Raw genomic sequence first — 54,340 nt, forward strand, 5'->3', positions numbered from 1 at the left:
AAGGTGGGCGACATCCTCTCGGAATCCACGGGCGACTTCATATCGGTACGCCTGGGCGACTTCGTCGGAATCCGCACCCGCCGCCACATCATCCAAATGCTGCGCCGGTTCGGCGCTCGTGCGGTGGTGCTCATGACATCCCCCGAGCGCACGGGATTGGTTGGTGTGTTGAGCAGCGACGTCATGTTGGCCGATGGCAAAGGGCAGGGCCAGCGAAGGCGATATCGACCCAAGCAGATATGCGACGGCGAAAAGCCATCCCCACCATCTTCGCTTTGGTCGCGTCAAGCTACCCATCTGATACCAACTTGCTTCAGAATATAGCTTCGGTTAAGCGACCGCCAATAGCAAGCAACCTAAGAAAATAGGCAAATTGCGCCTGGACGACGCCTTCTTCCTTCGGCCGGGCCCGGTTCCTATCGATTTTTCCCAGCCTTCCTCCGCGGCCCGATGCGCGGCTGACCGGGGTCCAGCGGGAGCACTGGGTATGTGTATGGCGGAGATATTTCAACGGCTTGGGCCGGCGAGCCACGCGCTTCGTTCGGCCAGTAACGCCGGTCCGAAATGGTGGCGCCGGCCATGACCTCGACCGAGGGCACGATAGCGAGCAGGGGCACGATGAGGCAGAGAGTGACGCTCTTGTTCATGTTTACCTCGGCGCTTGCCGTTGCTCGCACGCCTCGGAAATATTGGCTTTCGCCTGTTTCGTTTCGCAGCGCAGCGCTTCCTGAACATCTCAATTTTACAAGCTGCTAGCCCGCAACTCTTGATTCAAATCAACTCTGCCGCCGCATCAACTACCTACGGGCCCCTACCGTGTTGAGTTACGGGTGCAAACTCCTGGCCCGTAAACAGATAATAGCCGTCCCGGCTGAGGGCATTAGCGACGGACTTTCTCCGCAGGCAAGCTTGACGCGCATCGCTTCCTTTCAAAATGCGAACGAACCGCCAAACCTGGGCCCAACAGCAAATTTGGAATCTCTGTGTGCGTAGGTACGACGGCGTAGAAGTCGCGCGCAAATGTGCTGGCAAAGAGCACGTATGCCGGCGATTGCTTGCGGTGGGTCAGACCTCGTTCGTCTTCGCTCCGCATACCGACCCGCACCTATCCGACTGCCTCCAAGCCGACGAACTGCATAAATGTGCGGCGGCCGCTTGGACCAAATAAAACGACTGAATACCGCTCGGGTTTGCCACCCATCCCAGGAGATCCCGATGGCATTCCGGCAACAGCGATGCCGGCCGCATCCGGCCGTTCCTCAAGCAGCCTTCTGATGGCGATCGCCGGAACGTGGCCTTCCACAACGTAGCCGCCGATTTCTGCGGTATGGCACGCTCCCAAATCGGCGGGTACGCCTAAACGGCGGCGGATACCATTCAGGTCCCTCGTTCCATGACCTTAACGGCCAATCCGGCAGCTTCGAGATGCTTGGCCCAAGCTCCGCAGCAGCCACAGCTAGGATCCTTGTGCACAAGTACCTCGGAAGATGCGGCCGGGAGCGGAACGGGCGCCATCACCAGTCCAAGAACGGCTGCACAGACGAATCGACGGGAAAGTTGAGGCGATAACATCAGAGGCGGCATCGGGTTTTCTCCTCAGTGGTGTTTATACCAGCCGATACCCTTGATGTCATTGAAGGAATCGGTGCGGTGGCAAAGGAAGCACTCCTTTACGGTGGCATGCATCTGACCGGTGAGCACTTTATCCATCATAAAATGTTCCATGTAATGGCTGGGCGGCGCCTGATGACATTGCGCGCATTCCTTCGAGGCCGGTGAAGGATGCAGGAATTGCGCAATCCGCCAGGAACCGAGTTCGTGGCAGCCCGCGCAGTCACGTCCGAACAGCCCGCGGTGCGGCTCTCGATTGCTGTGACAGTTGGCGCAGTCGAGACTTGCCTTTTCCCGTTGGTCGGACTTTGGCAATCGAAGGAATTCCTTTAGATCAACCGCCATCTGCTCGGTGATTGCGCGGGCGGAGGTGTTCGGGGCTGACGAAAATGCCCCGATGCGCAGGAGCGCCACGTGATCCATCCTGGTGGGGCGGACGCCGCCCTTATGCTCGATATGGCATCCCCTACACTCTTTGCTCGTCGCGTGAAAAGCTGTCGACTGCTTGCCCAGATCGGCGGCGGCCGTCGTATGACAGCCTATGCAGGCGGACGCCTGGACGCCCTTCGTTGGCGTATGGCACGTTTCGCATTTCTTGGACAGAAACGCATGCTTTTCCGAAAGCGGGCCAGGGACGACGGCATCTGTCCAGCCGGAAACCGCCAGGGAACCGTCGCGGTACAAACCGATCGATATCGCCGCCACGCCTGTGATGGCGAGCGTCACAAGGGCCATATAGATGAAAGAGCGCACGCTCACGTAAGCCACCGCAGTCCGTAATAGACTTCGCCGGCGATGTGCAGCGCCAGCAGCGCGTACATTGCAATTGCCGCAATCACGTGGAGGCCGATCCACTGCATGAATATCTTCTTGACGGCTTCTTGAGATCCAATCGCGTATTCTAGATCCGCAATGCCGTCGACGAGCTGCAACATCGGTACCTCTTGCAGAGCTGCTGTTCCTACCTGAGGACCGTCAGGATCGGCCATTTCGCGAGAGGACAGGTTGAGCGCCGTCCGGTCATAGGCGGACCGCAAAGTTGACAGATAAGCTTGTTGCTCTCGAATTTCGGTGGCGGTCTGCGGCAGGTAGTATCGACCCACGAATCCGGTCACCACAACGACCAGCATGCTGGCGATGAGGCCTATTCCTATCGGACTTTCGTACTTATGGCCGCTATGAAGAATAGCCAAAAATGATGCGGCAATGCCGGCATAAACGTGAAAGCTGAGGAGGACCTTCATCGATACCAGCCGCGTGACAAGCGTCCTGAAGCTTCGGCTGTATTTCGTGAGCGGATAGACGAGGAGAAGAACCATCAGCGTCGCGGCGGACGTGCCCAAGGCAAAGCCGGCCAGGCTGCCAGCAAATCTCGAATCGGAATGAAGCAAAAAGGCGGGAACGAGCAGCAAGAGGCTCGCGAGGACGATATCGACGATGAGGCGTCCTCTTTCGCTCATATTAAGCCTCGACGACCAGATTTCCGATCGACTTGGCCTGGCAGGCCAGGATCATGCCCTGCGCTTTGTCTCCCTCCGTCAACGCCTCCTGTACCTCCATCGTGACGGACCCTTCCAGGAGATGAGTCTTGCAGACTCCGCAGATGCCTGCACGGCAGGAGAAATCGATCGGCACGCCGACCGACTCGGCGACTTCGAGGACGCTCTTGTCCGGAGGCAACGGAGCAACTTTGTCCGACTTGGCGAAGCGAATTGATGCTGTGGCCGGCCCGATCGCTCGCGCGCCATCATGGTCGGTGCCACTTTCGGACTTGCGTTTTTCGATGATCGTCATTCCCGGAGGAGGGACAGCTCCGAGCGCAGGACCAAATGCTTCGGTCTTGATCTGTTCGGGCGGGATACCGAGCTCGCCAAGCAACTTCCTGAGCGCCTCCATCATCCTCGGAGGGCCGCACAGGTGAACCCGTCGCTTCGCCAAATCGGGCACGGATCGCACCAAGAAATCGCCGGTGATCTGACCCTCGGCACCCATCCATGAAGTACCTGCGGCCCGCACCATGGTCGCAGCAACATGCAAATTGTTCATCTTGCGCTGCAGGAACTCCAGTTCATCCCTGAAGATGAAGTGCTCCGTGGTTTGTGCGCCATAAACCAGAAAGATCTGCCCCGGCCATGCAATATCGGACAGGTACCGCACTGCAGCCATCAACGGCGTGATTCCCACGCCGCCGCCGATCAGCACCACGCTATCGGATTCTTTTCCCGTGAAGGTGAACGAGCCCGAAGGGGCCATCACCTCAAGGAAGTCCCCCTCCTTGATCTGGTCGTGCATGTAATCGGAAAAAACTCCGCCGTCCTCGCGCTTGATCGTGGTTTCCACGTAAGCGGTCTGGGCAGCAGACGATGCGATCGTGTAAGACCGCCGGACGGTCTTTCCATCGATTTCGGCGGAGTAGGTCAAAAACTGACCGGGCAGGAAGCTGAATGGAATAGCGTCTCCCGCAGGGTCCTGAAGGCGGAATGTTTTTACACTGGGCGTTTCCTTGTAGATCGCACAAACTCTGAGCCTACCCTTCCAGAGGCCGCCCGGCTTCGCCGCAGCGCTGCGTCTGCCAGACTCGGATGGAAGGGGCCCGCTCCCAACGTAAGTTGGCTGGCCACTCACGCTCGCTCGTGGCGGAACTATCGGAGCCTTGAGGTCCGTCGCCCCGCGCGCTGGAGACGCCGGAGCGGCAGGAGGCGATGACGGCCCGGGCGCCGGCGCGCGAGTCAGGCGATCAACAAGCGCATTGGCCCTGCGCATCCGCTGCACATAGACAATAAGCATTCCGGCAGAGAAGATCGCGAGGAGCGCCATTGTAATGACGTGGAACCAGGAGATTCCGAACAGGCCATCCGTATTCCCGTGAAGCTGTTCAGGCGTCGCGAGGTTCATCTGAGATTTGAACCAACTCTGCGCGATCTGTTGCGGAGGCCTTCCCTCATTCAGCGCCCGCAGCGCGGTAACTCCGCTCTGGACCTGGTTGAGGGAATCGCGGATTTGCTTCGCCGCCTGATCCGCCGCGCCGATGTCATCCCCCGCGATTGCATGCCGCAAATTCTTTTCGGCGGCCGAGATGCCATCAATGTCTGAATTGATCCGGCCGCGAGCCTGAGATTCCAGGTTGAGGCGCTGCTCCGGCGAAAGCGGCGGCATCTCCATCAACGATGGATAGAACTCCTTGCGTGGGCGGCCCATCATTTCGCCCATCATGTTCATCATGCCGGAGTTCGGCGCGCTTGATGAAGGCCCCGGTGAGCCGACGCCTGGAGTACTTGGTGGAGTAGCTGGGCTATTCGACTGAGGTGCGGCATCAGCTCCGGGATTCGAACCGCCGGGATGATGCGCCGAATGTTCATCTGCCGATTGGGCGAATTGCCGCCTTCCGTTTGACCATTCAACCCCGCGCCGATCGTCCGCGGCATCAATCGCGAACCCTGGCCCGATAGCCTGGGCGCTCTCCCGCTGAGATATGGCACCGTTCGGCGAGACGCTGGCGAATACCGTACTCGCAGCAAACCAGCCCCAAAAGGCCAAGGCACCGAGGGCACGTCGACATCCGAAAGACAACACGACTCTCGACATGACCTCTGCTTTCAAGGCATCGTCAGAACGTCGCGATCAAGGGCAGTAGGATGGCGTCTGCCGTCTTCTTCTGGTCGTCGCTCAGGTTCGCATATAGACGATTGAAGGCGGTGCGAGCTGCCTTGATCGCTTCCAGGCGTTCCGCCAGATGGCGCTCGTAATGCTCGATCCGCTCGGAACCCGAAATTTTCTCATCCACGACGAGGAGTTTGCGTGCATCCAGCAAATGCTGGCGGCTGGAGCGTAGCGCATCGGCTAGGAGGTTCCAATCAGCCGATTGCTTGTCAGTGATCTGCAACTCGGCCTTCAGGAAGGCGATCCGCCCTTCCAGCCGCTCAGTCACGTCCGCCGGTCCGCTTACGGTAACCCCGGCGTCGGGCGCCATACCGGCTTTGGGTGAGGGCATCTGACCGTGCATCATCCGCATCATCCGCATCATGTCATCCATGCCACCGCCCATGTTCTGGGATTGGCCGCCGGATTGCCCCATTCCACCCATCGGCCCCATTCCGCCCATCGGCCTCTGCATGGGCATCTTCATCCTGTCGTCCATGCCGCCCATGTTCTGGGATTGGTTGCCGGACTGGCCGCCCATGCCGCCCGAGCTGTTGGATGAGTCGGACTTCATTTTCATTTCGTCCATCATCGCAAGCTGCAAGGGATTTGCAGCCGCTGCTCTTGCCGTTGACGGCGCGGCTGGCGCCAGACCCAGGACGACGAGCGCGACTGCGGTTCCGACGAAATTTTTCATATTCTCCATGGACGGCTCCAATCCCTGTTGATGATCACCCATCATTCACCTACCATTTCGAAGTCAGGGCAGGTTGACGCAGATCAATTCAGAAAGACGGATAACCTATTAGATTATTACACGAATAGTTGATTGCGAGCGGACAGGCGGCCTCTCGGAAAATCGGGGTGAATGCTTGGCTAGGAGCTTGGATCCTCGTCGGACATGCCGGTGCCCCGATGGAAAATTCGAGGGCTATTTCGAACTGAAAATAGGAGCGAGTGGCAACCCGCAGGTTCAGAAACCGGCACGATCCGTATCGTCCGGCGCAGCCGCATGCTGCCGCCAAGGCAAGCGGCCTTCGATTTCGATCTGCAGCGAAAAGCTCATAAATGTTCGGATCACAATGATCACTGCGAGGACCCCGAGTCGATCAAACGAGGGAACGATTGCTTGAGCGGAAGAAGGGCGAGCTTCGCCCAGGCCAATGAGATCCTGCGCAAGATGTCGGCATATTTTGCGATGGCGGAGTTCGACCGCCGGTACCATGATCGCGTTCATCGACGATCACCGCGAGGTTTATGGAGTCGAGCCGATCTGCAAGGGTTGCCGATCGCCCCCTCAAGCGGCGCGATTCAGCCAGGCTGTCGGCGCGCGCCAGGCCGGATGCCAAGCTGAAGATCGAGGTTCGGAGAGTCTTCGGTGAGGACTTCCGGGTCTATGGCGTGCGCAAGATCTGGCGACAGCTCAAGCGCGAAGGCTTCGATGTTGCTCGTTGCACAGTGTCGCGACTGATGCGGCACATGGGCTTGCGAGGGATAATCCGCGGCGAAACCGTCAAAACCACGATCAGCAACAAGGCCGCGCCATGCCCCCTGGATCACGTCAACTGCCAGTTCAAGGCGCCAAGGCCGAACGTCCTTTGGCTCTCGGTAGTCGCAACACCAATTCGTTTTTACTCATGACAGCAATTCGTCAAGCGCTTCTGCCGGCGTTTTCCAGCCCAGTATCATTCTGGGTCGCTCATTGAGAGCCGCTGCTACAGCGGATATCTCGTCGGCGCTGTGGATGCTCAGGTCTGTGCCTTTCGGAAAGTACTGCCGCAGCTAACCCGTTGGTGTTCTCGTTGGTGCCGCGCTGCCCAGGGCTTTTCGCATCGCTGAAGGCCCTGCACCTTTAGTCGGGCAATTTCCTCGCGTTCAGCCGAGGAAACACAGCGCCTGGAGAGAGGCTTGGCCGAAGATCTGAACATCGCTGGTGGCATGCCGCCTGCCTTTCGGAATAATCTGCTTCCGACCGGTTGCTAAAATCCGGCCTCAAACGCAGCATCTTCGCTGCTCTGGCCTATGGCAATCGCCTTCCAACATCGATGCTATTCATCGCGTCCGGCCGCAGACGGCCGGCCTGCCAATGGCAATGGCGCTCGTTCTGACCGCGCCGAACGTCTATCTTTCATCGCAACTTCCACTTCAGGGTGTTGCGACGACCGTTGGAATCCGCCCAATACGTCTCGATCAAATATACCGAGCGCCTGGCGGAAGCAGCGTCGAGCTTCTGTCTGCAGCGTCGGAACCTATGACAATGCTCTCGCCGAAACCATCAACGGCCTCTACAAGGCCGAAGTGATCCACCGTCGAGGTCCATGGCGAAACTTGGAGGCCGTCGAGTTCGCCACCTTCGAACGGTCTATTGGTTCACAACCGCAGGTCGCTGGAACCCATTGACAACATACCGCCGGCCGAAGCCCCGCAACGCTACTACGCCATGCTGAACAACAGGCCATGGCAGTATAACTTAACCTAAACGGCCTCGGGCAATCCCGGGGCGGTTCAGATCGCCGACAGCCCGGAGAGGTCGATCGAGCTGTCTGGCAATCTTGAAGGACGATTACTTAGAGCCAGAGTGCGGTGCGGTGCTCGAATTAGTCGACGGGCTAGCACCGGTGGTCGAGGGTGCATCCTGCTTCGAATCCGAACCGCCTCGGTGCATCCGGCCGCCCATCCTGTCGTGGTCGCTTTCCATCCCCTTCCGGCCCATCCTGCTATGGCCCATGCCGTCCCGCATCATTCCCTGTCCCATGCCTGGCGCTGGCTGGGCAGGCTCAGTCTGCTGAGAGGGCGCATCCTTTGGGGTATCCGGGGTCTGCTGCTGGGCCGAAGCCACTGCCGACGAGTTAAGGGCAATAGCCAAGCCGAGAGCCGCCGCGAGGCTCCTTTGACCGATTGTCTTCATCATTCCTCTCCCACAAGGTTTTGCTGCCGGTCTCGATAACCGGCAGTCACCACCGTATGGCGCTCCGGGGACCGCAGTTTGACCAAGGTCAACTTGGCGAACGCATGTTGCGGGAGATTTTTCGGATCCCACTGTAATAAAACGATCTTCAATGACGTTATTATAATGCTGCCGCAGCAGGTGCTTTTGCTCGCGGTCGGCGGCCGCTGGTGCAGGGCTGCACGGGTGCACTCTGTCGAACTCAATGAGCCGACGTTTTGGAACAATCGTCGAATGGATGTTGAAGCTTCGGAGGACATAGGCCGCAGCCAGCGCTGGTCATCGCGAAGGCAACCCATAAGATAGTGGCTTTGAATTTCGGGCTAGCATGCTCATTCTTTCAGCATTCCTCCAAACTTATTTGCCCCCAGTCCTTGATCTGGCTCAACCCACATTCGCGGCGCATCGGGTTGATTGCCGGTCAATCAGACGCCCGTTTTGATTGTTCCCATTCGGTCAAATAGGAGGGAGAAACATGAATATCCTCAAACTGTTATTTGCCGCGAGTGTCTTGTCCTTTGTTGCGCTTCCCGCGATGGCGCAGTCGAGCCCCGAAGAAGGGAAGGGTGGCAGCCACCACTATTTTGGTGGAGCCAAGTCCGAGGTCCCGCATCACATAGGTCGCAAGAAGCAGAGGACTGGCTCAAAGAAATCCGGTCCGAAGGGGAGCCATCATTACAGCGGCGGCCCGCGTGAGCCCCACCACATCGGACCAAAGTAACAGCAATTGGACTGAGATCATTCTGCATGATCGCGGCGCGATCGCTTCGTCTCAGCGTGGCAATTCCTTAATGTACTTTGCGACGTCAGTTCAGCGTCGCCTCTTGGCCCGTTTCCGGTACGACGCTGCTCCATCGCAATTCGTTCGCGATGCGGACACGGCCTTCAGCTCTCCACAGGTGAAAGGGGAAGAGCCGGCTTGTGAACTTGCGTTCTTGGCATATCGGGCGTCCTGGATAGGTGACCTTGCCCCATAATCCAGTTTGAAGCGGCTGCTGGCCGACGCCATGCTGGACAACGCGGCGCTTTAAGGATCTGTTGGGAGAGATGGTGACGCCCGAGGCCAAGCGGATATGTACGGTCGCGGGAAAATCGATCTGCTTCAAGCTAGGTTGAACGGCGACAGAAGAGTCGGCGCTGCACCAGACTTGCGTCAGAGCCAATTTTGCACACGATGACTTAATTGCGGTCGGCGCCCGCGGCACGAAAGATCCGCTATTTTCAAGCCTTCCACAATCTTACGAATCGGAGGGGCTATGAAGCAATATGTTGGGCTGGATGTCTCGTAGAAAGAAACGTCAGTATGTGTGGTCGACGAGGTAGGTCAGGCCTTGTTCGAGGGAAAGGCCAAGTCCGACCCGAGGGCGCTCACGGCACTGCTTCGCAAGCGAGCTCCACACGCCGAGCGCATTGGTTTTGAGACGGGGCGATGGCGAGTTGGCTGTGGCACGAGCTTCGTAGGGTTGATCTTCCACTGGTCTGTATCGACGCTCGGCATGCGCACGCGGCTTTTTCAGTGCGCATGAACAAAAGCGATCAGAACGATTGCTCGAGGTCTGGCCGAACTGGTACGGGTTGGCTGGTATCGAGAAGTCAAGGTCAAGAGCGAGGAAAGTCAGAAGATCCGTGCGATACTCGTGGCGAGATCCCGGCTCGTGGCCATTCGTCGAGATATCGAGAACCAGGTCCGCAGTCTCATCAAAGAATACGGCTTGCTGTTCCCCCGTGCGATCAGGACTGCAATTCCGCAATCAGGTTCGCGAACGATTGGGTGAAGATCATCAGCTCCTCAGTGCGATCGCGCCACTTCTGTCGATCCATGAGCAGATCTGCAAGCAACAAGGCACATTCGACAACGAAGTCCGCCAGTTGGCGAAGTCGGATGAGGCGACGCGTCGCCAATTGACGGTTCCTGGTGTTGGCGTGGTGACTGCCTTGACGTTCCGCCATACGATCGATGATCCATCGCGCTTCCGATCGGCATCAAGCGTCGGCGCCCATCTGGGTCCTACACCGCGGCGCAGTCAATCTGGCGAAACGGACATCAACGGAAAGATATCCCGATGGGACGACCGTCTGCTCCGGACTTGCCTGTCCGAGGCGGAGACGGTGCTGCTTTATCGCACCAAGAAGTGGTCTTCCCTCAAGGCTCGGGGAATAAAGCTCGCCAAACGAATTGGCATGAGAAAGGCAAAAGTCGCCATCGCCCGCAAGATCGCCGTGATCCTCCACTGCGTCTGGGTCGATGGCACACCGTTCGATTGGGGTCGGGCGAAGGACGTTGAGGCGTCCGCCCCGGGCATCATCATGAGGCGCTGCGCGACCTCGGAAAGGACCATGACCCCAGCGATGGCATCAGGCCCAACGACGCCAAACCGCAACTGGACTGGCATCGTCATCACCCGCGCTCGCCCTGTCTACGTAATGGCGGGCTCCGACAGGTCGAGCGCTACAGCCTTCAAGAAAGGAGACACCACTTGACATCAAACCGCAATTAAAGGACCGAATGACAACAAGACCCTCGTCTCTCGCGTTGACTTGCGGTTTCAGTTGCAATCCGTCCGAGCTGATCTGGGGAGAGGCCTTGCGGACTTCGAATTGGCTTCTCGCCTTCGCTATGTTGCTCCATACATCGGGGTGAGTTGGGATCGCGAGGTAGGATAAACCGACGATCGCATTAAGAAATCAGAAGCAGCGTCCAGCGTAAATTTCGCGGCCGGAGTCTGGCTGTTCTGGTGATCGGAGCACGAACCGGCAGGAAGATACGGTTTGCGATTTCGCTTATGTTACCGCTCCTTGCCGCATCCACCAACGCTGTCGCCGGCTCCACGATCTCCGATAGGAGGTGTTGGCCGAGCGGAGTGGGCTCGGCGCCTAAACCCGGCCAATCCCGCCGGCTTTCGCCCCTCAGCCCCCATATTGGGGAGATAGACGCAAGAAGCCGCGTCGCCGGTGAGTGAACCGAGGAAAGCAGGGGCCCCGGACGCTGCACCTTGGATGATCTCAGGACCGCCTCGGACTCAGGTCGCCTGAAACATGCGACGGACCGCTCTCGCGAAGCGGGTCACCACGTAGGCGTCGAAAGTGTAGTTGATGATTTTCCGGACCAGATGGCGACGACGACCTCCAACATGGGTAGCTTTGGAATGGGGAGCGGCAGCGCCATCAGGCCCAACAGTGCGAGCGGGCCATATCGCGAGATCCAGCCAGAAGCCTGGGCCCAGGCGCGCGTACTCGCCAATCGGATATCGTTCCGCCAACAAACTCCAGCCTAGATGATGGAAGGCGAAATAGAATCCAATCGCCGCGAGCGAACTTCCCGTCGCGGCCCACGCCGCTACGCTGATCCAACGTCGCCTGTTGGTCAGCGTTCCAACGACGACGAGCCATTCGACGGGCACCGTCAGTGTGATCGTAGCCAAGAACGACAGAGCGCCCAGAAGAGGCGCAAACTCAGGCCGGTCCCCCTGGCGGACGATCGATGCCAGTGCTCGCCTGGTCATCGCGTGCACAATCATTCGAAATCCTATGATCGCGTAGGTGGCGCGCGAGCCAGCGACCCCGGTCCCGCGCGGGCCGATCATCGCGTTCGGTCCCGGGGACACCATCCCCAAGGAAGCTGTTGCGCGCAGCGCAAAGTGGAGCAAATCGAAGGTCTGATTTTTTGATGCACATCAAGGAAGCGAGCAGAAGTCGGCGTACGGCTTGTACGACAACGGGCTGCGCGTCTTTCCTTAGGGCAGGTCACGCCGACTAACCGTATCGGGAGGCCAAGGGTGACTTTACGATTGTCGTTCCTGGGTGGAGCCGGGACAGTTACAGGGTCCAAATATCTACTCGAAAATGCGGATCACCGGCTGCTGATCGACTGCGGGCTCTTTCAAGGCTTCAAAGAGTTGCGGCTTCGGAATTGGGCGCGTTTCCCGGTGGATCCCCGCCGGATCGACGCGGTTCTTCTCACGCATGCCCATCTCGATCACACCGGTTATCTACCGCTATTGATCAAGCACGGCTTCGACGGGCCGGTATTCTGTTCCTCGGCAACAGCGGATCTATGCAGGGTCCTGCTGCCGGATTCCGGCTACCTGCAGGAAAAGGATGCGGAATTTGCGGACCGCCATCAGTTCTCCCGGCACAAGCCCGCGCTGCCGCTCTACACTCTGAAAGACGCCGTGAGTTCTCTGGAGCAGTTGAGGCCCGTGGAATTCGGGCAGCCGCTGGATCTGCCCGGAGGCGGATCTGCCGTGCTTCGACGATCAGGTCATATATTGGGCGCGGCTTCGATCCAGCTTGCCTGGAACGGTAGAACACTCGTCTTCTCCGGCGACCTCGGCCGATACGGCGACGCGACCATGGTCGATCCTGTTCCGATCGCGCACGCCGACTACCTCGTCGTGGAGTCCACCTACGGAAATCGGCGGCACGACGTGGCGGATCCCGAGGATGCTCTCGCCGAAGTCATCGGTCGTACGGTCGGAAAGGGCGGGACCGTCATCATCCCGGCATTCGCCGTGGGGCGGGCACAAAGTTTCCTGTATCACTTGCATCGCCTGAAGGCTTCCCGACGGTTGCCGGACATACCGATATTCCTCGACAGCCCGATGGCCGTCGACGCGAGCAGGATCTTCTGCAGGCATGCCGCCGATCATAGACTTACGGAGCGCGAATGCCGCGATGCCTGCGCCGTCGCGCACTACGTCCAGAGCGTCGAAGAATCGAAGGCCCTGATGGCGAACTCGATGCCGAAGGTGATCATCTCGGCCAGCGGAATGGCCACCGGCGGCCGGGTCCTGCACCATCTGAAAAGCTACGCGCCAGACGGCAGGAATACTATTCTGTTCGCGGGCTTCCAGGCCGGAGGAACGAGGGGTGCGTCCATGGTGGCCGGTGCCGATAGCATCAAAATCCACGGACAATACGTGCCGGTTCGTGCGGAGGTAACGAACCTGGAGATGCTCTCGGCCCACGCAGACGCGGACGAGATCTTGAGGTGGCTGAAGGGCTTCAAAATCCCGCCACGCCGGACATTCATCACGCATGGGGAGGCCAGCGCATCCGACGCCTTGCGCAAGCGAATCGAAGAGGAAGTGGGTTGGACCTGCGCGATACCCGATCACGGCCAACAGGTGGATCTGGCATGAGCGGAGTTCGCCAGCTCGACCAGCCGCCCGACGGGCACCGGGTCCGCGTCCGTCGACTGGGCGTCGACACGCAGTTCGAACCCGTAGTCTTCATGCACAAGGAGTGCGCGGTCTGCCGGTCGGAGGGATTCGTCGCGCACAATCGGCTGCTGCTGCGAGCCGGGGAGCGGCATGTCATCGCCACCCTGTATCAGGTCACCAACGACCTGATCGCACACGACGAGGCCGCGTTGTCGGAATCGGCCTGGAGCCGGCTTGAGCTGAGCGACGGAGACACCATTGCGATCAGCCATCCGGATCCCCTGATATCGCTGAGCCACGTCCGAGGTCGGATCTACGGAAACGAACTGAGCGACGCGGCGCTGCTTTCGGTGACCTCGGATATCGTCGAGGGGAAATATTCCGACATTCACCTTTCGTCGTTCATCACGGCATGCGCGGCGCGTCCGCTCGACCATGACGAGGTTCTCGGACTGACCAAGGCGATGGTGGAGGTGGGCGATCGGCTGTCCTGGAACGCGGAGGTCGTGCTCGACAAGCATTCCGTGGGCGGACTGCCCGGAAACCGGACCACGCCGATTATCGTGTCCATCATCGCGGCCCTCGGGCTGACGATGCCCAAGACGTCGTCTCGCGCCATCACTTCGCCGGCCGGCACCGCCGATACCATGGAAACGATGGCGCCGGTGGACCTGGCCATTGCCGACATTCATCGCGTTGTCGAACGAGAGGGAGGGTGCGTCGTTTGGGGCGGCGCGATTAGGCTCAGTCCGGCCGACGACATCCTGATCCGCATCGAACGTGCCCTCGATCTGGACTCCGAAGGCCAAATGATCGCATCGGTTCTGTCCAAGAAGATCGCGGCAGGCTCGACCCATCTCATTCTCGACGTGCCGGTCGGGCCGACCGCCAAGGTCAGGAGTCGTGAAGCGGCGGACGCTCTGTCGGCGGGACTGATCGCGGTTGCAGACGCGTTCGGGATCAAAGCAAAGGTGATTCCTGGAGACGGCACCGAACCCATCGGCCGCGGGATAGGGCCGGCGCTGGAGGCCCACGATGTCCTGGCCGTTCTCCAGTGCGCCCCATCGGCGCCGCGCGACCTCCGTGACCGAGCCGTAGCCCTCGCCGGCGCGCTGATCGAACTCGGCGGACTGGCCGAGCACGGACGGGGAGCGGCCACGGCAGCCCGAACGCTCGACGATGGCCGCGCATGGGCCAAATTCCAAAGGATCTGCGAGGCCCAGGGCGGCATGCGCACGCCGCCGGGCTCGAGCCATCGCCAGCCACTTGCCTCGGTCAGAACCGGACGCGTGGTCTCGATCGACAACCGCAAGATCGCGAAGCTCGCAAAATTGGCAGGTGCGCCCGAAGCCAAGGCAGCAGGCATCGAACTGCACGTGAGGCCGGGCGATACCGTATCGATTGGACAGCCTCTTTGCACGGTGCATGCGGAGGCGAGAGGCGAACTTGCCTATGCCATGGACTATGCCGCGGCGAATCCCGACATCATCACGGTCCAGGAGCGATGAGCCAGACTCTACTTATTCCGATGCCGGGCAACGAGCGATTGGCGGGGCGGCTTGCCGACGAGCTCGATTGCGAAACCGGCGAATTGATCACGCGGCGATTTCCGGACGGGGAGACCTATCTTCGCTTCAACACCGAGCTCGACAAGCGATCGGTCGCCATCGTCTGCACGCTGGCGCATCCTGATGACAAGTTCCTGCCCCTCATCTTTGCCGCCGCGACCGCGCGCGAGCTCGGCGCCTCGAAGGTCGGACTGGTCGCTCCGTACCTCGCCTATATGCGACAGGACCGTCGCTTCAATCCCGGCGAGGCGGTGACGTCCCGGCAGGTGGCGCATCTCATCTCCGGGGCCTTCGACTGGATGGTGACCGTCGACCCGCATCTGCACCGGTACGGCGACCTGAGCGAGATCTACTCGATACCCACGCGCGTCGTTCATGCGGCTCCGCTGGTTTCGCGGTGGATCAAGGAGAACGTCGAGAAGCCGCTCATCATCGGCCCGGATAGCGAGAGCGAACAGTGGGTGGCGGCGGTGGCAGGCGAAGCCGAAGCGCCCTATTGCGTCTTGGAGAAGGTCCGCCATGGGGACCGGGACGTCCGGATCACGCTTGGGAATCTCGACGCCTGGAGGGGACGCACGGCCGTGCTGGTCGACGACATCATTTCGAGCGGGCGTACGATGATCGAGGCCGTCCGGCTGCTCGCCGCGCAGGACTGGCCGCCGCCGGTCTGCATCGCCGTCCACGGATTGTTCGCGGACCGATCCGACGAACTGCTCGTCGGCGCCGGCGCTCGGGTCGTGACCACGAATAGCGTCGGTACCGGGAGGAGCGAGATCGACATCGCGTCTCTGCTCGGGGAGGCGATGGGGGCTCTCGCAGACCTTCGGCCCGCCCGATCCGCGGGGCGCCGGCCGCGCCTCACGGATCGTGAAAACGCGTGGCCCTACGCCCGGGCGGTCCAGCCTCACATCCTCTTCATGGGGGCGCTGCCCGGCATCGGCACCATGCCGAGGATCATCTTGCGCTGTTCCGCGGTGAGGAGGTTGGCGGCTTCGCCGACCGCGCGTACGAATGCGAGCCTCGCGTCCGATTTGATCTTCTCGATTTCGTGCACTTTGCTTCGATGACGGCCACCTCCAGTTGCTCGAGCATCCAGAGCGCCTGTTCGGCTACTTCGGCCTTCCGCTGGGCGGCATATTAATCGAGCAGCGTGCGCTGCTTTATAGAGTTCAACGCGCTCGATTGCTCGAGGCGAGCCGAGGGACGGCGTCGAGGTCGACGATGCCGCATTGGTATCGGCAGCACCGGGGACGCCGGGTGAGGGAGAGCCCGTCGCCGGAGCAGTTGGCCGGGGCGGGGTGCTCGTCAACCGATCGATCAGATCGTCCGCCCGGCGCATCCCGGAAAGGTAGATCATCAGCATGGCCACCGCGAACACAGCAACCAGTGCCATCAAGACGACGTGAAACCAACATAGACTGATAGGTTCGACGGGCTCTGCCGGCGCCAGATTCGTCTCTCCCTTGAACCAATCCAGCGCGATCTGCCGCGGTGGCTTTCCCTCAGCGAGAGATCGAAAAACCGTGTTGCCGCTCTTAACCTGAGCCAGCGCCTCGCGGAGGCGGGAGGCAGCCTGTTCGGCGCCGATCGTGTCGCCCGCGGCGTTCGCATGGCGAAGCGCGCTTTCAGCGCTGGCTATCTCCTCGGTCCCGGCGCTGATCCATGCGCGCGCCTGCGCCTCGATGCGATGACGCTGCTCCGGAGAGAGGTTCGGCATCGCCATCAGCGACGCGTAGAACTCCTTGCGGAGGGGCCCATGCATCCCGCACCCATGCACCCGCCCATCATATCGCGCATGGCGCGACCCGCGCCGGAGCCGCCCGAGCCCATGCCGGGCACCGCTGGAGCGAGGCTCGGGCTGCCTCCAGCTGAATTGCTCTGCAGAGTCGGCGAGGTGGCTGGCGGCGATGTCGTAAGTGAATCGGGGGTGTCGGCCCCGCCCTTTGGATGGAGTTAGGAGTCCTCGTCAGGACCTCCGCAAGGACCGCTCTGGGTGGATCATCGTCAAGGCGTCTGCCTGTTCTGATCCAGCGCGATGGGAAGCTCGAAGCTGCCGAAGCAATATCCAAAGCGGAGCTGCCAGGTTGGTTGAGATGACTTTGGACCGGTCGGGCCCATGTGTTGGGCCCATGCGATCAGGAGGCTCGCGGTCAATACGACGCGCGCCACCTGCCCTGGCATGGACTGCCCCCGCAGCCTTTTATCAGGACCTGGCGGCCAGTGGCAGCAGGATCGCATCAGCAGTCTGTTTTTGAGTTTCGTTCAGCGTGGGATAAAGATTGGTAAATGCCGTTCGGGCCGACTTCACTGCCACTCGAGGCATTCGGCCAGGTGGGGCTCATAATGCTCGGGCCGGTCCGCCGAATTTGCCTTGTCCTCCATGACGAGGAGGTTGCAAGCATCGACCAGATGCTGCCGTCCCGGCCGCAGAGAGTCGGCCAAAGCATTCCATGCGGCGAGTTGCTATCGCTGATCTGGACCTCCGCTTTCGGGAAGGCGATCCGTCCCTCGATGCGCTCGGTGACGTACATTGAGCTGGAGGAGTTCGGCCGTCCCCGGCGTCGGGCCCATATCGCTCCGCATCATCTTCCCCATCATCGTCATCATGCCATTCTGAGACTGCCACATGGAGCTTGGCAGTTCTCCTGCATCTTTGCGGGCGGCTTCATACGGTCGTCCATCATCATGCGAATCTTACCATCCCGCTGAGGCTGGGCGCCGGGCATGCTCGCGCCGCCTGACTTCCCATCGGATCCGGCTGCATCGGCTTCATGTCGTCCCTCGCAAGAAGAAGGCCACGGGGCGCCCTCGTTCGCGAAGTTTGCATCTTGCCGGGCGCAACCGAGCCGGTCGCCCGCCGCCGCTGTGACCACTTCACAACCGACGAGGCTGCAACGCCAAAACGCTCCGCCACAGACCGGCAGCTCTCGCCGGCCAATACGGCGCCACCACACGCTCGCGAAGATCCAGGGAAAGAGCTTGGGTCATGCGATGCTGGCCTCCAATCCAGTCAGCATCTTGAATCACAATCCGCCAAAAACCGGAATCCCCTCCGATTCAATTAAGCGATGAAACGCTCTTGAGCCGGCGCTGGCGTGGAAAACCTGATACGGCGAATCGGGGGCATACTTGACCTGAGTCAAAAAACCTCACCGGAGGAGATTGCCTTCAAAGTTCACCATCTTCCGAGTCAGCCGCATCGGCGCGCTCGCGACGCCAAGGCAACCGGCCGTCGATTTCGATCTGGAGCGAGAAGCTCAAGAACGTGCGTATCACGATGATCAAGCCAAGAACCGCAAGCCGCTCGAGGGTCGGCACGATGGCCACCATGCCGATGATGTCTGCTGCGATCAAAAATTCGAGGCCGAGCAGGATCCCGCGCCCCAGGTTTGCTCGATAGGACCGGAAAGCACCGCCCCATTCACCGCGAAACATCTGCGGGATGGACCATGCGCTCGCTGCGATCACGGCGACTACGATGACCCCGACGCCGAGGACTTCCACGATCGCGGCGATCCAATGGAGTGTATGCAGCACGATGGCTCTGGCATCCGTGCTGAGAACGAGCTCGGAAGTCAGCATTTCGACTCCTTGGTCTTTTTCATGGATTCCGCCGCCATGGTGACCGGAGAGGGTGCTGCAGCCGCCGGGGGCACTTGCGTCTGCGGCGCCGTGAACGCGTACTTGTCGATCTTCTTCGACCAGGAGCGATAGTATGCAACGCCGGTCATGATGGACAGGCCGGCCGCTCCTACTAGGACCTGGACGTAAAAAGCGTTCGACGTGGCGTCCAACACGAAGTGCGCAACGAAGGAAAGAAAAACCCCGACGCAAAAAACCTCGAGCGATTGTTGGCCGCACTTGATCAGCGGACGGAAGATCGGCCAGCCGAGACCGGACCAGTCGAACGGGATGGATCTCACGGCGAGAAGAGCCAGGGCCAGAAGGTGCAGGATGCGATAGGGAGCGAGGTTGGTCTTGTCGTTGGGGCGAAAGGCCTGCGTAAGCTGGCTCACTATCGGAGAGTCGATTTCGGGAATGAGCGTCGCAAGCGTCGCCACCAGGGCGAACAACAGGAAAGCAACGCTGAGAACCAAAGGGGTCAGAGCGGTCACGATTGGGCGGACCGTCCGAGCCCCCCCGGCCGCAAGCCATGCTCCCAGCACGAACAGCAGCTGCCACGTGAATGGGTTGAAGAACCAGTCGCCGGAGGGATAGGAAGGCAGATTCCAATGTAGAAATCTGGCGGCGAAATAGAGCAGCAACGATCCGGCCAGCGCCCAATTTCTGTGGCGTAGCATGAGCCACAGGACCGGGGGAAAGGCGCCCATCAGGACGATGTACAGAGGAAGTACGTCGAGATTGAGCGGCTTGAACTTCAGAAGGAGCCCCTGCGTTAGTGTCTCCACCGGGAATTCCATCAAGTGCGCGACGTTGAATTGGTCCATCAGATGCGGAATGTCGAACCGGTGCGCCAGGTAGTGGACCGACGTGAGATAAAATATGAACAGAAGCACATGCGCGACGTAAAGCTGCCAAACGCGCCGAAGCAGTCGGGTCGCGCCGATCAGGAAGCCGCGTTGCACCATCATCCTGCCGAACACCAGGGTGGCGGTGTAGCCGGAAATAAAGACGAACAGGTCAGCCCCGTCGCTGAAGCCGTAGTTGCGCGAGGTCAACCACGCGAGCGCCGTGCCGGGAATGTGGCCGAAGAAAATGGCCCAGTTCGCCACTCCGCGGAAGAGATCGAGCCTTAAATCTCGCTCGTTCGACGGGACGAAGAGGGTCATCGGATACGACTCCGGCCTTGCTGCTGATAGGGGACTCGCGAGCGCATTCCCCAGATAAGACTTTCAGATTTGATCCAAGTCAAAAAATCCACCTTAATGTTCCTCTAAACTACATCGACAAGCGAGAGGAAGTCGCCAGCCCCGCTTCCGATCGCGACAAGCCTGCAGATTCCGTCTGCAGGCTTTTTGCGTTCTCATCGGCTAAACGCTAGAGGCTCGTCACGCGCAGGCGCAGGGCATTGCCCACGACACTGACGGACGATAGTGCCATTGCGGCGGCGGCGATGATGGGCGAGAGCAGGATTCCGAACGTCGGATACAGAATTCCCGCCGCGATCGGGACACCGGCGGCGTTGTAGATGAACGCGAAGAACAGATTCTGTCGGATATTGCTCATGGTGGCCTCCGACAGCTTGCGGGCACGGACGATGCCGCCCAGGTCTCCTTTCAGCAGGGTCACGCCAGCGCTTTCCATCGCGACATCGGTCCCGGTGCCCATCGCTATGCCGACCTCGGCGGCGGCGAGGGCCGGGGCGTCGTTGACGCCGTCGCCGGCCATGGCGACGATCGCGCCAGCCTTCTGCAATCTGGCGACGACAGCGCTCTTCTGGTCCGGAAGCACTTCGGCCTCGACGTCCCCGATCCCGAGCTGGCGCGCGACGGCCTTCGCGGTGGTGCGGTTGTCGCCGGTCAGCATGATGACCTTGACGCCCTCCGCCTTCAGTTCTCTCAGCGCCGCCGGGGTCGACGCCTTGATGGGGTCTGCGATTGCAAAGAGACCGGCCAGTTTCCCGTCGATCGCCATGTTGATCACGGTGGCGCCGTCACCTCGCATGCGTTCGCCCTCCGCTTCCAGCGATTGTGTCCCTACGCCCACGGATGCAAGGAAGTTGGCGTTACCCAGCACGATGGATTTGCCGTCGACCTTGCCTACGGCCCCCTTGCCGGTCGGAGAATCGAATTCCTCGACCTCGCCCAGGACCAAGCTGCGGTCGTTGGCGGAGCGGACGATTGCGTCGGCGAGGGGATGCTCGCTGGCCCGTTCGACGGTGGCGGCGAGACGCAGAAGTTCGTTTTCGTCGTAACCCGGCGCAGGGACGATGGAGACGACCTTCGGCTTGCCTTCGGTGAGGGTGCCCGTCTTGTCCACCACCAGCGTGTCGATCTTTTCCATGCGTTCCAGCGCCTCGGCGTTCTTGATCAGCACGCCGGCCTGCGCACCCCGGCCGACTCCGACCATAATCGACATGGGGGTGGCGAGCCCGAGGGCGCACGGACAGGCGATGATCAGCACGCTGACCGCGGCGACCAATCCGAAGGCCATCCGCGGCTCGGGTCCGTAGCAGGCCCACGCGCCGAACGCGACGAGAGCAACGACGATGACCGCCGGGACGAACCAGCCTGCGACCTGATCGGCCAGACGCTGGATCGGCGCGCGGGAGCGCTGCGCCTGCGCGACCATCTGCACGATCTGGGACAGCATGGTGTCGCTGCCGACCTTCTCGGCTCGCATGACGAAGCCGCCGGAGCGATTGAGCGTCCCGGCGATCACCTTGCCCCCGACGTCCTTGCTGACGGGCATCGATTCGCCGGTCACCATGGATTCGTCGAGAGAAGAACGCCCTTCGACGATCTCGCCGTCGACAGGCACCTTCTCGCCCGGCCGGACGCGGAGCCGATCGCCGACCTGCAGCCCCAAAATCTCGACCTCCTCGTCGATGCCGTCGGCCCGAATGCGCCGCGCCGTTTTCGGGGCGAGGTCGAGGAGGGCTTTGATCGCGCCCGAGGTCGCCTCGCGGGCCCGGAGCTCGAGTACCTGGCCAAGCAAAACCAGGACGGTGATCACAGCAGCCGCTTCAAAGTAGACGGCGACGGCGCCGTCATGGCCTCTAAAGGTGGTCGGGAAGACGCCCGGCGCCATGGTGGCGACGATGCTGTAGACCCACGCGACGCCGGTGCCCATCGCGATCAGAGTGAACATGTTCAGATTGCGAGTGACGACCGACTGCCATCCGCGAACGAAGAAGGGCCAACCGGCCCAGAGGACGACAGGTGTTGCGAGAACCAACTGGATCCAGTTGGATAGCGTCTGATCGATCCACCCATGGCCACCTATGAGGTGCCCGCCCATTTCGAGAACCACGACCGGAACGGAGAGTGCGAGACCCACCCAGAAACGGCGGGTCATGTCGATCAGCTCGGGGTTCGGGCCGCTGTCCGCCGTCGCGACCTCGGGTTCGAGGGCCATGCCGCAGATGGGGCAATTGCCCGGTCCGACCTGGCGGATCTGCGGATGCATCGGGCAGGTGTAGATCGTGCCTTCCCGAACTTTGGCTGGCGACACCTGCTGCGCCTTGCCGTGCACGTATTTCGCCGGGTCGGCTTCGAACTTGGTGCGGCAGCGCTCCGAGCAGAAATAGAACGTCTCTCCGCCATGGTCGATCTTGTGGCGAGCGGTCGAGGGATCGACCTTCATCCCGCAGACCGGGTCCACCGCCAAGCCCGCAGCATGATTGTGATGATGAGCATGTCCCGAATGGTCATGAGCCGCCGGATGGGAGTGCCCGCAGCAGGCCCCGTGAGCCGCTCCGGATTTGGGGTTGTCATGCACGGCCATCTGCGACTCCATCTCTTGCGGAAAGTACCCTCAGGGGGTATATACGGGCCATGAGAAGCGACATCAAGGCGTCCTGCCAGAAACGTCTGAACCGCATCGAAGGCCAGGTTCGCGGCCTCGCGAAGATGGTCGACGAGGACCGGTACTGCATCGACATCGTCACGCAGATCTCGGCGGTCCGTTCCGCGCTCAGGCGGGTGGAAGAAGAAATTCTTAAGGATCACGTGGCCCACTGCGTGGAACACGCTATCCGGAGCGGCGATAAGGCCGACCAGCGCCGCAAGATCGCAGAACTTATGGACGTCGTCGGTCGGGTGGACAGATAATCGTCCGGCGGTCACAAATGCTTGAGCAGGATCAAAGACTGCATCCGCCGTCGGTATATGTTATGGAAGCCGCGACGCGGCCTGAGAGGTAAGTAGATTACATGCGGTTCGTCCGTACCATCTTGGCATTCGCGATCGCCATCTCCCTGGCGATGCTGCCGGTCGGCGCCTCAGCCGGCCGCGCGATGTCATCGGACGACATGCAGGCTGCAATGCAAATGGTGGGTCAGGGCGACATGTCGATGGACTGCTGTCCGGAGGACATGCAGGGAAAGGCATCCGACACGGCCGGCTACAAGTGCGGGGCGGGATTCTGCTGCGTCGGCGGAACATTTGCGCTCGATGACGTTCGCCCCGTCGTACTCGGTCTTCTCGCCATTACTGCCGACGAGATCGCCATTCCCGCGGACCAGGTCCTCTCCTACCGCAGCGGCAGTCCTCCCTTCCGACCTCCTCGAAGCTGATCCCGCAATGCCTGGCGCCCGCACGCTCGCGCGCGCAAACGATGACGTGCGCGCGCCACAAGCGCCACGGCGGAAGATCAACTTCATGAGGACAAGACGATGTTTTCCAAATTCACGACCGCGGCAGTCGCCGCCACCCTTTTGCTTGCCGCTTCTGCTGCCATGGCGGGCGCCGGCGACTACGCCTTCGAGCCTGTCAATCCGGAGATGAAGAAGGGCGACGACGTCACGCTCTCCGTTCGCCTGACCAACAAGCAGACCGGCAAGCCTGTGTCTGACGCGGTTATCTTCAAGACCCACGTCGACATGGCGCCCGACGGGATGGCCGAGATGGAATCGGCGGTCTCGCCGCTGCCGTCAAAAGAGCCTGGCGTCTACGCCTTCAAGACGGACCTGCCGATGGCCGGCCGCTATCAGGTTACGCTGTCCGCGAAGGTGCAGGGCGAGGCCGAAACCGTCACCGGCAAGGTGATCGTCAAGGCGACCAAGTGAGCCTTCGGGCGTCGCGCGGCGACGCCCGAACTCCTGTTCCCATTCCCATGGATGCGCGCTCCGAGCGCGCGGGTAGCACACCATGAACACGCAGCGTCTCCTGACGGCACTCGCAATGACGGGCGGTTTGGCCCTAGGAACCTACTGGTACGCGAACGGCGAGCACTGGTCCGTCCATGCCGAGGCGGCCACCCGGGCCGGTGCCGAGCGAACTCCGCTCTACTACCGGGATCCGGATGGGGCGCCCTTCTGGTCGGCCGTGCCGAAGAAGGACGAACGCGGGCGGGATTATCTGCCCGTGTACGACGACGACAAGGGCTTCTCCGAGCCGGCAAAGCCGAAGCAGCAGGCGGATTCGTCGCGCAAGATCCTCTACTACCGCAATCCCATGGGCCTGCCCGACACCTCGCCGGTGCCGAAGAAGGATCCGATGGGGATGGATTATGTTCCCGTCTACGAAGGCGACGACGCCGACGACGGCACGGTCAAGCTCTCGCCCGGCAAGATTCAGCGGACGGGCGTGAAGTCGGAGCCGGCGGAGCGCCGCGCGATCCGCGTCTCGGTCAGGGCACCGGGCACGATCCAGTTGGACGAACGCCGCGTGTCGGTTATCGCGATGCGGGCCGAAAGCTTCGTGCAGAAAGTCGCCGACGTGACCACCGGCACGCGGGTGAAGGCCGGCCAGGCCTTGATGCAGATTTACAGTTCGGCCGTCGCGTCCGCCGCCGCCGAATATCTCTCGACTATCACGTCCAAGACCACGGGCGGCATCGAGGCCTACGGCCGCGGCTCCCGGCAGCGACTGATCAATCTCGACGTCCCCGAACAGGTCATCACCGAGATGGAGAAGTCCCACATCGCGCCCGTAACAGTCCAGTGGGCGGCGCCGCGCGACGGCATCGTGCTGGAGCGCAACGCGATCGAGGGCATGCGCGCGAACCCCGGCGACGTGCTGTTCCGGATCGCCGATATCTCGATGGTGTGGGCGCTGGTCGACGTGGCCGAGCGCGACCTCGGCAACATCTCGGTCGGCCAGCCGGTGTCGATCCGCGCCCGCAGCTTTGCCGGCCGGACCTTCTCGGGAAAGATCGCGGTCGTCTATCCCCAAGTGAACAAGGACACGCGCACCGCGCGCGTTCGGATCGAGCTCGCCAATCCGGACCTTGCGCTGCTGCCGGACATGTACGTCGATGCCGACATCGACACCGCGGATTCATCGTCGGTTCTGGCCGTGCCGGATAGCTCGGTGCTCGACACCGGCGCCCGCCAGGCCGTGCTCGTCGACAAGGGCGAGGGCAGGTTCGAGCCCCGCGAAGTGAAGCTCGGCCGCCGGGGCGGTGGCTACATCGAGATCCGAGTCGGCCTCAAGGACGGGGAAGCGGTCGTCACATCGGCGAACTTCCTGATCGACGCGGAGAGCAACCTCAAAGCCGCCCTCAAGGGCTTCGCCGAGGCAAGCGCGCCGGCCGACGCTTCGAGCGGCCACGTCCATGGAGAGCAGAAATGATCGCCCGCATCATCGCCTGGTCGGCGCGCAACCTGCTGCTGGTGCTGTTCGGCACCGGCTTTGCGGCCGCGGCCGGCCTCTACGCACTGGTCCATCTTCCGCTGGATGCGATCCCGGACCTCTCGGACACCCAGGTCATCGTCTACACCGAGTACCCGGGCCAGGCGCCGCAGGTCATCGAGGACCAGGTCACCTATCCGCTGACGACGGCCATGCTGACCGTCCCGAAGTCCAAGGTGGTGCGCGGCTTCTCCTTCTTCGGCGTGTCGTTCGTCTACGTGATCTTCGAGGACGGCACCGACATCTATTGGGCGCGCTCGCGCGTCATGGAGTTCTTGAACGGGGCTGCTTCGAGACTTCCGACCGGCGTCACGCCGACCATCGGGCCCGACGCCACCGGCGTCGGCTGGGTCTATCAGTACGCCGTCGTGTCCAAGGAATTGAACTTGGCGGACACGCGCACGATCCAGGACTGGAATCTGAAGTTCGCGCTGGCCAAGGCGGAAGGCGTCGCCGAGGTCGCCGGTATCGGCGGCTTCGTCAAGCAGTACAACGTGGTGCTCGATCCGCAGCGGATGCGCGACCGCGGCATCAGCATGCAGAAGATCCGGGAGGCCATCCGCGCCAGCAACGCCGATGTCGGCGGCCGTACCGTCGAGCTGGCGGAGTTCGAATACGTCATCCGCGGCAAGGGCTACATCAAGAGCATCAACGATCTGGGCAACATCGTGCTGAAGACCAGCAACGGCACGCCGGTGCTGCTGCGCGACGTCGCCCATGTCGAGTTGGGACCTGACGAGCGGCGGGGCATCGCCGAACTCAACGGGGAGGGCGAGGTCGCGAGCGGCATCGTGCTGCAGCGCTTCGGCGTCAACGCCCTCGACGTGATCGAGAACGTCAAGAAGCGGTTCAAAGAGATCGCAAGCAGTCTGCCGAAGTCGATCGAGATCGTGCCGGTCTACGACCGGTCCAACCTGATCTACGCGGCCATCGACACGCTCAAGCACACTCTATTCGAGGAGAGCATCGTCGTCGGGCTGGTCTGCATCGTGTTCCTGCTGCACGTCCGCAGCGCGCTCGTCGCGATACTGATGCTGCCGGTCGGCGTGCTGATGGCTTTCGGCGCCATGAAGCTGCTCGGCCTCGGCTCGAACATCATGAGCCTCGGCGGCATCGCGATCGCGATCGGCGCTATGGTCGATGCCGCGATCGTCATGATCGAGAATGCCCACAAGCATCTTGAACGCGCCAAGCCCGATCAGCCGCGCGTCCAGGTCCTGATCGACGCCGCCTCCGAGGTTGGCCCGGCACTGTTCTTCAGCCTGCTGATCATCACCGTCTCGTTCATGCCGATCTTCACGCTGGAATCGCAGGAGGGACGGCTGTTCAGTCCGCTGGCGTTCACGAAGACCTTTGCGATGGCGGCCGCCGCCCTCTTGTCCGTCACGCTGGTGCCGGCGCTGATGGTGATCTTCGTCCGCGGCAAGATCGTTCCGGAGCACCGCAACCCCATCAACCGCTTCCTGATCTGGATCTACCGGCCGGTCATCAAGGGCGTGCTGCGGGCGAAGACGCTGGTGATCCTGGCCTCCTTGGCCGTGCTGGCCGTCTCGATCTGGCCGGCCCGCCAGCTTGGAACCGAGTTCATGCCTTCGCTCAACGAGGGGACGCTGCTCTACATGCCCACCACGCTGCCGGGCATCTCCGTGACGAAGGCGGCCGAACTGATGCAGATGCAGGATCGCATTATCAAGTCGTTCCCCGAGGTCGCCTCGGTCTACGGCAAGGCGGGGCGGGCGGCGACCGCGACAGATCCAGCCCCGACCGAGATGTTCGAGACCGTGGTCAACCTGAAGCCGAAGGAGCAGTGGCGCCCGGGCCTCACCGTCGACGCCCTGATTGCGGAGATGGACAAGGCGCTGCAGTTTCCGGGGGTCTCGAATGCCTGGACCATGCCGATCAAAGCCCGCATCGACATGCTGTCGACGGGCATCCGTACGCCGATCGGGATCAAGGTGATGGGTACGGACCTGGTGGAGATCGACCGGCTCGCCAAGCAGGTCGAGAGGGTGGTCAAGGCCGTTCCCGGCACCTCATCGGCCTACGCCGAGAGAGGGATCGGCGGCTACTATCTCGAGATCGCTCCGGATCGCGAAGCGCTCGCCCGCTACGGGATCCTGATCCAGGACGTTCAGGACACCATCGCGGCCGCCCTCGGCGGGCAGACGGTGACCACGACCGTGGAGGGTCGCCAGCGCTTCATGGTGAACATGCGCTACCCGCGCGATCTCCGCGACAATCCGAAGGCCATCGCCAGCGATATCCTGGTGCCGATGCCGGCGGGCGGCGCCGTGCCCCTGGGCGAGGTCGCCAAGGTAGAACCGGCCCGAGGCCCGACCTCGATACGGACCGAGAACGGGCAGCTCGCGACCTACATCTACGTCGACATTCGCGACCGCGATATCGGCGGCTATGTCGCTGACGCACAGCGCGCCGTCAGCGACGGCATTCAATTCCCGGCCGGCTACTACGTAGTCTGGAGCGGCCAGTACGAATACCTGCAGCGGGCTGCCGCCCGCCTCAAGATCGTCATACCGGTCACCCTGACGATCATCTTCCTGCTGCTGTACCTGAACTTCAGGGCCATGACCGAGACCCTGATCGTCATGCTGTCCCTGCCGTTCGCGCTGGTCGGCGGCATCTGGATGATGTGGTGGCTCGGCTTCAACCTGTCGGTCGCCGTCGCCGTCGGCTTCATCGCGCTGGCCGGCGTCGCGGCCGAGACCGGCGTCGTGATGCTGATCTACCTCGATCACGCCTTGGCCGAGATGAAGGCCGGCTGCGCTGCCGCCGGGCGCGCCCTTACCCGGCGCGATCTCCACGCAGCCATCATGGAAGGCGCGGTAGAGCGTGTGCGTCCGAAGATGATGACGGTGGTCGCCATCATGGCGGGACTTCTGCCCATCATGTGGAGCACAGGCACCGGATCGGAGATCATGCAGCGGATCGCCGTGCCGATGATCGGCGGAATGATCTCGTCCACCCTACTGACGCTGATCGTGATCCCGGCGATCTTCGGCTTGCTGAAGGGACGCGGGCTCGCTGAAGGCGAAGCGCCCGCGGACGCGTCCTCACAAGGCCAAGAAAGAGAAGTATCCAGAGCGGCATGATGATGGGCCCTCGAAACACCATAAGGAGAGGAGATGCGAAGTAAGCTCGAAAACTCAAGGGTGCACGCCGATTCGATGACGCGCCGGTCGCTTGTCCGGCTCATGGCTGCAGCAGCTCTGGGCTGGCCTGCAGCTGCCGCATTCGGCGAAGAGACCACGATCACCGTGCATAAGGATCCAAACTGCGGATGCTGCTCAGGTTGGGTGCAGCATCTACGAGATTCCGGTTTCGTGGTGCGGATCGAGGAAACGGCAGATCTGGACAGGATGCGGACACGTCTGGGAGTACCGCCCGATTTGGCGGCGTGCCACACTGCCGAAATCGGTGGCTTCCTCGTCGAAGGACACGTCCCGGCCGACGCCATACGTCGATTGCTGCTCGCGCGACCGAATGCGCGAGGGATCGCCGTCCCGGGCATGCCGGTCGGCTCGCCCGGGATGGAGGGCGCCCGGCAGCAGCCGTACACGGTCGTCCTATTCGGCGCCGAAGGACGACGTCCTTTCATGCGGTTCATCGGAAAGCAGCCGATCACATAGCTGGCCCAGCGGCGCCAACCGGTTCCGGGGACAGGGGAGGAACTCGCCGCGAGAAAGAAGGTTGGCGCAGCGGGAGTTTGCGACTAAGGTCTCGCTTCTTCGGTGCCTGGACGTTTGGAGTTCGATGTTGGTGTTTTTGACGAGAGCTGGGCGGATGAGGGCGGGGCGGTTGCTCGCCCTGGTCTATCTGCTGTGCGTCATGGCGCCCTCGCTCGCCTTTGCGATTGCGGACGGCTCGCTCGCTGCCCCCTGCCTGGTGGAGAACGAGCACGGAATGGGCATCGTTCATGTCCACCATGAGACCGGCACGGCGCACGTGCACGCCGATGGACATTCCCACCATCATGCGGACGTCGGATCCGGCTCAGCCGAACACCAGGAAATCCAGACGGCTCCGGACGACGATTCCGCGCCTGCGGATCATCGCCACAAGTCTGCGGACGGTTCGTGCTGCGGCATGGTTTGCGTAAGCGCTCTGCCAGCGGCCGTCCTCGACCTGTCCAAGCCTTCCGCGCCGGCCTCGCGCTGTGCGGTCGAGGCCTACCGTCGGATGGCGGACGATCCGCTTCCTACGCCTTACCGTCCCCCCAGTTCCTGAAGCGATCGTGTAGACGCGGTCGGCCGCCCGTGCGGGCGTGCGTACCTGTGGTCAATCGACAGTTCAGGAAACGGATATGGTTGCGCAGTTTGGGGCGAATCCCGTCGCCGTTCATTCGGTCGCGGAAGGAATTGGCTGTCGTGCCTTCGCGGCGATCGCAATAACAGCGACGTTGCTAGGAGGATGCATTCCGGCGGTTCCGTTGATTGGCGCGGACCCCGCGGACCCGACGGTCCCGGTACCCGCCGTTCGCTATCGGTCCGGCATTGCGCCTTACGTCAGCATGCGCCCAGTGGCCCCTTCGGGATGGAAGGATCAGAACGAGCGCGTCACCCCGACCTCGAAGACCGAGCGGTAGGAAGAGCTGATGGCGCACAAATCCAACATTCCGCAGGCACGCGGCTACGGGAGGTTTCCAGCCGGCGCTGATTGCGCTTCTCCTCTCCGCATGCGCGACGTTCTCGCCAGATGCCTGCATGACGCGGTTGCCAGCATCGCGGACAGCACGAACGTCGCCTCGACCCCCGGCACCTATTTGCCGAAGGTCACCGAGATCACCGACTTCAACGTGTGGACATGGAAACTCCGCCTTTTTTCAGCATCGATCAGCTGCCGGTGCACCTCGGCATCAGGGTGCGCGTGCGTATCGGCAATCTCACCATGTCTAATCATCCCATTCATGCACGGCGCCGGATGCGATAGTGATCGACGCGCATGTCGATGGGCGCGATAGAGATGCCCGCCCTCGACAACACGCTGCCGATTATGAACGGCACCGGCCAGTTGGGTCCGATCGAAATGGGAGGCACGTTCACGTGATGAAGATCCGAGAGGGAATGGCCCACGACGATTACTCCGATCTCGGCCCGTACAAACTCCCGGCCGGCGCCGTGGCGTACGAAGTCGCCGCGCCCACCGCTGCCCCGGCGCGTCAGGAGACGCCGGCGCCGTCGCAGCCGGCCAAGAGCAAAGACCACAAATCGATCCACAAGCGGAGGGAAGATATAGGACGGAGCGAAGTGCACGCCCAATCGTCAATCTGGAGAAACCCATGAAGAAGATCGCAACGACTTGTGTTGCGGCTATGTGCCAGGCGGCCGCTGCGCCGTCGGGCGCACGAACAGCACAGTCACGAAACGCATTCCGCGGGCGAGCCCGGCGATTCGTCGAAGCCCTCGCGCACCATCGAAGTGGAGATGAGCGAGATGGATTTCAAGCCATCGCGCATCGAGGTCAAACGCGGCGAGCAGACCCGCTTTATAGTCCGCAACGTAGGGACGGAGGATCACGAATTCCTGCTGTCCACCAAGGAAGAGAACCTAAAGCATGGCGAGTTGATGAAGACGAATCCCAAGGTGGAGCACGATGACCCGAACGGAGTGCGGCTGGCGCCCAAGAAGTCGGGAGAGATCGTGTGGAAATTCACGAAGGCCGGCGAGTTCGAATATTCGTGTCTGATCCCCGATCACCGCGACTACGGAATGATCGGCCATGTCACCGTGAAAGCACAAGTCGATTCTGAGCAGAAGAGGAGCAAACGATGAACCGAATTATTCGCAAGGCAACTGTGGTCGCGATCGCGGCGGCGCTGTCCGCAAGCGCAGCGCTCGCTCAGTCTCCGTCGATCGACGGAGAGGTCAAGAAGATCGATGAGGGTGCCGGAAAGATCACTCTCAAGCATGGTCCGGCCAAGAGCCTCGGGATGGAGGAGCCGATGACCATGGTCTACCGCGTCAAGGATCCGGCGATGCTCAAACAGGTGAAGGTGGGCGACAAGGTCAAGTTCGACGCCGAGAGCGCGGAAGCCGGCTACACCGTCACCAAGATGGAGAAGCGGAAATAAGGGCCAGCAGGTTATTAACGCGAAGAGGAGAGATAGAGCGAGTCAGGGCATCGAAGCTACAGCGAACGTGCGCACGTCGAATGCTTATGCATTCGGCGCGCGGCGCTGCGGCTCCAGGAAATGAATTTTCGGCGGCACCATCTTTCGTGTCATCAGGAACTAGCCCGTTCGGCTCGCGTTTGCGGACACAAGATGCAAACCGAGGAGATGAAGATGTCGAACAAAGCACTGCTGCGAGCCGCATCCGGTGTTCTGGCGCTCGCTTTTCTGAGCGCTGGTGCGGCAAATGCAGAGGATGCCGCGATGAAGGCCTACATGCAGTCGATGGAAAAGATGAATGCTGACATGCAGAAGGGGATGGACCGGGATCCCACGAAGGCGTGGGCAAAGATGATGATTGCCCATCATCAGGGCGCGATCGACATGTCCGAGACGGTGCTAAGGGAGACTAAAGATCCCACGATTCGAAAAATGGCAGAGAAGGGAATGGATGAGCAGAAGAAGGAGCAAAGGATGCTGAAGGAGTGGCTGTCCAAGCACGACTAGCCTCCGTATGATGCAGGCGCCGGTCCTGAGAGCATGGAATGGCGCCGTTTCGCAGCAGAGGAATCATCGAGGACACAGGCCAGCGAGATAGCGGGCGAAGAGGTCGCTCGCCAACCTTGAGAACAGGTCCATCCCAATCGACGCGAATGACCTGTTGCCCCGGGGCGGATTGAGCGGGTTTGCCCTTGCAGGGCTCGCCGCGAAATTCGCCCCATAGACTAGGAACGTTGATCGTGACGAGAACTTGTGGGGCTGGGCTGGCGATCTAAAAGGGAGTAGCGCAATGCGCAGCAAACCGCACCACTCGGACCAACCGACTCTCCAATCCTTTGACGACTACCAGCTCTACATCGGCACCGCACGCAGCAATCACTTCGCCGGGTCCGACGCGAACATGACGATCGCCTTCGGTCGGGGCGGAAACGACCATCTGCAAGGTGGAGCGATGGACGACGATCTGGTCGGCGGCAAGGGCAACGACCGTCTCCTCGGCGGTGCGGGGGCGGACCATCTGGTGGGCGGAGCCGGCAACGACTGGCTCGTCGGCAGGGATCAGGCCGATACGCTTACGGGCGGCGCGGGCAACGACGTGCTCAACGAAGGCAGCGGTCATGGCGATCTCGACGGAGGACCGGGCAACGACCTTCTGATCGGCGGCCCAGGTGCCGACGCGTTCGTGATATCGCCCGACAGCGGCCACGACGTGATCACCGATTTTCGTGCAGGACCGGGCATGTTCGATCACCTCGCCGTCATGAACATCGAACCCGAGCAGTTCAAATTCCAGGACACCAGCGGCGGCGTGCTGATCAGTTGGGATACGGCACAAGCTGACGGCTCTGTCCTGCTGGCGGGAGTTTGGAAAAGCGATCTGGCCCAAGACGACTTCATGTTCGTCGATGACCGGCACCTGATAACCCCGACCGCCGCGGACGCCAACCATGTGACTGCGGAGCACTTCCTCAAGGACGAGGGCAACGAGGCTGCCCCTCAGTCGCCAGGTTCGACTTCGCCCCAATACCAAGCCTCCATCGACGAGAACAATGTCCAGTTCGGCACCGATGCGACCGACGTATTCCAGGCCACCGCCAAGAACGATCTGTACTTCGGGCTCGGCGGTGACGATCGGCTCCATGGCGGGGAAGGCGACGACCACCTGGCTGGCGAGGCCGGCAACGACCTTCTCGACGGAGCCAACGGCAGCGACGATCTTCGAGCCGGGGATGGCGATGACCATCTGTACGGAGGCGCCATGAACGACAATGTGATGGGCGGCGCGGGCAACGACTACCTCAGCGCCGGCGCTGGACACGACATGCTGGAGGGCGGCCCGGGCAACGACATCCTCAATGGTGGCGACGGAGCGGACGCCTTCATGGTTTCTCACGGCAGCGGCAATGATGTCGTCGTCGCCGGCTTCGACCCGGGCCCGGGTGCGTTCGATCACATCGCCTTCATGGACGTCCTACCGAACGAAGTCACTGTCGCCGATACCGTCTCCACCCATGGTGACGCCCACACCGGCGTGCTGGTGAGCTGGGGCGACGGCTCGATCTTCCTGGAGGGCATCAGCAAGAACCAGATGGCGCAGGACGACTTCATGTTCAACGCCGTTGAAGGCGGCGGATTTGTGCCGGATCCGCAGATCAGCAACGAGGGAAGTGGGCTCATCATCCAGGGCCCACATGCCGGATGGCTGATGGGCTAAGCTAAAATCGTGCGGTGGTGAACGATATGCACCACCGCACGGCTAAGCGGCCGCATTCCCTCGATATTGGGAGCTGAACGGTCAGCCTGCGTTGGGACAAGCGGCCTAGAGCTTTAATATCTTGGTTGAAGCATATCGGGCCATTAGGCAGGTAGTTTGAGCATTCAGGAACTTTGATGTGTCGAGGAACTAGCCGATATGGCGGCTGGTGCCCTCGACGGTGCGTCGTTGAGGGTGACGCATCTAGTGGTTGATCGTGGCGAACGCCTGCTCGATCCAAATAGGGTCGGTGAGTATGGAGGCAGGTACCAGAGCCTGGCGCCGGCACTACTCATCAATGACCTGATCGAGTTTGGAGCCGTCTAGATGTAGCGAGGGGACTGTGGCGGCGACCGACGTCGTCGCGAGGACAGCGCCAAGAGCCACCTCAGCATTACGAACGAACGTTCTCCATGAAACGGATCGTGGTGAAAAGATCCCAAAGTAGAAGTGGACGCAATCGCGACGTCCAAGGACCAACGCGACAGACTGAATGACATCGCGGCGGAACATACTTGCGAGATCCTGGCTCGCTGGGTAGCGGCTGATATTCCAATCCGGTTCGCACTGAGAAGTTTATGGAACCTGCCGCCTTCGGTGCTCGGGAGGCTAGTTCCGGGCTGTCTAACCTGATATGCTCGGATGTATGCGTATCGCGCTTGGCGGATTTATATTTTAGGACTAAGTTTGCCATTCTGCGATCTGTTACACTAAGGAAGCCGAACGATCGATGCTCAACCGACTGACCAGACGCCGGAGATTGAGGGCAGGGCGGTTGCTCGGGATTCTGTATCTCTTTTGTGTTCTGGCGCCGGCGATTTCGTCCGCCTTCGCGGCCGGTGCGCGCGCCGCGCCGTGTCTTAGCGAGAACGATCTCCGCATGGGCATTGTAGGCCTGAACGACAACGGTGGGATCGCTAAGCACGTTTATGAAGACGGCCGTACGCACGACCATTCATCGCCGGCGCTGGCGCGGGACAGCGGGCAGCCTGGTGCTGAGGGAGCCGATTCCGATTCGCTGTTCCTGGATCATCACAAGTCCTCCGGCGGCCAGTGTTGTGGCATTGGGTGCGTGAACGCCCTGCCGGCCACGGTGGCGGAGCTGGCTCGGCCGATCAATCCTCGGTCGATCTGCCTCTCGACCGATTACCGGCTGGTGCCCGATAACACGCCGCCGCAGCGCTACCGCCCCCCTATCGCCTGACCTACCCCTCTAGACGCGGTGCCGCGCCTCCTCGAAGGGGCTCGAACACCTGTGGTCCATCGTCAGTTCAGGGAAAATTCATGCCTACGCAGTCTGGGGCGAAGTCCTCTGCCGTTTGCCCGGCGAGGGGAAAGCTATTCAGTCAAAAAACGGGTGTTCTCGCGCTTGCCTTCGCCGCGGCGTTCGCGTTGGGCGGGTGCATGCCCGTGACAGTGCCGCTCGCGGGCGCCGATCCGGCGGACCCCTACGTAAAGGTCGCCGACGTCAGATACCGTTCCACCGTCGCTCCGTATACTCGGCTGCGCCCCGTCGCACCGGCCGGATGGCGGGAGCAGAATCAAAGCGTTGCTCCGACGCCGAAGCCGACCGAATAGGGGACGGCGATGAACCGGATTTTCCTATCCATCGTGTTGCAATCGTTTCATTCCAAATCCCGGGCTCCGCGAATGGCAGCGGTTTTTGCCGCGCTCCTTCTAACCGGGTGCGCCTCCTTTTCGCCGGATCGCGGGATGGGCGTCGTTGCTGATGTTGCAGATCAGACCATCAAAAAGGACGTAATATCGATCCGGACGGAGAGCGATGCCTCCCACGCACAGGACGTCGTGCGAGGATTGCTGGGCCGGACTCTAACGGTTGCCAGTGCGGTTCAGGTCGCGCTTCTCAACAACCGTGGGCTTCAGGCGGCCTACAACGAGCTCGCTCTGGCCGAAGCGGACCTAATAGCAGACAGCCTACCTCCCAATCCGACGTTCGCGATTTCGCGCATCGCCGGAAACGGTGCCTTGGAAGTCGAACGACAGGTCGTCGGCGACATCCTTGCGCTGGCGACCCTCCCGTTCCGCTCGGACATAGCGCGGGACCGCTTCCGAAAGGCGCAGCTCCGTGCCGCCGAGGAGACCCTACGGCTCGCGGCCGAGGTGCGGCGGACTTATTATCGCGCCGTTGCGGCCAATGAACTGGTGGTACTTTTCACTGACGCGAAGTCGACCGCAGAATCCACCGCTGAGCTTGCGGAGCAGCTTGGTCGGACAGGCTCATTGAACAAGCTTGACCAGGCCCGCGAACAGGCCTTCTACGCCGAGACCACCGCCGATCTGGCCGCGCTACGGCAGGAGGCGGCGAGTTCGCGCGAGCAACTGATCAGACTTCTTGGGCTTTGGGGCGGCGACATTGGCATCCGGCTGCCGCAGCGGCTGCCTACGTTGCCGGGTCGTCCGCGCTCGCTCCCGAGAATCGAGGTCGATGCGGTCGGACATCGGCTGGACCTGCAGATGGCACGCATCGAACTGCTGGCGCTCGCGAAAGCAATGCAGCTCACGCAGGCGAGCCGCTTCGTGACGCTGCTCGACGTGGCGGGGATAGACAAAAAAACGCGCGAGCTGGAGGGTCCGCCATTCAAAGAACGTGGCTTCGACATCCAGTTCCAGATCCCGGTCTTCGACGGCGGCGAGGTCGGCGTCCGTCAAGCCACCGAGATCTACAATCAGGCGTTCAATCTACTGACCGAGAAGGCCGTCAACGTCCGCTCGGAAGCAAGGAATGCCTACCGCGTCTATCGCTCGACTTACGACATCGCGGGGCACTATCAACGGGAGGTCCTGCCGCTTAGACAGATCATCTCAGAGGAGATGCAGCTTCGCTTCTCCAGTATGCAAGTCGATGTGTTTGCGCTGCTGACCGAAGCCAGACAGCGGCTTGCGGTTCTGCGTGCCGCCATCGACGCGAAGCGGGATTTTTGGCTGGCAGAGTCCGAATTGCAGACCGCCGTCAACGGCGGTGGCCGACGGGCCGGCGAGGAGCAGCCTTCAGGTTCACGATCCACCACAACGGCCCAAGCGGGCGGGGGGCATTAAAGGAGACGAAGATGCTATCGCGAAGAGGATTTATCGGGACGGCGGCACTGGTGAGCACAGGCGCGGTGAGCGGGCGGGTACAGGCCGCTGCTATTCCCGAGGCGCCGATCATGGAGAAGGCAGTGATGCAGCCGCCGCTCCATCCGACGTCGGGCCCGGACTATCGCCCGGTCGTCACGCTGAACGGATGGTCGTTGCCGTGGCGGATGAACGGCGACTGGAAGGAATTCCATCTAATTGCAGAGCCCGTCGTGCGTGAATTTTCCCCAGGGATGAAGGTGCATCTATGGGGATATAACGGTCAGTCTCCTGGCCCGACGATCGAGGCTGTTGAAGGAGACAAGGTGCGCATTTTCGTCACGAACAAGCTCCCCGAGCAGACGACCGTCCATTGGCACGGTGTGCTTCTGCCCAACGGCATGGATGGCGTCGGTGGGCTCAACCAACCCCACATTCCACCCGGCAAGACCTTCGTCTACGAATTCCAGATGAAGCACAGCGGGACATTCATGTATCATCCGCACTCGGACGAAATGGTTCAGATGGCGATGGGCATGATGGGAATGATCGTCGTGCATCCGCGCGATCCCAACTTCCGGCCTGTCGATCGCGACTTCGTCTTTATCATGAGCACCTATCTGATCGACCCTGGCACTTACCTTCCGAAAGTGACGGAAATGACCGACTTCAACATGTGGACTTGGAACAGTCGCGTGTTTCCGGGCATCGATCCGCTCGCGGTGCGGCTAAACGACAAGGTCCGAGTGCGCATTGGCAACCTCACGATGACGAACCATCCTATCCACCTTCACGGGCATAGCTTCTCTGTGAGCTGTACCGATGGAGGCTGGGTACCCGAAAGCGCGCAATGGCCGGAAACAACGATCGATGTACCGGTCGGTGCCATCCGCGCGTTCGATGTTGTCGCTGACAATCCTGGCGACTGGGCATTCCACTGCCACAAGTCGCACCACACCATGAATGCGATGGGACACGACGTCCGAAATTTCATCGGCGTGTCGAAGAAGGATCTTGCAAAAGCCGTCGGGAAGCTCGCGCCCGACGCGATGGTCATGGGATCGACAGGTATGGCGATGGGGGAAATGGAAATGCCCGCACCGGATAACACGTTACCCATGATGACCGGCTCTGGCCAATTCGGTCCAATCGAGATGGGGGGAATGTTCACAGTGATGAAAATCCGCGAGGGTTTGGCGCAGGACGACTATAGCGATCCGGGCCCCTACAAATATCCTGCCGGAACTGTCGCCTTTGAAGTCGCCGCACCTTCGGAACAACCAATGCGCAAGGATAAGCCTGCGAGTATTCCAAAAGAGGGCGTCATGAAGGCAAAGAAGCGCATGAAGGGATGAATGGCATGCAGTATCAGGTATTACCGGCCGCCTCGGCAACACAGAGGGAAAAGGCATGAAACATGCCACGTCTCTCATCGCGCTGGCTGAGCTGACGCGGATCACCGCCATTGCGTCGCAGACGAGGGTCCTAAGGGTCACAGCCACGACGACTCTCTTCCAGCGGGGGAACCCGACGATCCTAAGAAGCCGGCGCGCGTGGTACAGGCCACGATGGGCGAAATGGAGGATCGATGATGTACATGCCTGCGCCGATCCAAGTGGGTTCGCCCTCCGCAACAACGGTGAATTTGAAAGAACTCGTCGATGCCACGAGCAGCGAGAACCTGAAGCATATCGAAGCCATGAAGACACATCCAACATGGAGCAGGACGATCCAAATGCAAGGCGGCCTCTCCCGAAAGACGGCGGAATGAGATCGTTTGAAAAAACAAAACCGAGCAATTCGAGTGTGCATATCTGATTTCGGGCCTCGGGAGCCCGGCACAATCGGCACTTTGACCTGAAGTAATCCACTGAGTAACGACCATAGCAACAAGGATTCAAATGAGAACTCTGAAGATCGCCATCGTCATTGCCTCGATCGTCACCTCCGCCGCCCCTGCACTCGCGCAGAACGCCATGGTCCAGGGTGAAGTTAAAAAGATCGATGCCGCCGCTGGAAAAATCACGCTCAAACACGGACCGATCAAGAATCTGGAGATGGACGCAATGACGATGGTCCTGCGCGTCAATCATCCGGACATGCTCAAGAACCTGAAGGTAGGCGACAAGGTCAAGTTCGAAGCCGAGCGCGCTTCGGAGGGAGTGACCATCACGAAGATGCAAAAGTCCAAGTGAACGGGTTGGCTCGAACACGCGAAAGCGGAAGCGAAACAGCTGGCGCGCGCCGATGGCGTTAGCACAGATTCAACCAAAGAACGGAGTTTCAATATGATTGCACAAACTTGCGACGCGCTCTGAGTTGCTTGTGGAAAATCAAAGCTCTCGCTGTGCAATGATGCATCGATCGATGACGCCCTATCGAGCGCCCGTGCGCGGCCGGCAAAGAGGAGGAGATAATCGTGCGCCAAGCAGTCGTTTTTGTAGCGATAGCGTTAGGCTCCGCAGCTGGGATCATGTCTGCAGCGGCCCAAACGCTGACAAGCACGCCCAGCGAGTGGATGGAAAAGCTGAATCGGGAGCACAGATACCTTGTTTCTCCATCGGGACACGTGCATGCGAAAGGTCAGATCAAAGCTATCGACTCGGGTTTGGGCGCGGCTCCTTCAGTCACCATTCTTACGGAAGATATGCAAAGTGCCGACGGCAGCATTAGGATGCAGGCTATGGAAATGCCGTTCCATGTCACGAACCGTCGAATGCTGAAAGATCTGCGGCCCGGGGACTTCGTGCAATTTGAAGTGGCTCGGCTACGAAACGCAGTGATGATCACCAATATTCGGAAGTCCCGCTGAGCCACGACCGCTTGCCGAACGAAGATGTGTTGTCGCCGACAACCCACGAGATTGGGCCTTCCACTGTCACAAGTCGCACCACACGATGAACGGGATAGATCATTATCTCCGAACGCTTATGAGCCTCCCGAAGCAGGCCATTGCAATGGCTGCCAAGAAGCTGGCTCCGAATTCGATGGCGATGGGCTCGACTGGCATGGCAGTGGGAGAGATGAAATGCGACTCCCAGACAACACTCTGGCTAGGGATGTATCCGCGATCCCCGGCCGGGCAGATTCCCGGCAGGCCCTGTTGCCTTACGAAATTAATCCCCTCTCACCGAGCCCACGCAGCAGAACACGCTTGCAGCGCCTCACCCCCCGAAAACCGCTGCAATTCTATGAAGGGGGGGGTGAAGATGTATCGCCGGGATCGAAGGCCGCCGAAGGCAAGAAGTTTGCTTTCTTATGAAGAAGGTCGCGACCATTGGGTACTGCCCGCATGCCTTCGTTGGCTGACCCTACACTCGCCGAAATCTTCATCGGTGCTCGCCGGCTCGACCCCATTCGGGGCCGCCGCATGGTTAATCGTCGTCATGAAAAACCACGAAACCTAAACCGAAAGGAGAACTACATGAGAATCTTTCGTACGACGGCCCGAGCGGCTATCTTCGTGGCTTTGCTGCCCACTGCAGCGGCCGCAGAGATCAATGGCGAGGTGACCGAAGATCGACGCGAGCGCAGGAAGGATAACCCTCAAGCACGGACCCGCAAAGAGTCAAGAATACTCGCTCCAGCAGGTGGTGGTCGGAGACAAAGGTAAGTTTGTTGCCGAGAATACGGATGGCGGCATCACAGCGACGAAGCTCCAGGAAAGCAATATTTGACGCTGCTAGGCTGGTGCGACGGCGGCCCACCTGAGGTATGTCTCGCCAAAACAAAGTATGCAACGGAGAAATACATGACGACCTTGTTGAAGTGGACCGCGTCTGCGATTAGCACAATCTATTTTGCAGTCATCTCAACCACGCCGCTGACTTCTGTCTTGGCTCATGAGGGCCACAAGATGGAGTGCAGCGAGGCTTCCATCAAGACGTTGAAGGCCGATGTTCAAGCGATGCCGAACGGCGAGGCGAAGAAAATAGCCGCAAACGAAATGAAGGCAGCGGAAGAGATGATGCAGAAGAAGGATTTGAAAGCGTGTGTGGTGCATCTGCAGAACGCCATGGAAGCAACGGAGAAGTAGCAGATTGGTTTGCACCAAGGTTTCCCTCTGTGAACAGGTCGCGGTGACAGCATGATCAGTTTATCTGAATTGCACGCGAGGCGGCCACGGCTCACTGTCGCGTGGATCGTTCTCGGTATTCTCGTGTCAATTGTCGCCGGTGGGTGGTTGTTCGTCCGTAGTGGTGCCTTCGATATCGCCGCCGATACTCCCCACAGTCAGCCGGTGTATTGGCTAATGCAAAAGGTGAGAGAATACTCGATCGCTGTACGCGCCTCCGATCCAGTCCCGAAGGACCTCGATGACGGAAAACGCATCGCATCGGGTGCCGGCCAATATGCGGAAATGTGCGCTACCTGCCACCTAGCGCCCGGCATGAAGCGAACTGAGATCAGCCGGGGTCTCTATCCGAGAGCGCCCGAACTTAGGCGCGGAAGTAGCCTCACGCCGGTTGAGGAATTCTGGGTAATCAAGCATGGAATCAAGATGACCGGAATGCCCGCTTGGGGTCCAACGCATGAGGATGAGGTTCTTTGGGATTTGGTCGCTTTCTTGCGGAAAATGCCGAAGCTCACCGCAGAACAGTATCAAGAGCTCGTGAGAAGTGCTCCGAGGACGCATGATCAGATGATGCAGCAAAAGGAAGAAGAGGGCGAGAACCAACATGTCGGACATGGCGCGCACAAATAGCTTAATTCCTGCGGACTTTTGTGGAGAACCAATTGCCGCCTATTTCGTTGCGAATCGAGCATTGCCGCTTAGTTCCTTGACTGCGGCTAAGCCACTGCTCGGCAGTCGTAACCCTCGACGGCCAAGCTATGTCGTGAGCAAGGCAGCCGGAGACTGCATAAGTTGAGCGGCGGGCTAAGGCAGCCAATTGGCACCTCGCAGACGGCCGTTTCCGCCCCAACCGTAGGCGATCGTCAGGCGGAGTCCGATACTGGGACTGTGCTGTTCGAGCGCGGCGCTTGCGTGCGGATTTCACGCACGCGTCCGCCGGGTCGGTGCGCGTCAATGGCACCGCGTCGGCAGGCAGCACCCCTGGCGTGAGGGCGGAGCCTCCGACCGCAAGAAGACCGGTACGGAGTAGAAAGCCTCCGTACCGCCTCACTGACGGCGGCCGGCGTCGCTCCAAATTGCGAAAACATATCGCACGTTGAGCATTCATGCCTTCAATTCGTGCATTCGCTCCTAGTTCTCTGAGGGCGTTCGTTGATCTGGCTCAACTGCATCGCTCGCGGATCACGCTTTCATTGTTTCCGGATCAGAAATCTGGTTTGATGGCTTTCGACTGAATTGATCAGGGAGGGATTAGAGATGAACGCCCACAAGTTGTTTGTTGCTGCTGCCATTTTAAGCGTGGTTGCGCTTCCGGCTATGGCGCAGTCTACCCCGTCCGCAGACGACAAGAGTGGCGGCCACCACTATACAGGGGGACCGAAGGCCGAGCCGCACCACATGGGGAAGAAAGAAAGCACGGGTTCGAAGAGGAAGAGCAAGTCCGGCGGCAGCCATCACTATGGCGGCGGACCGAAGACCGACGTGCCGCACCACATGGGGCCTAAGAAGGACCAATAATTCGAAATCAGAGATCCTCCGAGCAAGTCGGAGGATCTCTGTCCGACGTCGGGGCTAGCTGAGCTCCGCTCTGTTTTCGCCCGTTCAGGAATCAGGGTTAAGTTTAGCGCCTAGATGGTGGCTGGCTCGATCGCCAATCGTTTCCAATTAATATCATGAAGAGCGCGGCCTGCCTGAAAGAGACCGCAGTCAACCAACAGCCGATGGAAGGCCGCAACCATCCCAGGCTGGTCAATTGCTTTTCGAGGGATGTTGGTCCATGCCCCGTTCTTCATGGATGCAATCGGGTGTAGCCACAATCGGCAAACAGCATTGATCCGGACAGATTGCAAACACCATAAATTTAAGTAATACGATAAGCCTGAAATTGTCTCTTCTCGGTGGCGCGGGGGTGGGGCGATGGACGACGAAAGGCAAGGGCCATCTCGTCGGCCGTTCGGGGCCGGACCATTTGGTCGAAGGCGGTGCCTTTGTGCCGGATCCGCAGATCAGCGACAAGGGGAGCGAGCTCATTTTCCAGGGCGCGCATGCCGGATGGCTGATGGGCTGGGCTGAATCGTGCGGTGGATATGCACCACCGCACGGCCCGCGGCCGCATTCCGTCGATCTAATTGGAGCCGAACGCCGTTGCTGAACGAAGCGCACGTAGCGTCGTTTGCCGTTATCCCATCCATGCTTCGCGCCGTCGGATAACGCTGTCCTAGGACACTTACTTCAGACACTTACTTCTTGTCGCCCATGTGGTGCGGCGTCGAGGTGTTCGGCCCGCCCGTGTAGTGGTGGCCGCCCGACGCGCCATCCTTCGAGGCGCCCATCGTGCCCTTCTTGCCCATATGGTGCGGCACTTCCGTCTTCGGGCCTCCATTGTAGTGGTGACCGTTCTTTTCCTTGTCCGTGGTCTGCGCCATCGCGGGAGCAACCAGCAGCGAAACGACGGCAACGGCAGCAAAAAGCTTATTCCTGATCATCTTCAATTCTCCAGCTTCCATGATCGTCACATTAGGGCGCGCTTTCCGGACGGTCTTGATCTACCTCAAAAAAGGAGCGCTTTCAGCCGCGCTATAGAAATCTTGATGTGCCTCAAAGCCGAGGCCCTCGAGCCGAGTAGCCTGGACCTGCTGAAAAGGAGGCGCGGCAATGAGCGTTGAGGGTTCTGCAGGAGGCCAAAAGCGCGCCTACCGAAACATGTCGACAAAAGCACGCGTGGGTTTGGCGTTCGCTGCCTTCGCCATCGTCGCCGGCGCGCTGCTGTTCACCGAACACCGGGCCCACTTGCTCGGGTTGCTGGTCTGGCTGCCGCTCCTGGCCTGTCCACTGATGCACTTCTTCATGCACGGGGGGCACGGTCACCGTCACGGCGGCAGGCCAAACGATTCAAGGAGCGTGTGATGCACGACACTGCGCCCGCTTACGGCCTTTGGAGCCTCGTCATCGTCAATTCGGCGGTGTTCATCCTGTTCGCCTACAGCTTCTTCAAGCCGCAGACGTCGCGGGACTGGCGCTCCTTCGGCGCCTTCAGCGCGTTCCTAGTGGCGCTGTTCTTGGAGATGTACGGCTTCCCGCTCACCATCTACTTCCTGTCCGGCTGGCTGCAGTCGCACTATCCGAACGTCGACTGGTTCTCACATGACGCGGGTCACCTGCTCGAGATGATGTTCGGCTGGAAGACCAATCCGCACGCCGGGCCCTTCCACATACTGAGCTTCATCTTCATCGGCGCCGGCTTCGTCCTGATATCCGCCGCCTGGCGGGTGCTGTACGACGCGCAGCAGACCCGCAGCCTGGCGACCACCGGCCCCTACAGCTACGTCCGCCATCCGCAGTACGTCGGCTTCATCCTTGTCATGTTCGGCTTCCTGCTGCAGTGGCCGACGATCCTCACGCTGGCGATGTTTCCGGTCCTGACGATCATGTACGTGAAGCTTGCGAAGAACGAGGAACTGGATGCCAGCTCGGAGTTCGGCGAGGCCTATGCGAAGTACGCCGCGGAGGTCCCGGGCTTCATTCCGCGCCTGAGCCGAATTCTCGGGCAGGGCTCCAGCGGCAGCAGCTATCGTCCCGGCTGATCGGGCGGCAACGATGCGCGACACACGCGAGTGCTGGCGACCATCCTCGATGCTCTTGGCGGCCTCCGGTGTTCTGCTGATCGGCGTCGGCAGCTACTTCCCTCTCCTCCGGCCCCCGTTGCTGCCGGAGGACATCCGTTACATGAGCCTTACCCGGGCCGAATTGCAGTCGATCGGGCCGAGGCTGACTTCGTGGCTCACCCACGTATTCCGCGTCATGGGCGGCCACGTGGCCGAGACGGGGGTGCTCGCGCTCACGCTGGCGTGGACCTCCTTCGGCAGTCGTCAGGCGGTCGCTGCGGCCGGCGCCGGGATCGCCGGCGGGCTCTCGATCGGATTGATGGCCGTCGTCAACTTCATGATCCATTCCGATTTCAAGTGGGCGCTGCTCGCCATGGCGCTGGTCTGGGCGGCGAGCATCGCGACGTTCGTCCGTGAAACCGCCGTGGCTCCGGAGGCGCGCCCGAGAGTCTGACCTACGTCAATACCGGAGCGGCGGATCCGGCCGACAATCCCTTCTTGAATGGGCAGCCATGAGCGACGCCGTATTCACCGCCAAGGGACTGACGAAGACCTACGTCTCCGGCGAGATGACGGTGCATGCCCTCAACGAGGTCGACCTCGAAATCGCCGAGAAGGAAGTTGTCGTCCTGCTCGGCCCCTCCGGCAGCGGCAAGACCACGTTACTCAATATCATGGGTGGCCTCGACCGGCCGTCCAGCGGCAGGCTGTTCTTCCGCGATGTCGATCTGACCGATCTCGAAGATCGCGAGCTGACGAAGTACCGCCGCGACCACGTCGGCTTCGTCTTCCAATTCCACAATCTGGTGCCGAGCCTCACCCCGTACGAAAACGTGGCGTCGCGAAGGACCCGATGCGGCCTGCCGACGCTCTTGGGCTGGTCGGGCTGGAAGAACGGATGCACCACTTTCCTGCCCAACTTTCCGGCGGCGAGCAGCAGCGGGTCGCCATCGCCCGTGCGATCGCGAAGCGCCCGGCGGTGCTGCTGTGCGATGAGCCGACCGGGGCACTGGATTCGAAAACCGGCATTCGCGTCATCGAGGCGCTGCTCGGGATCAACCGCCAGTTCGGCACCACGACGGTGATTATCACGCACAACGCGAGCATCCAGGAGGTCGCCGATCGCGTGCTGTTTTTCGCCGACGGTCGGATCTCCCGCATCCGGAAGAACGAAAGCCGGCGGCAAGCCGCCGAGCTCGCACGACATGACGGCGCTGGACATCAAACTGTTTCGGGACGTCAGGCGGCTCTGGGCTCAGGTGCTCGCCGTCGCACTGGTGGTCGGCGGCGGCGTCGCGACGCTGGTGCTCGCGGTCGGCTCGCATCGATCGCTGGAGGAGACGAGGATCGCGTATTATGAACGGTACGGCTTCGCCGATGTGTTTGCCCAGACGAAGCGGGCACCCGAGGCACTCGCCGACAGGATAGGCGAGATACCCGGCGTCGCAACGGTCGATACCCGCATCGCCAAGCCGGCGCTGCTCGACATTCCCTGCTTCTCCGAGCCGGCCAGCGCACAGTTCGTATCACTGCCGGACAAGGGCGAGCCGCACCTCAATCGGCTCTACCTGCGCTCAGGGCGGCTTCCAGAGCCGGGGCGGACCGAGGAAGTGGTCGTAAACGAGCCGTTCGCCCGCGCCCACGGCTTCTCGGAAGGGGCGCGGTTCTCCGCCATCCTGAACGGCAAGAAGCGCGAGCTCGTCATCGTCGGCACCGCGCTCTCTCCGGAGTTCGTCTACACCGTCAGACCCGGCGACCTGATGCCGGACGACCGCCGCTACGCCATCGTATGGATGTCCGAGAAGGCTCTCGCCGGTGTCTATGATCTCGACGGCGCCTTCTCCGCGGTGTCCGTCAAGCTGCAGCCCGGCGCTTCCGAGCGCGAGGTGATCGCACGGCTCGACGCCTTGCTCGACCCGTACGGCGGCCAGGCCGCCCACGGCCGGAAGGACCAGACCTCGCAGCCTGGCTCGATCATGAGCTCGACATGCTCAACAACATGAGCCGCACGCTGCCGCCGATCTTTCTGCTGGTGACGGCGTTCCTGGTCAATCTTACCCTGACCCGCCTAGTCGCGCTCGAACACGAGCAGATCGGTCTCCTGAAGGCGCTCGGTTACGCGGACGGCAGCATCGTGCTGCACTACTTCAAGTTCGTGGCGCTGATCGTCGCGCTCGGCATCATCATCGACGGCGTCGTCGGTACCTGGCTGGGATTGCGCGTCACCGCGCTGTTGGGCGACTTCTTCCACTTCCCGTTCCTGGTGTTCGCGAAGGCGCCGGATCTATACGTCACCGCCGGGGCGCTCAGCGCCGTCGCTGCGGCCGTCGGTGCGTTCCGCGCTCTGCGGGAAGTAGTGAAGCTGCCGCCGGCCGTCGCCATGCAGCCGCCGGCCCCGCCGGTGTATCGGCGGCTGCTGCCGGCAAGCATCGAACTCGACAAGATCGTGTCGCAGCCGACGCTCATGATGGCCCGCAACATCGCGCGGCACCCGGTGCGGGCGGCGTTCGCCGCGCTGCATGGCGCTGGCGACCGCGATACTGGTCGTATCGCTGTTCACGCGGGACACGATGGAGCAACTCATCGACGTCACCTACTTCCTCGCCGACCGGCAGGACGCGACCATCGGCTTTTCCGAGAAGCGGATCGAGAACGTGGTGCAACAGGTGAACCGGCTTCCGGGCGTTCTTGCCGCCGAGCCATTTCGCGAGGTGCCGATCCGGATCCGCCATGGCAACGTCGAACGGCGGATCACGATCAGCGGCCGACCCGCCGACGCCGATCTCAGGCGCATCATCGACGCCGACCTCCGGCCCGTCGTGCTTCCGCGGACGGATCTCGCCATCTCCGCCATGCTCGGTGAATCCTCGGGGCAGCGGCGGGTGATACGGTCGAGATCGATCTGCTGGAGGGAGCCCGTCGCACTGTGACGATGCCGATCGTGGCCACCGTCGAGGACTATTTCGGTATCCACGGAATGATGGACGTCGACGCGCTCCGCAAGCTGATGCGCGAAGCCCCCGTCGTGAACAGCGTGAACCTCAGCCTCGACGAGATCCGCAAGGAGGACTTCTACGCCGCGGTGAAGTCCATGCCGACGGTCGGCGGCGTGGCGCTGCAGCGCGTGTCGCTGGCGAACTTCCGCAAGACCGTCGCGCTGCTCGTCACCACGATGGCGAGCATCTACGCCGGACTCGCGGCCGTGATCGCATTCGGAGTGGTCTATAATAACGCCCGGATCTCGCTTTCCGAGCGGGCGAGGGAATTGGCCAGCCTGCGCGTACTCGGCTTCACGCGCGGCGAGGTCCTGCGGATCCTGCTGCTCGAGCTGGCCATACTGACGCTGATCGCACAGCCGCCCGGTTGGTTGATGGGCTACGGGCTCGCTTGGGTCATGAAGACGAACCTCGCCGGCGAACTGATGCGCGTCCGCCTGGTCGTCGAGCATTCGACCTACGTGGTCGCCACGTCCGTGGTGGTGCTGGCCGCCATCGCCTCCGCAGCCGTCATCCGCCGACGCATCGACAACCTGGACCTCGTCGCGGTCCTCAAGAGCCATGCCGACACATTGGACCAAACGGATCATCGGCGCCGCGGTTTTGGCCGCGATCGCGGGAGGCTTGGCTTGGTTCGCTTGGCCTCGACCGGTTCTGGTGGACCTCGCGACCGTCGCGAAGGGGCCGATCGAGGTCACGGCGGACGATGACGGCAAGACGCGGGTCCGCCACGTCTACACGGTCTCGGCGCCGATTGCCGGCAAGGTGCTCAGGATCTCGCATCCGCTCGGCGAGCACGGGCCTTCGCTCCACGTCGGCGACGAGGTCGTGGCCAACCAGACCGTCATCGCGCTGATGCAACCGACGTTGCCGGGCTTCATCGATGTACGCTCGCGCGATCAGCTCCAGGCGGAGGTCCTTGCCGCGGACGCCGCCATCCAGCAGCAGGAAGCCGAGGTGGAACGGATCGAAGCCGCGCTGGACTTCTCGAGGACCGAATTCCAGCGCGCGCAAACGTTGCTGCGGACGCAGTCCACTTCGGCTCAGGCCTTCGACAAGGCGAAGTTCGAGGTGGCCACCAACGAGGCGAAGCTGGCGACTGCGAAGGCCCAGGTCGACATGCGTCGCGCGGTGCGTACCAGCCTGGCAGCCCGGTTGATGGAGCCCGCCAACGCCGCCCCGTCGGGGGAGCCGACCTGCTGCGTCCGGGTGCTCGCGCCGGCGAGTGGACGGGTGCTGAAAATCGTCCAGGACAGCGAGGCTACCGTCCTGCCCGGGACGCCCCTTGTCGATATCGGCAACCCGCTCGATCTGGAGGTGGTGGCCGATCTGCTCTCGACCGACGCCGTCCAGATCAAGGTCGGCGCCGCCGCGCGGATCGACGGCTGGGGCGGACAGCCCATCAAGGGGAAGGTGGTCCGCGTGGACCCGGCGGGATTCCTGAAGGTCTCGGCCCTCGGCATCGAGGAGCAGCGGGTGCGGGTGACCATCGACTTCGCTGAGCCGCCCGAGGCGTGGGCCTCGCTGGGGCACGACTACCGGGTCGTCGTTCACGTGACGATCTGGAGCGCTCCGGACGCCCTAACCGTGCCGGTGAGCGCCTTGCTCACGAAAGGCGACGAGTGGGCTGTTTTCGCGGACGGCGGCGGCCGCGCCAAAGCTGTCCCCGTGACCATCGGGTATCGAAACAACCGAGTTGCCGAGGTTCTGTCCGGGCTCGCGGCGGGCTAGCGGGTGGTGCTGTACCCCAGCGACCGCGTCGTCGATGGAGACAGGATCGCACAGCGGGACGGGCAGTGAAGCGGGAGCGCTGGACCACTGTGGCCCAATCTGCCTTCATAGTGGCACCCGAATTACCGTCGGAATGGCGATCGCCCCATTGATCTCGGCGGTCGCGGGAGTAGAGGGTGGGGCGTTGCGTGGATGGATCGAAGTCGGCCTGACGATCGCGCTCGGAGAAACTCCATAAGGTTGATGTATGCTCGCTTGCGAGCGCGCTCAAAAGGCGCCTGCTTCTCTCTTTTGCGCAGGGGGAGTTTTTCGTCTACCGCTGGTCAAGTCGTGTCCTGGATGAGACCGAAGCAGCTATCGGATAAATCTTGAGCGGCAAAGACTTTGGCGATGCCAGAGCGGGCGCGCTCCAGCATCGGTTGCGGATTTTAATAACTCCTTCCCGGTAAGCGAATCAGCCCGATCCCGATGATCACCATGCTGTTGCTGCGGCGGCCAACTCAAGCCGCAATGATCGTAACGGAAACCTTAAGGACTTTCGGGCGGCAGTTCTTTCCGGTCTGAACATGGAGGTAAAATCCGAAGACGCTTTCATTGTGGATATTATCGCACTCGACGAAGCTCGCGCCGTTGCAGCCATTCGGCGTAGGCGCGTGAAACCGGGACTGACGCTCGGCGGAGTTATTGCTCATGATGGAGGCTGCGGGACTGATTGAGGCGGTTGACGTGCTAAGCCACATGTCGAAGCCTTTGCCAATCACGGCTCAGCAACAAACTAGACGGGCTTTGGCAGCACGATTGTGATCCGAAAAAACAATTCGGATCTTCCATAATTTAGTTGTACGAAGAGCGGCGCGGCCAACGACGAGTAATTACCAGCGGCAGCCATCATTACAGCGGCGGCCCGCGTGAGCCCCACCACATTGGGCCGAAATAGTGATCGGCAATAAGACTACTTTCGTCTGGCTCGATTCATAGGCCATCCCCGGAGGCCTCCGGTGCAGCGAGGTAGGAGCCGGCGAATTTTGCAACCAATTAACAGGGTTGCGGTAGCACATCAGTGAGTAGGCTAGGATCTACCGGTCCTAGCCTGCCGCTTCCCTCATCTCGAATGCACCGTTTTCGCGTCCCTGGCGAACTCGACTGAAATCTTGGTGTAGGGTCAAAATCCGGCATAAGGAATTTCTTGGCGTCAAATTGGTAACTTGCTCATCTCGCGGCAACGTTCGGCCCAATCACGGCAGGTTCGTGCCCACAGCGCCATCCGTTCGCCTCTTTCATTAGCTCGCCCTTGTGCGCGTAAGCGACGCTAGGCTGTCTTGAACGCCGCGACAGCGAATTCGCCGTTTCTCACACATCTCTGCGAAAGTTAAGTGCAGCCGCGTCCGGAGCTCAGACGAAACCTTAAAACCGCCGGCCCCAGGCCCCTCTCCGTTTGCAGGCCGTCGGGCCATGCGTTGTTTGATCTAGATCAAGCAACGGGGGAGCGAACGGTAATTTGCTCGGTTCAGAGCGAAGCGGAAAAGTTCGTTATGGCCCAGGATCTCATGGTCGACTCTCGTTTCTCGCACGCGCACCTGCCATTTTCGTTGCAGGACCCGGGCAGACCGATGTGCTGGTCATAATGGGAGTGTTCCTGATCCTGTTCAATTTCATGACTGGCGTCCTGATGTTGCGGCTGCATCACTTGCCGGAGCACATCGCTCAGAAACAGCAGAAGATCCAATATCAGCTCGTTGCGGTGCTAGGACTTCTAGGGATGTTCACTCACGAAAACCTGTTCTGGATTGCGGGCTTGCTTTTGGCCATGATCGATCTCCCCGATTTTACGGGCCCACTAAACCAAATCTCAAGCTCGGTCGAACGAATCGCTTCGAGGAGAACGTCGAGCCGTCAGTGAAGGCAGGTCGACGAGAAGGAGCCGCCCTCTACTCCGGCGAGCATCTTCATAGGATTTACCGGGCGTAGGCCGCCCGGTTCTCTCACCTCCGAATGGACCGTTTTCGCGCGGCTGGCGAACTCGACTGAAATCTTGGCGTGGATCAAAACCGGGCCAAGAAATTTTTAGCGTCAAATCGGTAACTTGCTCATCTCGCGACAATGGTTGGCGCAATCGCGGCAGGTTCGAGCGCATAGTGCCATTCGTTCGTCCTCTTTCATTGCCTCGCACTCTTGCGCGCAAGCATCGCAAAGTTGCGCACATGCGATGCAAACGGCGCCATGCTGTGGCGAACGTCGCAATAGCGAATTCGCGGTTTTCTCACACATCTCTGCACAGTCAGCCAATAGCGTCATATGTGTCCGCATGACATGCATGCCGCCTTTTTCGAGACAGTAACGCTCTGTTTCCAGGCACATGACATGAGAACGCCAGCAACTTTCGACGCAAGTCTGCAGGCTCATCGCCCCCGCGGCCATGCTTGCCATGGGTGGCATCGTGGAGCTTGTCGGCTGAGCACTGACGTAGCGGACGGAAGCCGCGAATGCGGAAATCATGGTGAGAGAAGAAAGAATTCGGCGGCGGTTCAACATAGAAGTTTCCTCCATGGTTACAGTGTGCGCGACATGAGCCTGAGAGCCAGGTATAACCCGGGATATCGCGACTAGTGATGTTTGTACCAGCCGGCTCCCTTGATATCGTTCCAGGCGTCGGTCTGGTGGCAGAGATGGCACTGCTCAACGCGCGCTGACATTTGACCGGCGACGGTCTTCGAGATCATTTGGAAGTGCCCCATATTGTGGCTCGGCGGGGGCTGGTGACACTGCGCGCAATCCTCGGAGCGCGGTGATGGATGCTTATATCCCGCGATCTTCCAAGTTGCAGTAGCATGACAGTCGGCACATTCGCGCCCGAACAGCGAGCCGACCGTGCCGCTCGACGCCGGTCCGCAACAGCCCGCAGATGTGCCGTCGCGATGAGGATTGCGATTGCTGTGGCAGGCAAAGCAATCCAGCGCATCGGTGTCGCTCACTGGGTGTCCGCCTGTAACCCCCGCCAGAAAGTGACGGATTTCAGACATCGCGGTCGTATCGCTCTTCGGCCATGTTGGCGAGGATCCGTTGATCGCCTTCTGCCATCCTAGCCGTGCGAGAAGGGTGTGATCCACTTCGGTCGGGCGGATAGCCGCTCCCCGATGCTCGATGTGGCATCCCCCACACTCCTGTACGGTCGCGTGGAATGCGGTCGACTGTTTCGCAAGCACAGGAGCGTCAGTGGTGTGGCAGGTGAGGCAGGATGCCGCCTCGATGCCTCGTTGGGGGGTGTGGCAAGACTCGCATTGCGAGTTCAAAAACCCGTGCGCTGCCGATAGCGGCCCCGGGCTTGCGGCAGTGGCCCATACGGGAAGCGCTGTCGAGCCCGACCGGTAGATGACCACGGGCACGAGTACCGCGGCTGCAAGACCGCGAACGCCGAGCGCAAGGTAGATTGCTGAAGTGATCTTCACCTGAGCCACCGTAGTCCGAAGTAGATGCCATTCCAGATGTGCAATGCCAAAAGCGGATACATCACGATCGCAGCCCCGACGTGCAGCACTTCCACCGGGACAAGGCGCGCTTGAGAGTTTCCCGCGAAGTGATGGAGTGTTCCAGGTCGGCGATGGCGCCTAGTAGGCCCGGGAGCGGTACGATGGCCAGAGCAGCCACTGCAGGGGAAGAAGGACCGCCGGCTAAAGCGCCCGCAACCGCGTCATAGCGCGTCCTGAGCACTGCCAGCATGCTCTGCTTGTCGCGCAGGTCGGTGCCCAACTGCACCAAGTAGTAACGCCCGATGAATCCGCTGAACACAACGAAGAGCATCGACGAGACGAGGGCAATCCCGAGCGGGCTGGAAAACTTGTGCCCGCTGTGGATGATACCAAACAGCGCGCCCACGACACCCGCGTAGACGTGGAACGAAAGCACCAATCGCAACGATGCGTGCTTGGTCACTTGCTGCTTAAGCCACGCAATGCGCTTGACTAACGAGTAGATCAGCAGAAGGACGAGCAGGGTGGCTCCGGCGATGCCGAGCAGGTTGCCGGCCATACTCCCGGGGAAGCGGGGAGCTGCGTGCAATAGAAAGCCGGGAACGATTAGCGCGAGGACGCTCACGAGCGCGCCGACCGTGAGTTTCTCGGTCTCGTTCACCTCAGGCGTCCACGACAAGGGCGCCGGCAGACTTCGCCTGGCACGCCAAGATGATGCCCCGCGCCATGTCCGCAGGGGGAAGCCCTTCCTCTACCTCCATCGTTACAGAGCCCTTGAGCAGCGGCACCACGCACGTTCCGCAAGTCCCCACCCGACAGGAGAAGTCGATGGCCACGCCGATCGCCTCGGCCGCCTCGACTACGGACTGATCCGGAGCGAGCGGCCCCGTCTTGCCGGACTTGCTGAATTGGACCTCTACCTGTGCAGAGGGAACGGCCGGTGCGGCCTTGGTGGCTGCGGCTGGAGCCCCGAGCGTCGGGACACCCTCGGTGGCTGCGGCTGGAGCCGCGGGCGTCGGAGCACCCTCAGAAGTTGCTGGCGTCGGTGCGGGGACCGCGGTCGGAGCGGGCGGGCCGGGAGTTACGGCCGGCGCCGGCGCAGCACCCAGGGCTGGGCCGAATGCCTCCGTCTTTATTTTCCCCCTGGCGACGCCGAGTTCGAGAAGCTGCGCCTTTACTGCCTCCATCATGGGTGGCGGGCCGCAGACATGGACCCTGCGCCGGGCGATATCGGGCACGGCGTGAGCGATGAACTCCTTCGAGATATACCCAACCGTCCCCGTCCACGAGGTTCCCTCGGCGCGTGCCATCGTTGCTGAGACGTGCAGGTTCCTGTGCCGCTTCACAAGATAGTCGAGCTCCTCGCGGAAAATGAAATCCTGCGGGGGTACGCGCCGCGTAAAGGAAAAAGATGTCTCCCGGAAAGGCGCTGTCTGTCAGATAGCGAACGATGCACATGAGGGGAGTGATACCCACGCCGCCTCCGATAAGGACGATGCTGTCGGCCTCCGCGCTCGTGAAAGTGAAGACGCCGGAGGGACCCGATACTTCGATACGGTCCCCGATGACAACATGGTCATGCAGATACCGGGATTCGGCGCCCTGCTCCTCTCGCTTGACGGTAATCTCGGCGTAGTGGTGCTGCGTCGGCGACGAGGCGATCGTGTAGGATCGACGGATGGGCTTTCCGTCGATTTCCGCTGAAAAGGTGAGAAACTGGCCTGGTATGAAGGTGAACGGGATGGCACCAGTGCGGATTCCGATCGATGTCGCCCAGGATTCCGAGATGATCTCGCCCACCATTCCGATTTGAAGTCGCCCACCCGT

51 protein-coding genes, 10 pseudogenes and 1 other annotated feature are annotated in these 54,340 nt (G+C 61.1%); of the genes and pseudogenes, 41 read left to right on the plus strand and 20 right to left on the minus strand.

Features of this window, described 5'->3' with window-relative positions:
• The coding region (locus tag AC3WLX_RS34575; RefSeq protein ID WP_492339202.1) for a hypothetical protein at positions 1–324 on the plus strand (324 nt) is incomplete at its 5' end.
• 781 nt (positions 325–1,105) lie between these two features.
• On the opposite strand, the pseudogene AC3WLX_RS34580 reads toward AC3WLX_RS34575, so the two are convergent.
• From AC3WLX_RS34580 to AC3WLX_RS34605, 6 genes and pseudogenes are all read right to left on the minus strand, one after another.
• Positions 1,106–1,572: pseudogene (locus tag AC3WLX_RS34580) on the minus strand (DUF411 domain-containing protein).
• Positions 1,573–1,596: 24 nt separating this feature from the next.
• Complete coding sequence (locus AC3WLX_RS34585; RefSeq protein ID WP_492339203.1) at positions 1,597–2,370, minus strand: cytochrome c3 family protein; 774 nt, start codon at positions 2,368–2,370, stop codon at positions 1,597–1,599.
• Positions 2,367–3,071: an iron reductase gene (locus AC3WLX_RS34590; protein WP_492339204.1), complete on the minus strand. Its 705-nt coding sequence runs from the start codon at positions 3,069–3,071 to the stop codon at positions 2,367–2,369. Before AC3WLX_RS34590 ends, AC3WLX_RS34585 begins: the two co-directional genes overlap by 4 nt.
• A gap of 1 nt (position 3,072) precedes the next feature.
• Positions 3,073–4,833 carry a 2Fe-2S iron-sulfur cluster-binding protein gene (locus AC3WLX_RS34595; RefSeq protein ID WP_492339205.1) on the minus strand — a complete coding sequence of 587 codons (1,761 nt, stop codon included), beginning with the start codon at positions 4,831–4,833 and terminating at the stop codon, positions 3,073–3,075.
• A gap of 385 nt (positions 4,834–5,218) precedes the next feature.
• Positions 5,219–5,956, minus strand: a complete 738-nt coding sequence (locus AC3WLX_RS34600) for a Spy/CpxP family protein refolding chaperone (protein ID WP_492339206.1) — start codon at positions 5,954–5,956, stop codon at positions 5,219–5,221.
• A gap of 267 nt (positions 5,957–6,223) precedes the next feature.
• Complete coding sequence (locus AC3WLX_RS34605) at positions 6,224–6,340, minus strand: hypothetical protein (protein ID WP_492339207.1); 117 nt, start codon at positions 6,338–6,340, stop codon at positions 6,224–6,226.
• 5 nt (positions 6,341–6,345) lie between these two features.
• Between AC3WLX_RS34605 and AC3WLX_RS34610 the strand changes: the two are divergent.
• Positions 6,346–6,858: pseudogene (locus AC3WLX_RS34610) on the plus strand (IS3 family transposase); the annotation flags it as partial.
• Positions 6,436–6,547, plus strand: a sequence feature (AL1L pseudoknot). Its footprint overlaps the pseudogene before it by 112 nt.
• 27 nt (positions 6,859–6,885) lie before the next feature.
• Here AC3WLX_RS34610 and AC3WLX_RS34615 read toward each other — a convergent pair.
• Both AC3WLX_RS34615 and AC3WLX_RS34620 read right to left on the minus strand, forming a co-directional pair.
• Positions 6,886–7,090, minus strand: a pseudogene (locus AC3WLX_RS34615) (transposase); the annotation flags it as partial.
• A gap of 1 nt (position 7,091) precedes the next feature.
• Positions 7,092–7,382: pseudogene (locus AC3WLX_RS34620) on the minus strand (IS30 family transposase); the annotation flags it as partial.
• 42 nt (positions 7,383–7,424) lie between these two features.
• Between AC3WLX_RS34620 and AC3WLX_RS34625 the strand changes: the two are divergent.
• Together AC3WLX_RS34625 and AC3WLX_RS34630 are read left to right on the plus strand one after the other, a co-directional pair.
• Positions 7,425–7,729 (plus strand): annotated as a pseudogene (locus AC3WLX_RS34625) (IS3 family transposase); the annotation flags it as partial.
• Between the two features lie 943 nt (positions 7,730–8,672).
• Positions 8,673–8,918, plus strand: a complete 246-nt coding sequence (locus AC3WLX_RS34630; RefSeq protein WP_492339208.1) for a hypothetical protein — start codon at positions 8,673–8,675, stop codon at positions 8,916–8,918.
• 85 nt (positions 8,919–9,003) lie between these two features.
• Here AC3WLX_RS34630 and AC3WLX_RS34635 read toward each other — a convergent pair whose 3' ends face one another.
• A complete protein-coding gene (locus tag AC3WLX_RS34635; RefSeq protein WP_492339209.1) occupies positions 9,004–9,303 on the minus strand; it encodes a hypothetical protein in 300 nt (99 codons plus the stop codon).
• A 201-nt stretch (positions 9,304–9,504) separates the two neighbouring features.
• On the opposite strand from AC3WLX_RS34635, the pseudogene AC3WLX_RS34640 reads away from it, so the two are divergent.
• Both AC3WLX_RS34640 and AC3WLX_RS34645 read left to right on the plus strand, forming a co-directional pair.
• Positions 9,505–10,477: pseudogene (locus AC3WLX_RS34640) on the plus strand (IS110 family RNA-guided transposase); the annotation flags it as partial.
• A 213-nt stretch (positions 10,478–10,690) separates the two neighbouring features.
• A complete protein-coding gene (locus AC3WLX_RS34645) occupies positions 10,691–10,861 on the plus strand; it encodes a copper resistance protein B (RefSeq protein WP_492339247.1) in 171 nt (56 codons plus the stop codon).
• A 356-nt stretch (positions 10,862–11,217) separates the two neighbouring features.
• On the opposite strand, the gene AC3WLX_RS34650 is transcribed toward AC3WLX_RS34645, so the two are convergent.
• A complete protein-coding gene (locus AC3WLX_RS34650) occupies positions 11,218–11,715 on the minus strand; it encodes a hypothetical protein (RefSeq protein WP_492339210.1) in 498 nt (165 codons plus the stop codon).
• A 258-nt stretch (positions 11,716–11,973) separates the two neighbouring features.
• Here AC3WLX_RS34650 and AC3WLX_RS34655 point away from each other — a divergent pair, with 258 nt between their 5' ends.
• Genes AC3WLX_RS34655 through AC3WLX_RS34665 form a run of 3 tightly spaced genes read left to right on the plus strand, consistent with a single transcriptional unit; the run spans position 11,974 to position 15,994 of the window.
• On the plus strand, positions 11,974–13,338 hold the full coding sequence (locus AC3WLX_RS34655) for an MBL fold metallo-hydrolase RNA specificity domain-containing protein (protein WP_492339211.1): 1,365 nt from the start codon (positions 11,974–11,976) through the stop codon (positions 13,336–13,338).
• Positions 13,290–14,867 carry a thymidine phosphorylase family protein gene (locus AC3WLX_RS34660; protein ID WP_492339212.1) on the plus strand — a complete coding sequence of 526 codons (1,578 nt, stop codon included), beginning with the start codon at positions 13,290–13,292 and terminating at the stop codon, positions 14,865–14,867. Before AC3WLX_RS34655 ends, AC3WLX_RS34660 begins: the two co-directional genes overlap by 49 nt.
• On the plus strand, positions 14,864–15,994 hold the full coding sequence (locus tag AC3WLX_RS34665; protein ID WP_492339213.1) for a ribose-phosphate pyrophosphokinase: 1,131 nt from the start codon (positions 14,864–14,866) through the stop codon (positions 15,992–15,994). The genes AC3WLX_RS34660 and AC3WLX_RS34665 overlap by 4 nt, the downstream gene beginning before the upstream one ends.
• Before the next feature lie 1,739 nt (positions 15,995–17,733).
• Here AC3WLX_RS34665 and AC3WLX_RS34670 read toward each other — a convergent pair.
• The 4 genes and pseudogenes from AC3WLX_RS34670 to AC3WLX_RS34685 form a co-directional block, all read right to left on the minus strand.
• A pseudogene (locus AC3WLX_RS34670) lies at positions 17,734–17,915 on the minus strand (helix-turn-helix domain-containing protein); the annotation flags it as partial.
• Between the two features lie 180 nt (positions 17,916–18,095).
• Entirely contained in the window at positions 18,096–18,509 is a 414-nt protein-coding gene (locus AC3WLX_RS34675; RefSeq protein ID WP_492339214.1) for a DUF1622 domain-containing protein, read from the minus strand.
• Positions 18,503–19,717: an OpgC domain-containing protein gene (locus tag AC3WLX_RS34680; protein WP_492339215.1), complete on the minus strand. Its 1,215-nt coding sequence runs from the start codon at positions 19,715–19,717 to the stop codon at positions 18,503–18,505. Before AC3WLX_RS34680 ends, AC3WLX_RS34675 begins: the two co-directional genes overlap by 7 nt.
• 208 nt (positions 19,718–19,925) lie before the next feature.
• Entirely contained in the window at positions 19,926–22,334 is a 2,409-nt protein-coding gene (locus AC3WLX_RS34685; protein WP_492339216.1) for a heavy metal translocating P-type ATPase, read from the minus strand.
• 50 nt (positions 22,335–22,384) lie between these two features.
• Between AC3WLX_RS34685 and AC3WLX_RS34690 the strand changes: the two genes are divergently transcribed.
• The 23 genes and pseudogenes from AC3WLX_RS34690 (at position 22,385) to AC3WLX_RS34800 (ending at position 42,232) form a co-directional block, all read left to right on the plus strand.
• Positions 22,385–22,660, plus strand: coding sequence for a metal-sensitive transcriptional regulator (locus AC3WLX_RS34690; protein ID WP_492339217.1), 276 nt, complete (start codon positions 22,385–22,387; stop codon positions 22,658–22,660).
• 101 nt (positions 22,661–22,761) lie between these two features.
• Positions 22,762–23,124, plus strand: coding sequence for a hypothetical protein (locus tag AC3WLX_RS34695; protein ID WP_492339218.1), 363 nt, complete (start codon positions 22,762–22,764; stop codon positions 23,122–23,124).
• Between the two features lie 99 nt (positions 23,125–23,223).
• The gene (locus tag AC3WLX_RS34700) at positions 23,224–23,616 is read left to right on the plus strand and encodes a FixH family protein (protein ID WP_492339219.1); all 393 of its coding nucleotides are present in this window, start codon (positions 23,224–23,226) and stop codon (positions 23,614–23,616) included.
• A gap of 82 nt (positions 23,617–23,698) precedes the next feature.
• Entirely contained in the window at positions 23,699–25,123 is a 1,425-nt protein-coding gene (locus tag AC3WLX_RS34705) for an efflux RND transporter periplasmic adaptor subunit (RefSeq protein WP_492339220.1), read from the plus strand.
• Positions 25,120–28,293, plus strand: a complete 3,174-nt coding sequence (locus tag AC3WLX_RS34710) for an efflux RND transporter permease subunit (RefSeq protein WP_492339221.1) — start codon at positions 25,120–25,122, stop codon at positions 28,291–28,293. Before AC3WLX_RS34705 ends, AC3WLX_RS34710 begins: the two co-directional genes overlap by 4 nt.
• Before the next feature lie 33 nt (positions 28,294–28,326).
• The gene (locus AC3WLX_RS34715) at positions 28,327–28,830 is read left to right on the plus strand and encodes a DUF411 domain-containing protein (RefSeq protein ID WP_492339222.1); all 504 of its coding nucleotides are present in this window, start codon (positions 28,327–28,329) and stop codon (positions 28,828–28,830) included.
• Positions 28,831–28,999: 169 nt separating this feature from the next.
• Positions 29,000–29,428, plus strand: a complete 429-nt coding sequence (locus AC3WLX_RS34720) for a hypothetical protein (RefSeq protein ID WP_492339223.1) — start codon at positions 29,000–29,002, stop codon at positions 29,426–29,428.
• Between the two features lie 523 nt (positions 29,429–29,951).
• A pseudogene (locus AC3WLX_RS34725) lies at positions 29,952–30,483 on the plus strand (multicopper oxidase domain-containing protein); the annotation flags it as partial.
• A gap of 45 nt (positions 30,484–30,528) precedes the next feature.
• Positions 30,529–30,972, plus strand: a complete 444-nt coding sequence (locus AC3WLX_RS34730) for a cupredoxin domain-containing protein (protein ID WP_492339248.1) — start codon at positions 30,529–30,531, stop codon at positions 30,970–30,972.
• Positions 30,969–31,271 (plus strand): copper-binding protein, encoded by a 303-nt coding sequence (locus AC3WLX_RS34735; RefSeq protein WP_492339224.1) that lies wholly within the window; start codon positions 30,969–30,971, stop codon positions 31,269–31,271. The genes AC3WLX_RS34730 and AC3WLX_RS34735 overlap by 4 nt, the downstream gene beginning before the upstream one ends.
• Positions 31,272–31,391: 120 nt before the next feature.
• Positions 31,392–31,817, plus strand: a complete 426-nt coding sequence (locus AC3WLX_RS34740; protein WP_492339225.1) for a DUF305 domain-containing protein — start codon at positions 31,392–31,394, stop codon at positions 31,815–31,817.
• A 283-nt stretch (positions 31,818–32,100) separates the two neighbouring features.
• Positions 32,101–33,525, plus strand: coding sequence for a calcium-binding protein (locus AC3WLX_RS34745; RefSeq protein WP_492339226.1), 1,425 nt, complete (start codon positions 32,101–32,103; stop codon positions 33,523–33,525).
• A gap of 814 nt (positions 33,526–34,339) precedes the next feature.
• Entirely contained in the window at positions 34,340–34,768 is a 429-nt protein-coding gene (locus AC3WLX_RS34750) for a hypothetical protein (protein ID WP_492339227.1), read from the plus strand.
• Between the two features lie 80 nt (positions 34,769–34,848).
• Positions 34,849–35,142, plus strand: a complete 294-nt coding sequence (locus AC3WLX_RS34755) for a hypothetical protein (protein ID WP_492339228.1) — start codon at positions 34,849–34,851, stop codon at positions 35,140–35,142.
• A 72-nt stretch (positions 35,143–35,214) separates the two neighbouring features.
• Positions 35,215–36,621 (plus strand): TolC family protein, encoded by a 1,407-nt coding sequence (locus tag AC3WLX_RS34760; protein ID WP_492339249.1) that lies wholly within the window; start codon positions 35,215–35,217, stop codon positions 36,619–36,621.
• Positions 36,622–36,632: 11 nt separating this feature from the next.
• A complete protein-coding gene (locus AC3WLX_RS34765; RefSeq protein ID WP_492339229.1) occupies positions 36,633–37,994 on the plus strand; it encodes a multicopper oxidase family protein in 1,362 nt (453 codons plus the stop codon).
• 233 nt (positions 37,995–38,227) lie between these two features.
• Complete coding sequence (locus AC3WLX_RS34770; RefSeq protein WP_492339230.1) at positions 38,228–38,410, plus strand: hypothetical protein; 183 nt, start codon at positions 38,228–38,230, stop codon at positions 38,408–38,410.
• 130 nt (positions 38,411–38,540) lie between these two features.
• Positions 38,541–38,834, plus strand: coding sequence for a copper-binding protein (locus AC3WLX_RS34775; protein ID WP_492339231.1), 294 nt, complete (start codon positions 38,541–38,543; stop codon positions 38,832–38,834).
• A gap of 224 nt (positions 38,835–39,058) precedes the next feature.
• A complete protein-coding gene (locus AC3WLX_RS34780; RefSeq protein ID WP_492339232.1) occupies positions 39,059–39,451 on the plus strand; it encodes a copper-binding protein in 393 nt (130 codons plus the stop codon).
• Complete coding sequence (locus tag AC3WLX_RS34785) at positions 39,432–40,046, plus strand: multicopper oxidase domain-containing protein (RefSeq protein ID WP_492339250.1); 615 nt, start codon at positions 39,432–39,434, stop codon at positions 40,044–40,046. The genes AC3WLX_RS34780 and AC3WLX_RS34785 overlap by 20 nt, the downstream gene beginning before the upstream one ends.
• 344 nt (positions 40,047–40,390) lie before the next feature.
• Positions 40,391–40,675 (plus strand): hypothetical protein, encoded by a 285-nt coding sequence (locus AC3WLX_RS34790; protein WP_492339233.1) that lies wholly within the window; start codon positions 40,391–40,393, stop codon positions 40,673–40,675.
• Positions 40,676–40,726: 51 nt separating this feature from the next.
• Positions 40,727–41,344, plus strand: a complete 618-nt coding sequence (locus AC3WLX_RS34795; RefSeq protein WP_492339234.1) for a c-type cytochrome — start codon at positions 40,727–40,729, stop codon at positions 41,342–41,344.
• 627 nt (positions 41,345–41,971) lie between these two features.
• Positions 41,972–42,232, plus strand: a complete 261-nt coding sequence (locus AC3WLX_RS34800; RefSeq protein ID WP_492339235.1) for a hypothetical protein — start codon at positions 41,972–41,974, stop codon at positions 42,230–42,232.
• Between the two features lie 722 nt (positions 42,233–42,954).
• On the opposite strand, the gene AC3WLX_RS34805 is transcribed toward AC3WLX_RS34800, so the two are convergent.
• Positions 42,955–43,200 (minus strand): hypothetical protein, encoded by a 246-nt coding sequence (locus tag AC3WLX_RS34805; protein ID WP_492339236.1) that lies wholly within the window; start codon positions 43,198–43,200, stop codon positions 42,955–42,957.
• Positions 43,201–43,369: 169 nt separating this feature from the next.
• Between AC3WLX_RS34805 and AC3WLX_RS34810 the strand changes: the two genes are divergently transcribed.
• The 9 genes and pseudogenes from AC3WLX_RS34810 to AC3WLX_RS34850 all read left to right on the plus strand — a co-directional run bounded on the left by AC3WLX_RS34810 (position 43,370) and on the right by AC3WLX_RS34850 (position 50,946).
• A complete protein-coding gene (locus AC3WLX_RS34810; protein ID WP_492339237.1) occupies positions 43,370–43,621 on the plus strand; it encodes a DUF2933 domain-containing protein in 252 nt (83 codons plus the stop codon).
• Entirely contained in the window at positions 43,621–44,298 is a 678-nt protein-coding gene (locus AC3WLX_RS34815; protein WP_492339238.1) for a methyltransferase family protein, read from the plus strand. Before AC3WLX_RS34810 ends, AC3WLX_RS34815 begins: the two co-directional genes overlap by 1 nt.
• A gap of 13 nt (positions 44,299–44,311) precedes the next feature.
• Positions 44,312–44,773 carry a hypothetical protein gene (locus AC3WLX_RS34820; RefSeq protein WP_492339239.1) on the plus strand — a complete coding sequence of 154 codons (462 nt, stop codon included), beginning with the start codon at positions 44,312–44,314 and terminating at the stop codon, positions 44,771–44,773.
• A gap of 58 nt (positions 44,774–44,831) precedes the next feature.
• Positions 44,832–45,520 (plus strand): annotated as a pseudogene (locus tag AC3WLX_RS34825) (ABC transporter ATP-binding protein); the annotation flags it as partial.
• Positions 45,521–45,524: 4 nt separating this feature from the next.
• Positions 45,525–46,322, plus strand: coding sequence for a hypothetical protein (locus AC3WLX_RS34830; protein WP_492339252.1), 798 nt, complete (start codon positions 45,525–45,527; stop codon positions 46,320–46,322).
• On the plus strand, positions 46,307–47,182 hold the full coding sequence (locus tag AC3WLX_RS34835) for an FtsX-like permease family protein (protein ID WP_492339240.1): 876 nt from the start codon (positions 46,307–46,309) through the stop codon (positions 47,180–47,182). The genes AC3WLX_RS34830 and AC3WLX_RS34835 overlap by 16 nt, the downstream gene beginning before the upstream one ends.
• A 78-nt stretch (positions 47,183–47,260) precedes the next feature.
• Positions 47,261–48,025, plus strand: a complete 765-nt coding sequence (locus AC3WLX_RS34840; RefSeq protein WP_492339241.1) for an ABC transporter permease — start codon at positions 47,261–47,263, stop codon at positions 48,023–48,025.
• On the plus strand, positions 47,973–49,046 hold the full coding sequence (locus tag AC3WLX_RS34845; RefSeq protein ID WP_492339242.1) for an efflux RND transporter periplasmic adaptor subunit: 1,074 nt from the start codon (positions 47,973–47,975) through the stop codon (positions 49,044–49,046). The genes AC3WLX_RS34840 and AC3WLX_RS34845 overlap by 53 nt, the downstream gene beginning before the upstream one ends.
• A 1,630-nt stretch (positions 49,047–50,676) precedes the next feature.
• Positions 50,677–50,946 carry a hypothetical protein gene (locus AC3WLX_RS34850; RefSeq protein ID WP_492339243.1) on the plus strand — a complete coding sequence of 90 codons (270 nt, stop codon included), beginning with the start codon at positions 50,677–50,679 and terminating at the stop codon, positions 50,944–50,946.
• 170 nt (positions 50,947–51,116) lie between these two features.
• On the opposite strand, the gene AC3WLX_RS34855 is transcribed toward AC3WLX_RS34850, so the two are convergent.
• From AC3WLX_RS34855 to AC3WLX_RS34875, 5 genes and pseudogenes are all read right to left on the minus strand, one after another.
• Positions 51,117–51,593 (minus strand): four-helix bundle copper-binding protein, encoded by a 477-nt coding sequence (locus AC3WLX_RS34855; RefSeq protein ID WP_492339244.1) that lies wholly within the window; start codon positions 51,591–51,593, stop codon positions 51,117–51,119.
• Positions 51,594–51,649: 56 nt separating this feature from the next.
• The gene (locus AC3WLX_RS34860; protein WP_492339245.1) at positions 51,650–52,018 is read right to left on the minus strand and encodes a hypothetical protein; all 369 of its coding nucleotides are present in this window, start codon (positions 52,016–52,018) and stop codon (positions 51,650–51,652) included.
• Positions 52,019–52,553: 535 nt separating this feature from the next.
• Positions 52,554–53,174 (minus strand): metallophosphoesterase family protein, encoded by a 621-nt coding sequence (locus AC3WLX_RS34865; protein ID WP_492339246.1) that lies wholly within the window; start codon positions 53,172–53,174, stop codon positions 52,554–52,556.
• A 1-nt stretch (position 53,175) separates the two neighbouring features.
• On the minus strand, positions 53,176–53,859 hold the full coding sequence (locus tag AC3WLX_RS34870; protein ID WP_492339251.1) for a 2Fe-2S iron-sulfur cluster-binding protein: 684 nt from the start codon (positions 53,857–53,859) through the stop codon (positions 53,176–53,178).
• Positions 53,860–54,094: 235 nt separating this feature from the next.
• Positions 54,095–54,316: pseudogene (locus AC3WLX_RS34875) on the minus strand (FAD-binding oxidoreductase); the annotation flags it as partial.
• Positions 54,317–54,340: the final 24 nt, after the last annotated feature.

This window comes from Bradyrhizobium sp. FW305-F6, assembly GCF_058782905.1.

Coding starts and splice junctions, on each gene's coding strand:
- AC3WLX_RS34675 (WP_492339214.1), bottom strand. CDS start 18,509: ATGCTGACTTCCGAGCTCGTTCTCAGCACGGATGCCAGAGCCATCGTG.
- AC3WLX_RS34760 (WP_492339249.1), top strand. CDS start 35,215: ATGGCAGCGGTTTTTGCCGCGCTCCTTCTAACCGGGTGCGCCTCCTTT.
- AC3WLX_RS34700 (WP_492339219.1), top strand. CDS start 23,224: ATGTTTTCCAAATTCACGACCGCGGCAGTCGCCGCCACCCTTTTGCTT.
- AC3WLX_RS34855 (WP_492339244.1), bottom strand. CDS start 51,593: ATGGAGGAAACTTCTATGTTGAACCGCCGCCGAATTCTTTCTTCTCTC.
- AC3WLX_RS34705 (WP_492339220.1), top strand. CDS start 23,699: ATGAACACGCAGCGTCTCCTGACGGCACTCGCAATGACGGGCGGTTTG.
- AC3WLX_RS34665 (WP_492339213.1), top strand. CDS start 14,864: ATGAGCCAGACTCTACTTATTCCGATGCCGGGCAACGAGCGATTGGCG.
- AC3WLX_RS34810 (WP_492339237.1), top strand. CDS start 43,370: ATGAGCGTTGAGGGTTCTGCAGGAGGCCAAAAGCGCGCCTACCGAAAC.
- AC3WLX_RS34600 (WP_492339206.1), bottom strand. CDS start 5,956: ATGGAGAATATGAAAAATTTCGTCGGAACCGCAGTCGCGCTCGTCGTC.
- AC3WLX_RS34740 (WP_492339225.1), top strand. CDS start 31,392: ATGAATTTTCGGCGGCACCATCTTTCGTGTCATCAGGAACTAGCCCGT.
- AC3WLX_RS34695 (WP_492339218.1), top strand. CDS start 22,762: ATGCGGTTCGTCCGTACCATCTTGGCATTCGCGATCGCCATCTCCCTG.
- AC3WLX_RS34590 (WP_492339204.1), bottom strand. CDS start 3,071: ATGAGCGAAAGAGGACGCCTCATCGTCGATATCGTCCTCGCGAGCCTC.
- AC3WLX_RS34685 (WP_492339216.1), bottom strand. CDS start 22,334: ATGGCCGTGCATGACAACCCCAAATCCGGAGCGGCTCACGGGGCCTGC.
- AC3WLX_RS34795 (WP_492339234.1), top strand. CDS start 40,727: ATGATCAGTTTATCTGAATTGCACGCGAGGCGGCCACGGCTCACTGTC.
- AC3WLX_RS34835 (WP_492339240.1), top strand. CDS start 46,307: ATGCTCAACAACATGAGCCGCACGCTGCCGCCGATCTTTCTGCTGGTG.
- AC3WLX_RS34680 (WP_492339215.1), bottom strand. CDS start 19,717: ATGACCCTCTTCGTCCCGTCGAACGAGCGAGATTTAAGGCTCGATCTC.
- AC3WLX_RS34745 (WP_492339226.1), top strand. CDS start 32,101: ATGCGCAGCAAACCGCACCACTCGGACCAACCGACTCTCCAATCCTTT.
- AC3WLX_RS34755 (WP_492339228.1), top strand. CDS start 34,849: ATGCCTACGCAGTCTGGGGCGAAGTCCTCTGCCGTTTGCCCGGCGAGG.
- AC3WLX_RS34830 (WP_492339252.1), top strand. CDS start 45,525: ATGACGGCGCTGGACATCAAACTGTTTCGGGACGTCAGGCGGCTCTGG.
- AC3WLX_RS34715 (WP_492339222.1), top strand. CDS start 28,327: ATGCGAAGTAAGCTCGAAAACTCAAGGGTGCACGCCGATTCGATGACG.
- AC3WLX_RS34815 (WP_492339238.1), top strand. CDS start 43,621: ATGCACGACACTGCGCCCGCTTACGGCCTTTGGAGCCTCGTCATCGTC.
- AC3WLX_RS34770 (WP_492339230.1), top strand. CDS start 38,228: ATGATGTACATGCCTGCGCCGATCCAAGTGGGTTCGCCCTCCGCAACA.
- AC3WLX_RS34595 (WP_492339205.1), bottom strand. CDS start 4,833: ATGATGAACATGATGGGCGAAATGATGGGCCGCCCACGCAAGGAGTTC.
- AC3WLX_RS34710 (WP_492339221.1), top strand. CDS start 25,120: ATGATCGCCCGCATCATCGCCTGGTCGGCGCGCAACCTGCTGCTGGTG.
- AC3WLX_RS34775 (WP_492339231.1), top strand. CDS start 38,541: ATGAGAACTCTGAAGATCGCCATCGTCATTGCCTCGATCGTCACCTCC.
- AC3WLX_RS34735 (WP_492339224.1), top strand. CDS start 30,969: ATGAACCGAATTATTCGCAAGGCAACTGTGGTCGCGATCGCGGCGGCG.
- AC3WLX_RS34630 (WP_492339208.1), top strand. CDS start 8,673: ATGAATATCCTCAAACTGTTATTTGCCGCGAGTGTCTTGTCCTTTGTT.
- AC3WLX_RS34790 (WP_492339233.1), top strand. CDS start 40,391: ATGACGACCTTGTTGAAGTGGACCGCGTCTGCGATTAGCACAATCTAT.
- AC3WLX_RS34765 (WP_492339229.1), top strand. CDS start 36,633: ATGCTATCGCGAAGAGGATTTATCGGGACGGCGGCACTGGTGAGCACA.
- AC3WLX_RS34820 (WP_492339239.1), top strand. CDS start 44,312: ATGCGCGACACACGCGAGTGCTGGCGACCATCCTCGATGCTCTTGGCG.
- AC3WLX_RS34690 (WP_492339217.1), top strand. CDS start 22,385: ATGAGAAGCGACATCAAGGCGTCCTGCCAGAAACGTCTGAACCGCATC.
- AC3WLX_RS34805 (WP_492339236.1), bottom strand. CDS start 43,200: ATGATCAGGAATAAGCTTTTTGCTGCCGTTGCCGTCGTTTCGCTGCTG.
- AC3WLX_RS34800 (WP_492339235.1), top strand. CDS start 41,972: ATGAACGCCCACAAGTTGTTTGTTGCTGCTGCCATTTTAAGCGTGGTT.
- AC3WLX_RS34650 (WP_492339210.1), bottom strand. CDS start 11,715: ATGATTGTGCACGCGATGACCAGGCGAGCACTGGCATCGATCGTCCGC.